This is a genomic window from Lactiplantibacillus paraxiangfangensis (assembly GCF_036246185.1).
Lineage (GTDB): Bacteria > Bacillota > Bacilli > Lactobacillales > Lactobacillaceae > Lactiplantibacillus > Lactiplantibacillus paraxiangfangensis.
The window spans coordinates 57,672-115,342 of the sequence record NZ_BTPW01000006.1 but is presented as its reverse complement, the minus strand read 5'-3'; the positions used below and the strand labels follow the sequence as shown (position 1 = coordinate 115,342).

Genomic DNA, 57,671 nt, shown 5'->3' with positions numbered 1-57,671 from the left:
TGACTAAGTTATTCGGGTTCTTCGGGTTACAACGTCTTGAAATCGACGAAGCACGCGCCGGTGACTTGGTTGCCGTTTCTGGGATGGAAGACATCAACGTTGGTGAAACCGTTGCAGATTCTGCTAACCAAGAAGCTTTGCCAATCTTACGGATTGACGAACCAACTTTACAAATGACTTTCGGAACTAACTCCTCACCATTTGCTGGTAAGGAAGGGAAGTTTGTGACAGCCCGTCAATTGGAATTGCGTTTGAAGTCTGAACTTGAAACCGATGTTTCACTCCGTGTTGACGACACTGACGAACCCGGTTCATGGGTCGTTTCTGGTCGTGGGGAATTGCATTTGTCAATCTTAATCGAAACGTTACGGCGTGAAGGTTATGAATTACAAGCATCTCGTCCAGAAGTTATCTACCGTGACGTGGATGGCCAACGCTGCGAACCATTTGAATCTGTTCAAATTGATACGCCAGACGAATACACTGGTTCAATCATTGATACCTTAGCTAAGCGTAAGGCTGAAATGAAGAACATGGAAAGCACTGGTAACAACCAGACGCGTTTGACGTTCTTAGCACCTTCACGTGGTTTGATCGGTTATTCAACTGAATTCTTATCATTAACGCGTGGATATGGGATCATGAACCATACCTTCTCTAAGTATTTACCAGTTATCAAGAACTGGAACCCTGGTCGTCGTAACGGTGCCTTAGTTTCAATCAACCAAGGTAAAACTACCACTTACGCAACGATGGGTATCGAAGAACGTGGGACGATCTTTGTCGACCCAGGTACTGACGTATACGAAGGGATGATCGTCGGCCAAAACAGTCGTGAAAACGACATTTCGGTTAACATCACCAAGGGTAAGAACATGACCAACGTTCGTTCTTCTAACAAGGACTTGACTGCAACAATCAAGACTCCTACGCATTTGACGTTGGAAGAATCCTTAGAATTCTTGAACAGTGACGAATTCTGTGAAATTACGCCAGATCACGTTCGTTTACGGAAACGTATCTTGAACACGAGCTCACGTGAAAAAGAATCTAAGAAACGTAAGATGAACAAGTAAGACTAATTAATTATCTTAACAACGAGTGCGTCATTGCACTTGAAAAAGGCCTTCAGAAAGTAAAATTTCTGAAGGCCTTTTTTTGTGGTCGCTTTAGGCCCGAAACGAATGTAAAGGGATGTGTTAACGGATTAGGTTGGATCATACAGTGAGTAAAGCGCGCAATGGGTGTTCTAGTCGGGACCGGTAATGGGGTGGTTATTGCACCTAAGTGAGCCAAAAAAAGGGTCAAATTCCCGGTTTCGCATGCTGTGTTAAAAGGGACTATGCTATAATTACTCCAAGTGAACTGTAGGCGCTGTCTTGACGAAACAGCGTCGAATTTAACAACTTAATAGGGTGGGATTTTAGCTCATGATGAAAAAGTTACACTATTTGGACTATGGCTTATTTATCCCGTATCTAATTTTATGTGGAATTGGGATTGTGATGGTCTACTCGTCGAGTTCGTTTGTTGCCACCCAGAATGGGACGACACCAACCGGATATTTGTTTAAGCAGCTGATCTGGGTTGTGATTGGGTTGGTCGTCACTTTTACCTGCATGAACCTAAAGATTGAGTTTTTCAAACAGACGAAACTTTTAGGAACGTTAGGGTTTGCAATGTTAGCCGTTCTAGTCATTTTGCGATTAATTGGGAAATCAATCAACGGGGCCGCTGGCTGGATTGTTTTAGGACCAGTATCGATTCAGCCAGCCGAGTTCTGTAAGTTTTACCTGATTATTTACCTGGCTGCTATTATTGCACAACGGGAAGCTCATTTTGGCGTTGCACGGTTCAGTGAATTGGGTTCGCAATTTATGATGTTGTTTGCGATGATTTTTTTAATTTTCATCCAACCTGATTTAGGTGGTGCAACGATCAACTTAGCCATTGCGGCGGTGATCCTATTTGCTAGCGGAATTTCATTTTACGTGGGTATTGGGGCCTTTGCCGGGGTGATTGCGGTGTTTGAGTTGGTATTAGTCCCGCTCGTTAGCAAGTTGCCCCAGAGTGCGTTTGCGAACTCTTACCAGTTACGGCGATTTGTCGGGTTCCTCAACCCCTTTGAAACGGCTTCTGGTGCCGGGACGCAATTGGTTAATTCCTATTACGCAATCTCTAACGGCGGGTTGCTGGGTGTCGGAATCGGGAACAGTCTGCAAAAACGTGGCTATTTACCCGAACCGAATACCGACTTCATTATGTCGATCACGGCAGAAGAACTCGGACTGTTAGGTGTCATTTTCGTGATGATATTACTGGCAGTAATGATCGGCCGGATGATTTTTATTGGCGTCCGTTCTGACAACACGTTCAATTCGTTAGTATGTTACGGGGTGGCCGCTTATATGACCATCCAAGCATTTATCAATGTCGGTGGAATTATCGGACTGATTCCAATTACCGGGGTCACGTTCCCGTTTATTAGTTATGGTGGTTCCAGCATGGTAGTGTTGACCCTCTCCCTTGGGTTGGTGTTAAACATTAGCGCACTTGAGAAGATGAAGCGGGCCAACACTGTTCGGCAAGCTGGTTAAGACGATATAATTTGGAAATGAGGGGATTTTGGTGAAGAAAGTATTAATTGCTAACCGTGGTGAAATTGCGACCCGGGTCATCCGGGCTTGTCATGAACTTGGCTTGCAGACCGTTGCAATTTACGCCAAAGAAGATGAATTTTCAGTTCACCGTTTTAAAGCCGATGAAGCCTACCTAGTAGGCGAAGGCGACGCGCCAATTGCGGCTTACTTGGATATTGAAGACATCATTCGGATTGCCAAGGAAAATCACGTTGACGCGATTCATCCGGGCTACGGTTTTCTATCTGAAAACGCAACGTTTGCACGGCGGGTTGCGGAAGAAGGCATGATCTTTATCGGCCCAACACCGGAACAACTAGAGATGTTTGGCGATAAAATCACTGCGAAGAAAGTTGCGCAGGACGCGGGTGTTCAAACGATTCCAAGTACGTTACATCCCGTTACTAGCCTGAACGAAGCCTTACAATTTACTCAAAAATACGGTTTTCCAATTATGATTAAAGCCGCCATGGGTGGTGGTGGTCGCGGGATGCGGATCGTTCGTGAAGCCTCCGAGTTACAGGAAGCTTTCGACCGTGCGCGTTCTGAGGCGATGCAATCCTTTGGCGATGATGAAATTTACTTAGAAAAATTCGTTGCGCATCCTAAGCATATTGAAGTCCAAATTTTAGGAGATTCCCACGGCAACGTTATGCACTTATTTGAACGGGATTGTTCAGTTCAACGACGGAATCAAAAGGTGATTGAATTTGCCCCAGCGGTCTCATTGCCAATTGAACTTCGGCAAAAAATTTGTAACGCTGCGGTTGATTTGATGAAGAGCGTGCATTACTTAAATGCGGCCACGGTCGAATTTTTAGTTGAAGGCGACCAGTTCTACTTCATGGAAGTTAACCCACGGATTCAAGTTGAACATACCGTTACTGAAATGATTACCGAAATTGATATTGTGCATGCGCAAATTAAGATTGCCCAGGGTGGCGACTTATTTGAAGACTTACACTTACCACACCAAGATGCCTTAACTTACAAGGGCGCGGCCATTCAATGCCGGGTCACGACGGAAGATCCCGCCAATAACTTTATGCCGGACACTGGTCGAATTGAAACTTACCGGTCACCAGGTGGTAACGGTGTACGGTTAGATGCTGGTAATACTTATTCAGGTGCAGTGGTCACACCGTACTTTGATTCACTGCTAGTTAAAGCCTGTGTCGCAGCCCGTAACTTTAAGGCGGCTGCGCACAAGATGCGGCGGGTCCTCGTTGAATTTGACATTCGCGGGGTTAAAACGAACATTCCGTTCATGTTGAACGTGATTGATAACCCAACTTTCCAAGCGGGCGAAGCGAATACCCGCTTTATCGACAGTACACCGTCACTGTTCAAGTTCCCAGACGGGACGCAACAAGAAGATAAAATGTTGAAGTATATCGGGAACGTCACGGTGAATGGGTTTGCCGACGTGGCACAACATTCTAAGAAATATTATCCGGACGTGGCGTTTGAAGATAACTTCAAGCCAATCAGTAAGGATATCGTCACGGCTAAGGACGTTTTGGACAGCAAGGGTGTTAAGGGCTTGCAGAGTTGGTTATTGGCGCAGAAACAAGTGCTATTGACGGATACGACGATGCGGGATGCCCACCAGAGTTTATTTGCGACCCGGATGCGGACTAAGGACATGCTGGCGGTGGCCCAGGCGTCACAAAAGGCCTTGCCACAGCTGTTTTCATATGAGATGTGGGGCGGCGCAACGTTTGACGTGGCTTACCGCTTCCTAAACGAAAACCCGTGGAACCGTCTGAAGAAATTACGGACGGCCATGCCACGAACACTCTTCCAGATGTTGTTCCGTGGAAGTAACGCGGTGGGTTATCAGAACTATCCTGATAACGTGATTCGCGAATTTATTTTGGAAGCCGCTAAGAGTGGAATCGACGTTTTCCGGATCTTTGATAGTTTGAACTGGATTCCACAGATGGAAAAGAGTATTCAAGCCGTTAAGGAAACCGGCAAAGTGGCCGAAGCGACGATTTGCTATACTGGGGACATTATGGACCCTAACCGTGAAAAGTATGACTTAGCTTACTACCGGCAACTCGCGCTCGATTTACAATCAACGGGTGCCGATATGATTGCGATTAAGGATATGGCCGGTGTCTTGAAGCCAGAAGGGGCGTACGAACTGGTCTCAACGTTGAAGGACGCCTTGGACGTGCCGGTTCACCTGCATACCCATGACACTACTGGTAACGGAATCTTCACGTATGCCCGGGCCGTTGAAGCCGGGGTCGACGTGGTCGACGTTGCGACGAGTGCGATGTCTGGAACGACGAGTCAACCGTCAATGAGCTCGCTATACTACGCTTTGGCACATAATGACCGGCAACCAAATGTCAATATTAACAACGTTGAAGAAATTAACCGTTATTGGCAAGGTATTCGGCCTTACTACCAAGACTTCTCTAACGGGATGACGGGTCCTCAGACCGATATCTACCAGACCCAGATGCCTGGTGGCCAATACTCGAACTTACAGCAACAGGCGAAAGCCATGGGGCTGGGCGAGCGCTGGGAAGAAGTCAAGGCAATGTATGCCACCGTTAACGACATGTTTGGCGATATTATCAAGGTAACGCCAAGTTCTAAAGTCGTTGGTGACATGGCGTTGTTTATGATGGAAAACCATTTGACCCCTGAAGACGTTTATGATCATGGCGATAAGTTGGACTTCCCAGATTCAGTGATCAATTTCTTTGCTGGTAACATTGGTCAACCCGTTGGTGGGTTCCCAAAGAAGTTACAAAAGATCATTTTAAAGGACCGGAAACCATTGACGGTCCGTCCAGGAAGTTTAGCAAAGCCAGCTGATTTTGAGGCGGTCAAGCAAGAATTAGCGGCTAAGATTGGCCACGAACCTGAACATCAAGAAGTGTTAAGCTACATTTTGTATCCGAAGGTCTTCTTGGACTACATCAAGCAGCATAAACAGTATGGGCACGTTTCCTTATTGGATACGCCAACCTTCTTCCAAGGGATGCGGCTAGGTGAGACGGTCAACGTTGAATTGGCTCAAGGTAAAGTGATGATTTTGAAGCTTAACCAGATCAGTGATCCTGATGTGGATGGCATTCGGACGTTATACTTCAGTATTAACGGTCAAAATCAAGAAATCACAATCAAGGACAATTCAATTCACCAGACAGCTTCCAGCACGCGGAAAGCTGAACCAACTAACGAAAATGAAGTTGGGGCAACGATGAGTGGTTCCGTATTGAAATTGCTTGTTAAGAAGGGCGACGTTGTCAAGAAGGGACAACCGTTACTTGTGACCGAGGCAATGAAGATGGAAACGACGATCCAAGCACCAGAAAATGGTGTGATCGAACACACTTACGTCAATGCGGGTGACGTCATTCAAACGGATGACTTGTTACTTGAAATTGCACCGAACTAATTAGTACTGAATGAAGAATCGTCACAGATTGTGACGGTTCTTTTTTACAGTCGGAATGCCAAGAGTGATTGATGTGCAATTGGGACGGGATAATTACGTTTTATGGTTATACTCTTAGTTGACGAAATCGCTAATCTAGCCTAACATTTAAACAGCAACTCAAAGTAGAAGAGGTGACCGTTCGATGGAATTTACCATTAAGCCACGCCGCGCATTGATTGTGTACATGCATTCAATGAAACAGGTGCGGCAATTGAAGCGTTTTGGTATCATTCAATACCAATCACGCAAGGGACGCTACGTCGTTTTATACATGGACGAAGCGGAGGTCCCAGCTATTACAGCAAAAATTAATAAGTTAAACTTTGTCCGTAAAGTCGAACCGTCATACCGGCCCGACGTGGCAATGAATTTTGGTGAACGAGTGGACAAGGGCTTCTTTAAGCCGGAATCAAACGCGTTCCCAATCGATGATGAAGATTAAGTTGGTGAAAGAATAATGCGAATCGTAGCAGGAAATTTTGGTGGCCGGCGACTGAAAGCAGTACCGGGAATGCAGACGAGACCGACGACTGATAAGGTCAAAGAGGCGGTCTTTAATATTATTGGCCCGTACTTTGATGGCGGACAGTCGTTAGACTTATTTGCCGGGAGCGGTGGCTTAAGTATCGAAGCCGTTTCACGTGGGATCGACCATGCCGTGTTGATTGACCGTCAATATCAGGCTATTAAAACGATTAAAGATAACATCACGGTGACTAAGGCGGATGAACAGTTTGAAGTGATCAAGGGCGATGCTCAGCGGGTCTTAGACCGATTAGCGACGCAACAAGACCGGTTTGACCTAGTCTTTTTGGATCCACCCTATGCCAAGCAACAAATTGTGAAAGATATCACCCGTTGTGATGAACTGGGTTTGTTGAACAAAGGGTGTCGCGTCGTCTGTGAGACGGATGCAAACGCCCATCTCCCAGAGACGTTGGCTGGGTTTAAACTAATCCGGCGTCAAGATTATGGCATTACCATTATTACCATTTACCAAAAAGTAGAAGCGGAGGCGTAAGCATGGTTACGGCAGTATTCCCAGGAAGCTTTGATCCAGTGACCCGTGGCCATTTAGATTTGATTCAGCGGGCGAGTCGCTTAGTCGATCACTTGATCGTCGCGGTGATGGTCAATACGAGTAAACAACCACTGTTCACCAAGGATGAAAAAGTTGCGATGATTCAAGCCGAAGTGCGTGACTTACCAAACGTCACGGTTCAAGCCGCCGCTGGATTAACCGTTGATTTTATGACCCAAGTTGACGCGACGGTTCTAATCCGGGGCTTACGCAATGAGCAGGATTTTGGTTATGAACGCGATATTGCGTGGATGAATAAATCGCTCAATGACCAAATTGAAACGGTTTGTTTGATTGCACGGCCGCCGTACGCGTATTTCTCTTCTAGTTTGATCAAGGAAATCGCAAAGATGGGGGCCGATATTTCTGAATACGTCCCAACGGCGGTTGCCCAAAAGCTGCACCAACGTTTTAAGGCGTAGCCTATGAGAAAATTTTTTAAGCACTATTGGGGTTGGCTAGTGGCCGGGGTCGTTATTTTAGGACTGTTTTGGATTCCGTTACCCTATTACGTGGAGGGTCCTGGTAGTGCCGATAACTTGAAGGCGTTTGTGACGGTGAAACAGCATCCCGATAAACGGAAGGGTAAGTTCATGCTAACGTCGGTCGGTCTTGCACCAGCACGGCCAATTACGTGGCTCTATGCGCAGCTTAACCCCCACTACGACGTCGTTAGTGACGAAGAAGTGAACGGTGGGCAGGATAGTGCTACTTATGACCGGGTCCAAACTTTTTACATGCAGAGTGCGATTAACGAAGCGATTGCGACTGCGTACGGGGCGGCGCATCAGACTTACCATAAAACTTATCAGGGGATTTACGTCCTAACTGTGCAGTCGAATTCTAAGTTTAAAAACAAGATTAAAGTTGGCGATACCATCACGAAGGTGAATGGAAGGCACTTTACGAATGCGCAGGGGTACCAGCGCTACATTGCGAGTCGTGGTGTGGGCAAAGCTATCACCGTTACGTATCAACACGCGGGCAAGACGAAACGGGCGACGGCACCATTAATTAAGCTGAGTACGCACCGCGCGGGAATTGGGATTGGATTGACCGATAACGTTAAAGTGACGACCAAGATTCCAGTTAAAGTTGACCCGGGCGAAATTGGTGGCCCGTCCGCGGGCTTAATGTTTAGTCTGCAAATTTACCAGCAACTGACCGACCATAATTTACGGCACGGGCAAAAAATTGCTGGGACGGGGACGATCAATCCGGACGGTTTCGTCGGTGAAATTGGTGGGATCGATAAGAAGATTATTGCGGCTAAAAATGCTGGTGCGACCATTTTCTTTGCGCCGTACGTCAAACCAACGAAGGCCATTTTAGCCTTAGAAGAAGATCATCAGACCAACTACCAGATGGCAAAGGCGACGGCTAAAAAGTACGCCCCCGAAATGCGGGTCGTACCGGTAACGTCGTTTAAACAGGCCGTTCATTATTTAGAAACGCACTAAAAGATTGTGACGAGAGTCCAATCTTTTTTTCGTGGATTTAACTTCCGGTTAGCGTAACTAGTAAGTAACAGGGGGGAGTTGCGATGAAGGAAGAGATTTGGCAATGGATCAAGGCACATCCACGGTTAGCGGTGACGGGCATCGTGAGCATCCTATTCGTCATAGGTGGTTGGTGGACGGTCAGCCAGTTGCGCGCACCCGAAGCAGCGTCGCCGGTGGCACTCACGAGTACTAGCAGTAGCCGGTCAGGAATAGCGGCAAAGGAACGGTCCGGGTCTCCTAAAAGCACATTAATGAGCAGTGCTCAGCCCCATTCATCAGGACCGCTATACGTCGATGTGAAGGGAGCGGTTAAGAAGCCCGGGGTTTATCAGGTGCAGGAAACGATGCGGGTGGCCGACGTAATTGCGCTCGCGCAAGGGCTACAACCACAAGCTGACCAGCAACAAGTGAATTTAGCGGCTAAGGTAACGGACCAGCAGGTGATTTATGTTCCGGTCAAAGGTGAATCACACGCGGCATTACCGAACCCGGGGCCAACTGGAGCGGCGTCATCGTCAAGTACGTTACCGTCTAAAGCACACACGACCAGTCAAGCTAGTCAAGGTCCCATTAACATCAACTCAGCTGACGTGACGGCTTTTCAGTCCATTAAGGGGATTGGACAAAAAAAGGCGCAAAAGATCGTTGATTACCGACAAGAACACGGGCCGTTTAAAAGTATTGATGATTTAAAAAACATTTCGGGTTTTGGGGCAAAAACGATTGCAAAGTTTAAGGACCAACTCACCGTCTAGTACCTGACTGCACAATTTGGTATACTACTGTCATTGAAAGTGAGGCAATCAGAATGAAGGATCAACGAATTCCATGGGATCAATATTTCATGATGCAAGCGGTTTTATTATCGACACGAAGTACTTGTGAGCGACTCTCGGTCGGCGCAACGATCGTACGTGACAAACGAATTATTGCGGGCGGATATAATGGTTCCGTTTCCGGGGATGTTCATTGTATTGACGAGGGCTGTTACTTAGTTGATGGACATTGTGTGCGCACGATCCATGCAGAAATGAACGCAATCTTGCAGTGTGCAAAATTTGGTGCGGCCACGGATGGTGCTGAGATTTACGTGACTGATTTTCCATGTTTGCAGTGTACAAAAATGCTACTACAAGCTGGGATTCAAAAGATTCATTACTTACGGAATTATCACAACGACGATTATGCAATGTCACTGATCAAACGAAAGAACGTTGCTTTACAACAAGTTAAATTTGATCAAGCCGACCTCGATAAACTCGGGTTAGATCAGATTTTACTTAGCAACCACTAAGGGTGCGTGCGCCGTTTTTCGCTGCGATTGCGGTTGGCCTGCTGAGTAGTTGGTTAGTTGGTCAGCAATGGGTTGCGGCGGTATTATTAGGGCTCTGGTTGCTTCGAATTGTTTTCCTAAAAGATCGGCGTTGTTTAATACTGACGTTAACTTTGTTGGTTGGTATTGGTGGCTGGTTAGCGTGGCGCAACCAACAATTTGCACAAATCAGTCGGGAACGACCACAAACGGTTACGCTTCAACTGGCCGTGCAACCGGATGCCGTTAATACCCGGGGTAGTCAGTATCAATTAGTAGCCACTTCGGCACGTTACGGGAAACTAATTGTTTATGGCAAGCTAGCGTCTGCGGCCCAGAAATCTCAGTTAGAACAGCTCAATCAGCGAACTAACTGGCAGGTGACGGGAACGTTGTCAGCCGTGGCACCACCAACAAATCCGGGACAGTTCAACGCGCCAAATTATTATCGGGGACAAGGAATTTATCGACAATATACGGTCACCAAGCTGGATAGCGTGACGGCCGCGCCCCGAACTGGACTGATCAGTGTCATCGACAAAATCCACCAGTGGCGCGCTAATTTTGCCCGGGCTTGTCAGCAATTGCCGCCAACGTTACGGTTGTACGCGACGAGTCTGTTGATTGGAATGCGTCCGGCTAATTTTCACACGGCAATGGCCGGCGTCCAACAGTTGGGTTTATTGCACCTATTTAGCCTATCAGGGATGCATGTTATCTTGTTTTTGGGCTTTTTACGGTGGGGGTTGATTCGGTTACGGCTGAGCCTGCCAACCATTGACTGGTGGTTATTAGGCTGGTTACCGGTCTACCTCGTTTTGGGTGGTGGGGCCGACAGCCTACAACGCGCAGTGATAACGGCCGGGTTACCCATTATTTGGCAGCATTTAACGCATCAGCGTCAGGCGGCACTGGTGGGTTGGAGCTGGGCCCTTATCATTGGAATCATCCATAATCCGTTGGTCTTACTGCAGTTGGGTGGTCAGTTGAGCTATGGGCTGGCGCTGCTACTAATGGTTGGACCAACCCAGTCAGTGTGGCGGTTAGCAGGTTGGGTCCAGGTGATCAGCTTGCCCGTGTTATTAGTGGCGACTGCGCAATGGCATTTGTTGACGGTCGTGGTGAACCTACTCGTGGCCCCGTTATTTAGTTGGGTGTTGCTACCGGTTACGATGGTGGGGGCTAGTTTTGGACTGATACTGCCTAGACTAGCCCAGTGGTGTGATGGGCTGCTAGCTGGGTTTCAGCGGTTCATTGACGCAGTCGCCGGTTTGCCTGGATTACTAATTATTGGGCAACCGTCCGCGTTATGGGCGTGGGGACTCGGCTTACTGAGCTTATGGGCCTTACGAACACCCTGCAAGCGTGAATTTACGCGGTTACTAGTGGCCTATGGAAGCTGTATTTTGAGTATTCACTTTCCGCTGCGGGGTGCCGTTCAGTTTATTGATGTTGGTCAGGGCGATTCCATCTTGATTCGGCAGCCGTTTAATCGGAGTGTGAGTCTAATTGATACGGGCGGCCGGTTGAAATTTCCGGTGCCGAGTTGGCAATCGGATGGCACCACTAGCCGACCACGAGTTGAAACGGTTACCGTCAATTACTTGCACCGGTTAGGGATTACGCACCTTGATACGGTTTATTTATCCCATAAGGATGTTGATCATATCGGTGATCTCGGGGCTTTGCTAGCCCTAATGCCCGTCAAGCGAATTGTTGTACCGGCTGGAATGGCAAGGTTACCCAAGTTTCAGCAATTATTGAAGCCAGCTCTTCGACAGCCACAAATTGTGGAAGCGTTGGCGGGGATGCAGTTTAAGGACGGTTTAACTGCGGTCCATCCGTTTCATCCGGGTAAAGCGGAAAACGAAGATTCACTGGTGTTAACGGGCGTTTTTGGGCGACAACGCTTCATGTTCAGCGGCGATTTGGACCGAGCGGGTGAGCGTGCCATCGCAACTCGCTATCCGCAAATGCACGTGGACGTGTTAAAATTGGGACACCACGGTAGTAAAACGGCTTCTGATCCCCAAGCGCTGCAACAATTAGGCGTCAAAATGGGGATTTTGTCGGTTGGCCGGCATAATCGGTATGGGCATCCTAACCAGGAAACGTTGGATACGCTGCGCACGCAACGGATTCAAACCTATTCAACGGCACTCCAAGGGATGATCACGTATCGGTTTGGCGGTGGACAGCCGGGGAGTTGGCAAACATTTTTGAAAGAAGGTAATTTATATCAACGCACAACAAGCCCTGAAAGCAATTTATAAGCGAGATTTAGCGTCCATTTACGTGGTTTTAGGGACTGTAGATTACCTTGCGGATCAATTAAAACAAGCATTGTTACAATTGATCCCTACGGAAGAGCGCACGATGAATGTCGGCAGTTACGATATGGAGACGACACCAGTTGCGGTCGCATTGGACGATGCGATGTCGGCACCGTTCTTTGGTGAACGGCGGCTAGTTTTTGTGAACCATCCGTATTTCTTAACTGGCGAAATGAAGAAAACCAAGGTCGATCACGATTTAGAGTCGTTACAACGTTATTTTGAGCATCCCGAACCAAGTACGATCCTGGTCTTGATGGCGCCGTATGAAAAACTAGACGCGCGTAAGAAACTCGTTAAGACGTTGAAGAAAAACGCTACGATCATTGACGTCAATCAAGTCTCTGAACGGGAAACGCAGGAATACGTTCAAGACGCATTAAAAGCCAAACAAATTTCAATTGATGCGGACGCCTTACAGGAATTGTTTAACCGCACGGATGGACAATTAGGATTGATTATGGGACAGCTCCCCAAACTAATGATTTATGCGGCTCAGTCTCAGCGAATCGAGTTGGCTGCGGTTGAAGCGTTGGTGACCAAATCACTGACGCAAAACGTTTTTGACTTGGTCAACGACGTTTTGCGGTATCAAACGAAGGCTGCGGTGGAGTTGTACCATGAGTTAGTCGCTTCCCAAGAAGCACCGCTAAAAATTAATGCGATTTTACTTGGACAGTTCCGGTTGCTACTGCAAGTGAAAATTTTAGCCCGGGCTGGATATAGTCAGGGGAGTCTGGCCAGTACGTTAAAGGTCCATCCGTACCGGGTTAAGTTAGCCATGCAAACGGTACGGCACTTTGATCAGCCGGCGTTACGGGCCGCTTATTTAGGTTTACTGCAGACGGAAGTCCAAATGAAGACGACGCAGCGAGACCCTGAACTGTTATTTGAACTTTTCATGGTCCAATTCGTCAATGATCGGCGTGCGGTGGTGACACGGTAGCCGAAATTGGGAAAATAACAAAAAAGCAGATTTAGAAGTTTTTTCACTTCTAAATCTGCTTTTTTGTTATTTGAGGATACAAAAAAACTCCGTCGCGATGCTCGGGAGTTAAATGACATTACTTAGCGTAACGTGCGGCCATACGTGACTTGTCACGTGCAGCTTTGTTGCGCTTGATAAGACCCTTGGTAGCAGCCTTGTCAACAGCACTTACAGCGGCGATGTATAAATCATCGACGTTGTCGGCACCGGCAGTTTTAGCATTTTCGAATTTTTTAACAGCAGTCCGCATTGCACTCATTTGTGCAGTGTTCCGGACATTTGCTTTATTGTTTGTTTTCACGCGTTCAATAGCGGATTTGATAATTGGCATCAGATTCACCTCCATCATTTTTTCAACAAATGCTATTATACATAAGCCCCGGCTTGAATGCAACAGTTATGTGTAAAGTAATTTATCTTGATATGCGTTTGGACTTGATTTTTGGGGACTAGTTTGCTAAACTATCTTAAGTGTTCAGCAACCCTTTACTTAGTTTATCGTGCACCACCAACGACTTACTCAGTTTAGGGCAATTATTTGAAAGGTGGTTGATACACATGGCAATTTCACGCGAAAAGAAGACGGAACTTATTAATAAGTTTGGCCGTCACGAAGGCGACACTGGTTCAGTTGAAGTTCAAGTTGCAGTTTTAACTGAAGACATCAACGAATTAAACGAACATTTACGTGTTCACAAGAAGGACTTCCACTCACAACGTGGGTTAATGAAGAAAATCGGTCATCGTCGTAACTTGTTAGCATATCTTCGTAAAGAAGACGTTAACCGTTACCGTGACTTGATCCAAAGTCTTGGTCTTCGTCGTTAATATTGAAATCGAGAGAACTGCCTTCGGGTGGTTCTTTTTTTTGCACTTTTTGACCATTACTAAAAAATTACATAAACTACATCAAGACCAAACAGTTGTTCGCTATACTGAACGAGAATTAAAAGAAAGTTGGGAATAGGAATGCAAATATCTCGTTCATTAACACGGAATTTTCGAATTCTCTGGTTTGGTAGTTTAATTACTGATTTGGGCAATGCGATGACGTTACCCTTCATTGTGCTGTATATTCAAACGCTAGGATCGTTTACCACGGCACAACTAAATGTATTGGGAGCCGCAGCGTTTGCCATCACCTATGCGTGTAAAGCACTGGTCGCACCGTTATGGGGACGGTTGGCGGATCAGAAAGGTCGCAAACTGATGTGTTTACGGGCATCTGGCGTGATGACCTTTACGATTCTTGGTGTGGGACTTGCACCGAACGTCACGACGTTATTAATTCTACGGGCGCTCCAAGGGGCGTTTTCGGGCTATATTAATAACGCTAATGCGCTGATTTCGTTAACGGCACCGCCTGCTAAACGTGGACAACTGCTCAGCAAACTGGTGACTGGTAGTATCAGTGGAACGCTCATGGGACCGTTGCTAGGAAGTGTGCTTGCCAGTACGGTCGGTTATCGGGGCGCCTTTTTTGTGACGAGCGCGCTCATGGGGCTTGTTTTTGTCATGACTTGGATTGGGGTTGAAGAGCGGGTCACCGTGATCAGTCCCGCCGCTTTACCACCATTAGGACCAGTGCTACGCCAACTGGGTGGCCCGTTTTTGACGGCTTTATTTACGTCGCTACTAGTGATCCAGGCAACAACGAACGCCGTGACGCCCTTACTAAGCCTATTTGTCGCACAGTTAGAGCCACAGTCAAAGCTAGTCGTTTTAATGACTGGGATCGTTGCGGCCACACCTGGAATTGCAACGATTCTAATGGCTGGCCGGGTTGGCCGCTTGATAGACCGGCTAGGGGCTGCGCGATGTTTACTGATTTTTTTCAGTTTAGCAATTGTTGATTTAGCCCTGACGAGTTTTGTACATAATGTTGGTCAGCTGATTGCATGTCGTTTAATTTTGGGCGTCGCTGATGCCGCGTTACTACCAGCCATCCAAGTGATTACGGTCGAACGGGTGCCGCGGGAAACCTTTGGCCGGGTCTTTAGTTTGAATCAGTCGGCTCAGGCTTGTGGCAACGTTTTGGGACCGGGCTTAGCAGTTTTAGTGGCCAATGCTTGGGGGTACCAGCCAATTTTCTTAGTTACTGCGGTGTTAGAACTAGTTGCTTTAGGGTTATGGGGGCGTTATTTTTTACGCCACGGAAAGCACAGGTAAGTAACGGAGCGTGCGGAAATGGTTCAACTATTGCTTTATATAAAAATGTGGTAAACTGAGGAGAGTTACTTAATCGGTTCAGGTACGTAGGTACTTGTAAAACTTAATATATAGAGGAGTTTTTAATTCATGAACTTTGAAAACGTTGACTTAATGACTGCCATGGTGACCCCGTTTGATGACCAACAACAATTAGACGACGACCGGCTCAAGAGCTTAGTTGAGCACTTACTCGCACACGGGACTCAGGGATTAATCGTTGGTGGGACCACTGGTGAGGCCCCAACTTTATCTGAAACTGAAAAGTTGGACTTACTTAAAAAGACGGCTAAAATTGTTGCCGGACGGGTGCCAATTGTTGCTGGGACGGGTTCTAACAGTACCGCGGCAACGATTGCATTCACTAAAAGAGTCAGTCAAATTGAAGGCATTAACGCGGCATTAGTCGTTGTGCCTTACTATAACAAGCCTGACCAGGCCGGGATGATTGCCCACTTTACGGCGGTTGCAGATCAAGGTGGCCTTCCAGTGATTATTTATAATATTCCGGGACGGGTCATCGTCAAGATGGAAGTTAAGACCGTTTTAACACTGGCACAAAATCCAAATATCATTGGGATTAAGCAATGTGCTTCGATGGAAGAATTTGGCGCCATTGTTGAAAATGCACCGGCAGACTTTTTAGTTTACACCGGTGAAGATGCACAGAGCTTAGCTGCTAAAGAAATTGGCGGGGCCGGTGTGATCTCCGTGGCCAGTCACTTATACGGTGACGAAATGACGGCAATGTATCAAGCCATTGCCAAGGGTGATATTGCGACCGCGGCTCGTTATCAACGGGACCTGACACCAAAGATGAGCGCACTCTTTAGCGCACCATCACCATCGCCAGTAAAAGCGGCCTTGAACCATCTTGGTCAACCCGTGGGTGATCCACGGTTACCGATCCTACCTTTAAACGCTGAACAAAGTAAACAGTTGTATATGACTTTAAATATTTAATGAATCAAGGTGAAATAATTGAGCTCTAAAATACAAATTACCCCCTTTGGTGGGGTTCGTGAAAATGGCAAAAATATGTATGCCGTGGAAATTGATGATGACATTTACATCTTAGACTGCGGTTTGAAATACCCGGAAAATGAACTATTGGGGATCGATATTGTGATTCCTGACTTCAGTTATTTGCGGGAAAATGCTGACCGGATCGTCGGGGTCTTCTTGACCCATGGCCATGCGGACGCAATTGGGGCGTTACCATACTTCTTAAACGAGTTTAACGTACCCGTTTTTGGCTCGGAATTAACGATTGAATTGGCTAAGATCCAGTTACAAAAGGATCCGAAAGCCAAGAAGTTTAACGACTTCCACATTGTTAATGAAAAGACCGAAATTGATTTTGGTAATGTCACGGCTTCGTTCTTCCGGACAACGCATTCAATTCCTGATTCAATGGGGATCGTCTTACAAACTGATGCGGGTTCAATTGTTTATACGGGTGATTTCAAATTTGACCCGACCGCAGAGGGTGACTATCAGACCGATTTTGCACGTTTAGCCGAAATTGGGTCTAAGCATGTTTTGGCGTTATTAAGTGATTCAGCCAATGCTGAAAACTTTGATCAACCGGTCAGTGAACGTGAAATTGCCTCATACGTGCTTGAAACTTTCAAGTACCATCCAGGGCGGATCATTGTGGCTTCGGTAGCGTCAAACATCTTGCGTATTCAGCAAGTATTAGACGCAGCTGAAAAGGCTGGTCGTAAGGTTGCATTAATGCCAGGTGACGTGGAAAGCATTATTAACACGGCAATTAAGTTAGGCAAGTTACGGATGCCTGAAGACGTCGTGGTTCCACTTAAGTCAATCGACAGTCTTGAACCAAACCAAGTGGTCATTTTACAAACAGGCCGAATGGGTGAACCAATTAAGGCACTGCAACGGATGTCGAACAAGCAAGAGGGCAAAGTTAATATTGAGAAGGGCGACTTAGTCTTTATTACGACGACGCCGTCACATTCAATGGAAACGGTCGTTGCTAAGACTCGGGATATGATTTACCGGGCTGGTGCCGATGTCAAAGCCATTGCGGACGAAATGAACTCGTCAGGTCACGCGACAAAACGTGATTTGCAAATGATGATGAACTTGATGAAGCCGGATTACTTTATTCCAATTCAAGGTGAATACCGCTTATTGGACGCACACGCGGCGTTTGCAAAAGAAGTCGGCATTCCTGAAGACCACATCTTTATTGCTGCTAAGGGTGACCAACTCACGTACGATGGCGACAATATGCATTTGTCTGGTTCAATTGAAGTTGGCGATACCATGATTGATGGGATCGGTGTCGGTGACATTGGGAACATCGTGTTACGGGACCGGAAAATCTTATCTGAAGACGGAATTTTTGTTGCGGTTGTGACAATTGACCGGAAGAAGAAAAAGATTATTTCAACGCCAAAAATCACTTCCCGGGGTTTTGTGTACGTTAAGACGAGCAAAGACCTCATGCAAGAAAGTGCTGAACTGGTTAAAGAAACGGTTCAATCTAACTTGGACAACAAAGAGTTTGATTGGGGCCACTTAAAGCAAGCGGTTCGTGAAAAGTTGAATCACTACTTGTGGGATCAAACCAAGCGCCATCCCGTGATTTTGCCGGTTATCATGGAAGTCAACCAGCATCATCGGCGGCATAAAAAAGCAAAAACAACGGAAACTGAAACCGAAAAACAAGCTTAGTTAAAAGGTCGGGTTAGTTCCCGGCTTTTTTGCTAGAAAAAATTGACAGGGGGCTTACGAGTGTCATTAGCAGAAACCCGTATCGCAGCGGAAAAAGCAACCGCGACTGAAAAATGGTCTGAGGCGGCGAGTTTATGGGAAACGGTCTATCAAGCTGAACAGACAGTGGCCACCAATTTTCAGTTGGTGACGGCCTTAGTTGCTGATGAGCAATTTTTAGCAGCTAGTACCACTGCAGCAGAATTTGAACAGACGTACCTTGAAACGGATCAAGCGGCTGACCTGTACTTGACGGCGCTATTGAAGAGCCATCAGTTTATTCCGGCACATATCTTGCTCAACGCTCGGCAGGTGGGGCCGTGGACGCACAGTGCGCAGGATCAAATTCAAGTTGCAGAAGCTCAAGCTGAGCAGACTATGGCAACGACTTTGGACACGACGATGCGTCAGTTTTACCATTTATCCGATCAACCAGTCGGTGCCCAGACAGAACGATTACAGGCTGCTAAGCACCTGACTTACGGAAAATATTTAACGGCAGCTAAATTTTTATTAGTTGATCCGTTTTTGCATCAACTTTCACGAGTAGAAGTGCTCTATACGCTCCGTGCGATGGGAGTGCCTGACGAAGTGACGATGCAAACGTTTGATGAACAGCGGGTCACGGTCGTACCGGCAACCTTACCCGCAATGGGACAAGATGCAACTAGTTTGGCGGTACAACAAGTCTTAACGGAGATGATTGGGCAAGACGACCCGACACTATATGCAGGGCTCCAGGCGCTGTTATCTTTACAGCTGATGGTTCTCTACCCACAAATTGAGCGGGTTATTTTGGATGCAGAAGTGTGGGTCAATGTTTTTGTTGGGTTACAAACGGGCCAACTTTCTGAAAATGATAATCCACAAACTTCTCAAATCGTTGCGATACAACAAAAAATCCAGCAAATGATCCAAGATTTGCAAAAATAAGTGTAAGCAATAAGCTTTTGCTTACAAAAATTCATTTTTTTGGATAATATCTGTTTACAAATCCTAGCCGTCTATATATAATGTTTAAGGATTCCTAGTGATGGGTGCGTGATTTGGCCTTTTTACTGGGATGTAGTATAATATTAACTAAAGAATTGTCGGGGCAATTTTTGCCTTGGCGCAATTCTTGCGAAAATCACAGGAGGTTTCATTAATGGCAAAAGAACATTATGAAAGAACAAAACCCCATGTAAACATTGGTACTATTGGCCACGTTGACCATGGGAAAACAACTTTGACTGCTGCAATCACTAAGGTATTGGCTTCAAAGGGCTTAGCTAAAGAACAAGACTTCGCCTCAATCGATGCTGCACCTGAAGAACGTGAACGTGGTATTACTATCAACACTGCCCACGTTGAATATGAAACTGAAAAGCGTCATTACGCTCATATCGATGCCCCAGGACATGCTGACTACGTTAAGAACATGATCACTGGTGCCGCTCAAATGGACGGTGCTATCTTGGTTGTTGCCGCAACCGATGGTCCTATGCCACAAACGCGTGAACATATCCTTTTGGCTCGCCAAGTTGGTGTTGACTACATCGTTGTCTTCTTAAACAAGACTGATCTTGTTGACGATGACGAATTAGTTGACTTGGTTGAAATGGAAGTTCGTGAATTACTTTCAGAATACGATTTCCCTGGTGACGATATTCCTGTTGTTCGTGGTTCAGCTCTTAAAGCTCTTGAAGGCGACCCAGAACAAGAAAAGGTTATCTTACACTTAATGGATGTTGTTGATGAATATATCCCAACTCCAGTTCGTGATACTGAAAAGCCATTCTTGATGCCAGTTGAAGATGTCTTCTCAATCACTGGTCGTGGTACCGTTGCTTCTGGTCGTATTGACCGTGGGACTGTTAAAGTCGGTGACGAAGTTGAAATCGTCGGTTTACATGAAGACGTTTTGAAGTCAACTGTTACTGGTCTTGAAATGTTCCGTAAGACGCTTGACTTAGGTGAAGCCGGAGACAACATTGGTGCGTTATTACGTGGTGTTAACCGTGAACAAGTTGTTCGTGGCCAAGTTTTAGCTAAGCCAGGTTCGATCCAAACCCATAAGAAGTTCAAGGGTGAAGTTTATATCTTGAGCAAAGAAGAAGGTGGCCGTCATACGCCATTCTTCTCAAACTACCGTCCACAATTCTACTTCCACACCACTGATATCACTGGTGTTATCGAATTGCCAGATGGCGTTGAAATGGTTATGCCTGGTGACAACGTAACGTTCACTGTTGAATTAATCCAACCAGCCGCTATCGAAAAGGGAACTAAGTTCACTGTTCGTGAAGGTGGCCATACTGTTGGTGCCGGTGTCGTTTCTGAAATTGATGACTAATCTCTAACTGATTTTCATTGATTCACTTTAAGAGACTTGGAAGCTTGCTTCCGAGTCTCTTTTTTTAAGAAAGTTCACAATAAAACGCCTAAGCATACGCTTTTTTGGCTGATTTGGTTTACTTTATGGAATTGATAGGTTAAAATTGACAAGTATGCAATTGACATGAATTGTTGAAAATATTAATGTTTCGGAGGGAATACAATGGCTGCAAAGTGGGAAAAGAAGGAAGGCAACCAAGGCGAATTAACGTTCGAAATTGGTGCCGATAAGATCAAAGAAGGTATTGATAAAGCCTTCCAACAGACTAAAAAGAATTTAAACGTTCCTGGATTCCGTAAGGGTAAGGTTCCACGTCAAATCTTTAATCAAATGTATGGTGAAGAAGCACTTTACCAAGATGCATTGAACATCGTGCTCCCAGAAGCATATGAACAAGCTATCAAAGATACTGAAATCGAACCAGTTGATCAACCTAAGATCGATGTTGACAGCATGGAAAAGGGTCAACCTTGGGTATTAAAAGCCGTTGTTACGGTTAAGCCTGAAGTTAAACTTGGCGAATACAAGGGCCTTAGTGTAACGCGTCAGAACACTCGTGTTTACGCTAAAGACGTTGATGCCGAATTAGAATCACGTCGCGAAAAGCAAGCTGAATTGGTTCTTAAAGAAGACCAACCAGCTGCTAAGGGCGACACGGTTGTTATTGACTTCAAAGGTTTCGTCGATGGCGAACCATTTGAAGGCGGCGAATCAGAAAACTACTCCCTTGAATTGGGTTCAAACTCATTCATCCCTGGCTTCGAAGACCAATTAGTTGGTGTTAAAGCTGGCGAAGAAACTGAAGTTAAGGTAACTTTCCCTAAAGATTACCAAGCTGAAGACTTACAAGACAAGGAAGCTACTTTCAAGGTTACGGTTCACGAAGTTAAGACTAAGGAACTCCCTGAATTAGACGACGAATTTGCAAAGGACGTTGACGAAGACGTTGACACCCTTGAAGAATTAAAAGCTAAGATCAAGGACGAACTTAAGGACCAAAAGGAAAAGGCTGCCCATGATGCAATTGAAGACGAAGCTTTAAACCAAGCCGTTGACAATGCTGAAATCCAAGCTATTCCTGATGCCATGAAGGAAGACGATATTCATCGTCAAATGGACCAATACTTGGCTAACATGCAACAACAAGGTATCGATCCTAAGACTTACTACAAGTTAACTGGTACTTCTGAAGATGACTTGCACAAGCAATTTGCTGCTGATGCAGACCACCGTGTAAAGACTAACTTGGTCTTAGAAGCAGTTGTCGAAGCTGAAAACATCAAACCTTCTAAGGATGAACTTGATGCCGAAGTTAAAGACTTAGCTGGCCAATACAACATGGAAGAAAGTGCCGTTCGCGGTGCCTTAACTGATGACATGTTGTCACATGACATTGCCATTCGCCAAGCCGTTGACTTGATCAGCGACTCAGCAAAGCAAAATGCCAAGGCTGACGATAAAAAAGAAGACAGCAAAGACTAATTTTTAAAAATTAGATCGTGATTGTTTGTCACGAAGGTCTGAGTGCTTACAAAGTGCTCAGGCCTTTTTTTGCGGACAATTGCGAAGTAGCGGGTAAGCTGGAAACACCTTGTCCTACGACGCGCTTAAAAGCATTTTGAGCGTTAGTCTGGGAATCACTCCGGCAAAGGTTGGTTCACTTATATCGGTAACTTTATGAACAAATCGTTTCTGATTTTCAGGGGACCATGTTATAGTAATGAACGAAGCAATCGGGGCAACGCTGGTTTTGACCCCGGTTTTCTGTTATGATTAATCCATGTAAGTACACATCGATGAGGTGAGAATGAATGTTTGAAAATACCGAGACAAACGGTCCTGTTAACTGTTCATTTTGTGGTAAATCACAAGATCAAGTTAAAAAGATTGTGGCTGGCCCCGGCGTTTATATCTGTAATGAATGTATCGATTTATGCAAGGAAATTATCGATGAAGAGTTTAGTGAAGAACGCTCACACGAATTAACAGATATCCCAACGCCAAAGGAAATTGTAGACGAATTGGACCAATATGTTATCGGTCAAAACGAAGCCAAGCGGACATTGTCCGTTGCGGTTTATAACCACTACAAGCGTGTTAAAGCGATGACTGACGATGAAGGTCAGAATGATGATGGTCCTGAGTTACAAAAGAGTAACATCAGTTTAGTTGGACCAACTGGTTCTGGGAAGACTTTCTTAGCCCAAAGCTTGGCACGGATTCTAGACGTACCGTTCGCCATTGCGGATGCTACCACGTTGACCGAAGCTGGTTACGTTGGTGAAGACGTTGAAAACATTTTATTAAAGCTATTACAAAATGCGGATTACGACGTTGAACGTGCCGAAAAAGGCATTATCTATATTGATGAAATTGATAAGATCGCTAAGAAGAGCGAAAACGTTTCGATTACCAGAGACGTTTCTGGTGAAGGCGTGCAACAAGCCCTTTTGAAGATCTTGGAAGGTACGATTGCTAACGTTCCGCCGCAGGGTGGTCGTAAGCATCCGCAACAAGAATTCATCCAGATCGATACGACCAACATCTTATTTATCGTTGGTGGTGCGTTTGACGGTATCGAAGAGATCGTTAAACGGCGCTTAGGCGATAAGACGATTGGTTTTGGGACTGATACCGATGGTAAGAACGCCGTCTTAGATGATTCTAAGAGTTTGATGCAACAAGTTGTCCCCGAAGATCTTTTACAATTTGGGTTAATTCCTGAATTTATCGGTCGGTTACCAATTTTAACCGCCCTAGAACGGTTGACGGAAGACGATTTGGTCCGCATCTTAACTGAACCAAAGAACGCGCTTGTTAAGCAGTATCAACGTTTAATCGCATTAGATAATGCGGAACTTGACTTCAAGAAGGACGCCTTACGTGCCATTGCGCAAGAAGCTTTAGCCCGTAACACTGGTGCTCGTGGCTTACGTTCAATCATTGAAGACACGATGCGTGATATCATGTTTGATATTCCAAGTCGTGAAGACGTTAAGAAAGTGATTATCACCCGGGATACGGTTGAAAATCACGCTGAGCCTGAATTGGTCTTAGAAGATCAAAAGGCCTCATAAATTCATTGATTTTTTAACACAGATTAAATAATTGTTCAGGACCGCGGTGCGTCAGCATTCGCGGTCCTGACTGCTGTTTAGCGCCTATTTTAACTAGCGGTGAATTTGAGCGGATGACCAGCGACGCTTACTAGAAGTGTGTTAAAATAGGACCAGATTATCAGATAAGGGAGTTATTTTGATGGAAGTGCATAACGTTGAACTTGTTATGAGCGCAGTAGCGCCAAGTCAGTACCCAACGACCGGTTTTCCGGAGGTTGCATTAGCGGGGCGCTCTAACGTGGGGAAATCATCACTGATTAACGTGTTGATCAACCGCAATAGCTATGCGCGGACGTCGAGTCAGCCTGGTAAGACCCAAACCTTGAACTTTTATAAAGTTGAAGAACAGCTGTACTTTGTCGACGTACCGGGCTACGGCTATGCGAAGGTGTCTAAGAAGGACCGCGAAAAGTGGGGCCAAATGATTGAGACCTACCTGACTAGCCGTGATACGCTTCGAGGAGTGGTTATTCTGGTTGATGCGCGGCACGCACCAACTAAGGATGACGTCGCAATGTATGAATGGATGCGGTATTACAAGATGCCGTTATTAGTGGTCGCCACTAAGAGTGATAAAATTCCACGGGGCAAGTGGAACAAACAAGAGAGTTTGATTAAAAAAACGCTTAATTTCCAAGCCGACGACGACTTTATTGCCTTTTCAGCAAAAACTAAAGCGGGTAAGGATGCCGTTTGGCAATGGATTGAAGCACATACTGTAGGAGGCCACTAGTTTGGAATTTAATGAATATCAATCATTAGCAAATCGGACGTTGTACGGTAACGAACAAGTTTTAACGAACTTGTCGTTAGGGTTGGCCTCCGAAACCGGTCAAGTCGTGGACTTAGTTAAGAAGTACACCTTCCACGGCGATCGGTTAAATAAGGATCAATTAACGAAGCAGATGGGTGACGTCTTATGGTACTTGTCACAAGTTGCCGAATGGGCAGATATTCCATTTGACGAGGTTGCTAAGCAAAACATTACTAAGTTAAACCATAAGTATCCGAATGGTAAGCCGGCCAAGTAATCGCTAGTTAACTATGATTCAAACGAAGAAGCACTCGCCATAACCTAATTGGGTCGTGGCGGGTGTTTTTTTGTTGTCAGTCGGACTTAACCCCTTGCCTTCAAGTGAACTTTAAGGGTTACAGTAACCATATGAATTAAACACATGGTTTATCTAGGAGGAATTTCAAATGAACATTAAAGAAGCTAGTCAACAAACTGGCGTTTCGTCCGCTGCAATTCGCTATTATGAAAAAGAAGGATTAATTCCAGCGATTGACCGGACCGAAGTCGGCAATCGAGATATTGATGATCGAATCTTACGCCGGATTCGGTTCGTGACTCAGATGCGGTCGGCGGGGATGAGTATTGAAAATTTACGGCGCTACATTCAACTGTTCGATGCGCAAGAAGATAATACTAAGGAACAACGGGCCTTACTACAAGAACAGTTAGCCGTCATGGAAGAAAAGCGCGATGACTTACAAGCCGCCATTGACCATTTAAACTATAAGCTAGCGCATTTTGACGACCATATGGCGACCACGGAAGCCGAATTACGGGCGTTAGAAGCACAACATCAATCTGAACGAGACTCACAGCAATAAAATCAAGCGTATTTGGGAGGCTGATTCTCAAATACGTTTTTTTGTAAAAAGCGTAAAAACATGCTACTTTTAGAAGAAGACCGACAGATAAGGGTTACAAGTGAGGAATAGCTATGATTAAAACGATTTTAGTCGATGATAGCCCGTTGATTACGAGCGGACTACAAATTATTTTGGACAGTGATCCGGATTTGACAGTCACAAAAGTCTTTGATAATGCCCCGGCAGCGATTGCATATTGTGATCAGCATCCCGTTGATGTGGTGTTGATGGACGTAAGAATGCCGGGGATGAGCGGCGTAACGGCTACTAAGACGCTCGTTCAAAATTTAGGTATAAAAGTATTGATCCTAACGACTTTTGATGAAGATGACGATATAGTTACTGGTATTCAAAATGGCGCAGCGGGCTATTTATTGAAGACCACCCCGGCGGATCAGATTATTGCGGGCATTAAGGCGGTTGCGAATAATCAGAGTATTTTATCCAAGCCCGTGATGACAAAGGCAGCTGCACAATTGGTGACGAAAAAGCCCACTGCTGATTTGTCGGCTTTGACGGCGCGGGAGCAAGAAATCACGCAATTAGTTGCTCAGGGACTTACCAATAAAGAAATTGCACAGACGCTTTTTTTAAGTGAAGGAACCGTTAATAATAACTTATCGACAATCTTACATAAGTTGGCGTTAAATCACCGGACGCAATTAGCCATCTATTATTTGACCGGGGGCAGGGCTAAATGTTATTGACGCGCTTTATTCTTAACGGTGCGGGACTAGTTGCTTTGGTTGGTTATGCCGTCGTAGCACAGTCAGACGTGGCGCTTGCGATTGCCATTGCTAGTCTGTTAGTCCTGCTCAGTGCTTTTTTTGTGATGGCAAGTTTGCCTCAAACGCGCTGGTGGTTGACACTTGGGCAGCTTATTTTGGTGATAATGGCCGCGCTAAGAGATCCTGCGATATGGTTTACATTGCCATTGGTTATTTGGAACGGCGTTGCAGCTGAATCGTTTGAATGGTGGACGTTGGTTGCGTTTGGTAGTGCCTTACTGGTTGGCGGTTGGCAGCTCAGTCAGTTACCAGTAGCGGGTTGGTATGTAGGTTGGTGTTTATTTTTAGTGGCACTAACTTGGGCGTTTCAACGTCAGGAACAGCGCCACCTGCAACTGTTAAAAACGACTGATCAAATGCGACGGGAACGTAATCACTACGCTACGCTCTTCCAACAAGGGGTCGATAATGCGAATGTACGTGAAAGTCAGGCCGCCGCGATTGAACGGCAGCGGCTTGTTCATGAAATTCATGATCAATTAGGGCATCAGTTAACCGGGAGTTTGATGCAACTTCAAGCGGCAAAAATCAGTTACCGAACTGATCCTAAACAGGGCGAAGTTTTGTTGGATCACGCAACAGCAATCGTTCGTCAGGGTATTACCGATATTCGCCAGATTTTGCATACCGAACAACTTGCACAAGAGACTGTAAACGTTGAGCGGTTGAAGGGCCAGCTGCAACAATTTGCCGATCAGTACCATTTCAAGACGCAATTTTTGTATAGTGGTGAACTGAGCGTTATCACAGCATTACAGTGGCGTGTGTTTGCGGCTAACTTGCAAGAAAGCTTAACCAATACGTTAAAATATAGCCAAGCTAGTAACGTGGTTGTTACGGTGCGCGTTTACCCGACGTTTATTCGGCTAACAGTTCAAAACGACGGGCAAGCAGCGCCTAACTATCAAACGGGACTTGGACTAACGGGAATGGCGGAGCGAACGGCTAACTTAGGCGGTCAGCTATTGGTCGATGGTCAGACCGGTTTCACGGTGACAACTAATTTACCACGTGAAAATCATGAGAAATCTCATGGGTCATAAATGAGGAATTGCACTGGGTGGCAATTCCATTTTTTTATACAATGGTTTTATCAATTAGAGACGAGGGGGTCTAACTATGGCAGCGAGTTTATTAGATGGTTTAGTTGTCAAAGGTTTAACGAAACGTTTTGGGACCAAGGTAGCGGTAGATGATGTTAGTTTTGATGTTGCACCGGGAAAAATTTTAGGGCTGTTAGGACCAAATGGTGCTGGTAAAACGACCACGATCAGTATGATTACCGGATTATTAAATAAAACTAGTGGCAGTGTGACGTTATTCGGTGAGCCGCTGACGCCAACGAATACGGCGTTACGACGACGCTTTGGGGTCGTTCCACAAGATTTAGCGTTATTTGATGATTTGTCGGCCGCGGAAAATGTGCGCTACTTTGGTGGGCTGTACGGATTACGTGGTACGGCGTTAAAAGCTGGGGTTGACCGCGCCCTTGCAGTCGTTGGCCTCAGTGAGCATCAGAATCAGCGACCAGCCACTTTTTCTGGTGGGATGCAGCGACGGTTAAACATTGCCATGGCGCTTGTCCACCAGCCGGAACTGATCTTTATGGATGAACCGACCGTTGGGATTGATCCGCAGTCTCGTAATTACATCCTAACGGCAATTGAAAAGATGCGAGCGCAGGGGATGACGGTTGTTTATACCAGTCACTATATGGAGGAGGTAGAACGATTAGCCGATAAAATTGTGATTATTGATCATGGCAAGGTGATTGTTCAAGGGACCGAAGCCGAATTAGTTAACTTGGTGACGGCGGCTAAGCAAGTCTCAATTACGGTTGCTGAGCCCAAGTTGGTCGACGTGACCCCACTACTTGCAATTGCGGGTGTTCAACAGGCCACAGTTCAGGGGCAGGAGTTACAGCTAGTAACGGCGGTTGAAAGCAATCCCCTAAACCAAGTTCTGATGACGCTCATTGATCAAGGGGTCACTGTTGATCAGGTGGACCAACCGCAGATTGACTTAGAAACGGTCTTCTTGAATTTGACGGGCCGAAACTTAAGGGATTAGGGGTGACATCATGATTGGAACCATTATTAAACGTGTATTCGTACAGGATTTACGAAACCGTTCGAATTACGTCTATTTTCTAATTTTACCAGTTAGTTTGATGGTCATCTTAGGTCTCGTGTTGCAAGGAACGTTTGCGACTCAGTTAGATTCTAAAGTTGCGCCGGTCCACGTCCAGTACGTAGTAGACCACTCACAACAGGCGCAATTATTCGATAAAATGGTTAAACATGCAGATATCGCACACTTAGATTTTAAAAGTCAGCGTGATTTAGCACAAGCCAAAAACGTAGTGCGTACGCAGTCGAATACGGCGCTCGTTCAATTTGGGACGACCGTAACGGTTCAGACAGCGAAGGGACTCAACGATTATCAAACGATTCTGTTAAAAAGCAGTCTAGCAGCAATTTTTCGACAAATGGGTTTGGTCCAAACGGCAATTCATTATCGCGGTAGGCTAGCGACCGTATCAACAAAAAAATTGGTGAAAATCAACCACGTGCAAGCCCACCAGTCCGCAACGTCTTTCCAGTACTACGCGTTAGCGATGATGGGGATGTTTATGTTGTATTTCTCAGAAATTGGGCTGGATATGTTTGGCAAGGCTCGGCGGCAAAAAACGTTAGCTAGGGAGCTACTGACACCTGTGACCCGTGGAAAGTTACTCAATGCAACGGTGGGTGGTCATTTGTTATTCGGGTTGCTTGTCATTGGGGTTTTGATGGGAATCACGACTGGTTTATTTAAGATGCCATGGTCGCGAGCGCTTGGATTTACCTTGATCAATTTCAGCGGACTGATGGCGCTTTTCTTAATTATCGGATTATTGATGGATACAATTAATAGTCAGGTTGGTAGTGGCATCGTTCAAATTGTTATTCAGTTAGTTGCCTTTTTGGGTGGGGGCTATTTTCCAACGTCTAGTACGATGATGCAATTTTCACCCCTAGGTTGGATTATGGGTCCCATGCGTTCAGCGTTGTGGACGACCAATTCACTGGATTGGTCAGGAACCGCGTTAAATTTTGGCTTGGCGTTTGGACTGTTGATCATCGTAAACTGGATTATTCGTCGTCGGGAGGTGTTTTAATGCAAGCAATTTTGTGGTTAGTCAAAGAGCGAATTATTATTTGGAAGAATCATCCTTGGCAAGTGTTGTTCTTATTAGCAGTGCCGTTTTTAAGCGTTGTCTTGTATTTATACACCTCGACGGGGACCAGTCAGGATAATTTAACACTAGGCGTTGTTGATCATGATCGGACAGCAACTAGTCATTTATTAGTCCAAGGGATGCGTCGGCGAACGACTGTGAAAATGTTGACCCATAAGCAAGAAGCAAAGGCGCTATCACAACAAAACGTGATGGCGATTGTGACCATTCCAACTGATTATCAGCAACGGATGGACAAGGGCGAACGGCCAGCGTTAACTTTGCGGGCTTTGCAGCAAGGAACGCTCATTAACAATTTGCGGGACTCGGTAACAGCATCTGTAACGGATACCTTACAAGTACGCGGGTTGGCAACCAGCTCAGTGCCAATCAAACAAGTTGGGGCGTACTTAGAGACGCATACGCCCCAACTCAAATTTAGGCAAATTGATCAGCACGTGGCGGCACATACTTTGACGCTCCAAATCATCGGCTTCCTACTCATGATGATGCTGTACCAAGCTAACACGTTTGGAACACGGAGTTTGCAGCTAGAGCGCCGTAACAAGATTTATCAACGAACGATGTTAACGCCCATAAGTCCCGCAAGTTACTTTGGTGGAACGGCGTTGTTTGGGCTGTTAGCAATGCTCGTTGAGGTGGTCTTAACGGTGATTGTGATGGTGGGTATTTTTAAAATCTCGATTGGCATGCCGGTTTTGACACTCATGGGAATCCTGCTATGGTTCGGCGTTTTAGCGGTGCTATGGTCCTTAGCGGTTGGCGTCCTAGCCAATAGTTCGGGGTTAGCGAGTGGTCTGCAAATCTTGTTGATTACGCTGTCGAGTTTATTGTCCGGCGCTTTGATCCCAATTTCGGTAATGCCGACAGTGATGCAGCGTGTCGCCATGATAACACCGCAATATTGGTTGTTGCAGGCACTGACCCAGCTTCAGATGGGGATGGTGACCGGAAAGTTTTGGGGGAGCTTGGCAATGGTCGGGTTATTTAGCCTCCTATGCTTTAGTTTGGCGATTTTTGGGTTCATGCGGCGGCAACGACAAGAGATTTTTGACTAACTATTTGTAAGCATTCCAATTGCATTCGGTCGCCGTCTGCGCTATAGTAATAATTGTAAACAAGTTGTGTACAATCTATTAAGTGAGCGAGAAAGGGTGCTGTATGATGAAGATTAACATTAAAGATGACGCACAAACGTATTTGGCTGACAAAATTCCAGCGGGGAGTCGGGTAATTTTAACCGTTGATGATGGTTCTAATAAATATTCGAGCCTGGGTGGAAGCTGTGCGATTGGCAATAAGTTCCAGTTGGTTATCTTGAAAGATGCTGATCCCGCATACACGACGGTGCTTGAAAATAACGCGGGCTATGATATGGCGACTACGCCCGCTGACGAGACTTTCTTAGGCAACGGCCTAAATATCTCACGTTGGCACAACGCTTTAGCCTTAAAGGACGATAGTGGCATGTTAGACGGTGCATTATCCGTTGTTGACTGGCGAAACGTGACACCAGAGACGGAAGCTGAACGGCGTGAAAAGATGGAAACACTCGGAACTAAAATTTGTTAATCATAATTAAATCAATATTAAACAACCTTCAGAGAAAATTTCTGAAGGTTGTTTTTGTATTGATAACAAAAGGTTGAAAAGCGAGGCGAAAGACCGTCCTTTGTCTGCAACTGACCCCAAGGCCCACTGATTCTGCCGGTGAAGCGCCGTAATGAAAAACGAGCCCAAGACCTAGTCAGGTCTTCAGCTCGTTGCGGTAAATTTATTTGTTGTCGGCGTCTTTTTTGGCGGTTGGCTTAGTGGTTGTGCGCTTCGCGTGTTCGTCGATGGTTTCTTGGACGGCTTTCGTCGTTAATTTGTCTTTGTCATCGGGACCAATCGCAAACTTGTCGAACAGTTTGTCGAGGTTATCTTGACGTTGTACTTTTAAACTCATACAATCATTCCTTTCGCTTACCGCTTATCATAGCAAATTTTGGTTTGTTTGTCAGTTATTCGTCTTTTGTGCATAAAAAGGCCCCCAAAAGCTGTATAAATGGTTAATTTATGTATAAAATAAAGAATTTATCAAAAATACTTGCATAAATAATCATATGCGTCTATACTTTACTCTTGTAAATTAAAGCAAAGGAGAACGCTTATGAAAAAAAGATTTGGGTTGTTATTAGCTATTATTGTTGCCCTGTTCATGACGGTGGTTCCTCTGTCCACCCAACATGCCCAGGCGGCGGATAATTCATTAGAGAAGATTCAAAAGAAGGGGGTCCTCGTCATGGGGACTTCGCCCGATTACCCGCCGTATGAATTTCAAGCGACGGTCAACGGTAAGAGTACCGTTGTCGGGATGGATGTTCAGATTGGGAAAAAGGTTGCCAAGGATTTAGGGGTTAAGTTAAAGATTAAGTCCATGTCCTTTGATTCCTTATTAGTTGCCCTTCAAACTGGGAAAATCGATATGATTATTTCCGGGATGAACCCAACGCCTGCACGTCGTAAGAACGTTGATTTCACCCACGTTTATTATCAGGGTGGTTATGACATTGTTATCAATAAGACTGACAAAGCCAAGTACAAGAACAAGGATTCTTTCAAGGGTGGTACGTTAGGTGCCCAAACCGGGACGACCCAATACAACGCCGTTAAGAAGCAAACCAAGAATACGGCAAGTAAAGGGATGACCTCCCAATCTGACTTGATCTTAGCCTTACAAAGTCATAAGTTGGACGGGGTTGCGATGGAAAAACCATCCGCTGAAGCTTACGTTTCTAACAATAAAAACTTAGCTGCGATTCCGAGTGACTTCAATATGAGTTCCGACGCAACGAGTTCTGCAATTGCGTTCCGGAAAGGTTCAACTAGCTTAGTAAACAAGGTCAACAAGTCAGTTGATCAAATTAAGAAGGAAAACCTCGTTAAAAAGCAATATTTACCGGTTGCCGGTAAGTATCTGAAAACCAATACGGTTAACACGTCAATGGGTCACTACTGGCAAGCATTCGCAACCGGGGTTGAATATACCTTGATTATTACCGTATGTTCCGTCTTCTTTGGTTTCATTATTGGGATTTTATTAGCCCTTGCACGGACCGCCAAAGGAAACATCTTCAAGACGGCATTACGGTGGGTATCAACGGCCTACGTTGAATTCATTCGTGGGACGCCGATGATGGTTCAAGTGATGTTCGTTTACTTCGGATTAGGCCTCTTCGTCAACTTACCAGCGTTAACTTCTGGGATCATTGCAATTTCACTGAACTCAGGGGCGTACGTAGCTGAATACATTCGTGGTGGGATCAATTCCGTTAATATTGGTCAAACCGAAGCAGCTCGTAGTTTGGGGATGTCAAATGGCGCAACGATGCGCTACGTGGTCTTACCACAAGCATTGAAGAACATTTGGCCGTCATTGGGTAACGAATTTATTACCTTGATTAAGGATAGTTCAATCGTGTCGATCATCGGGGTTACTGAATTGATTTATCAAAGTAACATCGTCCGGTCTGACACTTACCGTGGGGTAGCGCCAATTGTTGTGATTATGGTGTTATACTTCATCTTAACCTTCACGGCGTCACGGATCTTGAACTACTTCGAAAGGAAGATGCAGCATGACTAAACCAGTGATTGAAGTTGAATCGCTCGCCAAAAGCTTTGGTGATAATGAAGTTTTAAAAGATATTACGGAAAAAGTTGAACCCGGACAGGTGATCGTTGTGATTGGGCCTTCTGGTGGTGGGAAGAGTACCTTTATTCGGTGCTTGAACTTGCTTGAAACGCCTACAGCTGGGAAAGTCGCTTTTGAAGGCCAAGACTTAACGACTTTGGATCAAAAGAGCGTGAACAAGTTACGGGAAAAAATGGGCATGGTGTTCCAAGGCTTTAATTTATTCCCTAACATGACGGTCTTGGAAAACATCAAGTTGGCACCAATGAAAGTTAAAAGTGTCGACGATGCGGCTGCCACCAAACGGGCTCATGAATTATTGAAACGGGTCGGTTTAGATGATCATGCCGATTCATTTCCAAGTAGTTTGTCCGGTGGGCAAGCACAACGGGTGGCCATTGCCCGTGCGTTAGCAATGGACCCTAAAGTGATGTTGTTTGACGAACCAACGTCTGCGTTAGACCCTGAAATGGTTGGCGAAGTGCTGAACATTATGCAGGAACTAGCTAAAGACGGGATGACGATGGTCGTTGTGACCCATGAAATGGGCTTTGCCAAGGAAGTTGCTGACCGTATCTGGTTTATGGCGGACGGTTACATTCAAGAAAACAATACGCCGGATCAATTCTTTGCACATCCAGAAACGGAACGTGCTAAGGACTTTTTATCAAAGATTTTAATGTAATTTATAACAACCCAGGCCTATTTTTATAGGTGTTTACGCGGTGGCATTTCACGGATAAATTCGTGTCATGCGGCCGCGTTTTTTTGCCCTAAATTAAAAAAATCAACATTTTTATAAAAACGGGCGGATTGTTTGAGCCGTCTATGTTCAGGCGGTATACTAGTAATGCTAAATTAAAGTGAGAGGACGGCGCGTTATGGCTTCAGCACACATTGAACATAAGCTAGCACTACTGCCAGATTTGCCTGGTTGTTACCTGATGAAAAACCTGAATAGTCAGATTATTTACGTGGGTAAAGCTAAGAATTTAAAAAACCGGGTGCGGTCATACTTTAAGAGTAGCCACACTGGGAAAACCGCGCGCTTAGTTTCAGAAATTGCGGACTTTGAATTTATCGTGACGTCGACCGATAAGGAAGCCTTTTTGTTAGAAATTACGCTGATTCAAAAGCATCAGCCGTATTTCAACATCAAGCTAAAAAAGGGGACCGGCTATCCTTACATTAAAATCACTAATGAACGTGATCCCCAAATCTTAATCGTGAGTGATGTCCGTAAAGACGGGGGCTATTACTTCGGTCCTTATCCTAACGTTTATGCGGCTCAGGAGACGGTTAACTTTATTCAAAAGGTTTACCCGTTACGACGCTGCAACGGCTTTCAAGGGCGTCCGTGCCTGTATTACCATATGGGCCAGTGCTTGGGTGCGTGCTTCAAGACGGTTCCCGAAGAACAGTACGACGCGCAGATTCAGCGGATTAAGTCATTTTTAAACGGTCACGTCGAACGGGTCAAAAAGCAACTGACGAAGCGCATGGAAAAGGCGTCGGCGGAATTAGAGTTTGAACGGGCCGGAGAATTACGTGACCAGTTGACGTACATTGAAATGACCGTTGAAAAGCAAAAAATCATTTCAAATGACAACACGCCGCGGGACCTATTCAACTTTTACATGGATAAGGGTTGGTTATCGATTCAGGTCTTCTTTATCCGGCAAGCCCGGTTGATGAAACGTGAAAAGCGGTTGTTCCCAGTTGTTTCAACGGCAACCGAAGAAATGACCAGTTTTATTTTGCAATTTTACAATCGTAAAAATAACGTTTTACCACGCGAAGTTTTAGTCCCAAGTGGGTTGGATAAGGACGTGCTAAGTGACATTTTAGGCATTCCCGTCCGAACGCCACAACGGGGGCAGAAGCGCGATTTGTTAGACATGGCGCATAAAAATGCCCGGATTATTTTAGAAGAAAAGTTCCGATTGTTGGAATTGGATGAACGGAAGACGACCGGGGCCATGAAGGAAATTACCGATGCACTTGGCATTCCGGAAGGTCATAAGATCGAAGCGTTTGACCATTCGCATATTCAAGGGGCCGACTTAGTCTCCGCCATGGTCGTCTTCACGGATGGGCAGCCTAATAAGAAGTTGTACCGGAAGTATAAGTTACGGACAGTTGACCATGCCGATGAAGCGGCGTCCACGCGTGAAGTGATTCGGCGACGGTATACCCGATTGTTGAAGGAACACGCAAACTTACCCGACCTGATCTTGATGGATGGGGGTGACATTCAGTTGGATGCCGCCAAGGAGGTGTTGGAAAATGAGTTGGGAATTGATACGCCGGTTGCGGCGATGGTCAAAAATGAGCATCATAAGACAGCCGATTTATTGAAATCCGCCGGGGATGCGCACCTGAACCTTGATCCGAAGAGCCAGGGCTTTTACTTACTACAACGGATTCAAGATGAAGTCCACCGGTTTGCGATTACCTTCCACCGGCAAGTCCACACGAAGCATTCGTTGAGTTCGCGATTAGATGAAATCCCAGGGGTTGGGCCAAAGACGCGGAATAAATTGTTGCGGAAATTTGGCTCGATGACGAAGATTGCCGCTGCGCCAATTGAAGATATTCAAAAACTCGGCATTGCCAAAAACGTGGCGCAAACCATTAAGTTTTCACTGGCTGGGGCTGGCGTGACACCAAAACATTATCAGAAGGGTGCCACATAAACGGAAAAATTAGACGCATTAGATATATTGAGCATTACCAAGCTGCTTTGTCGGGCTGTTTGGTAATGCTTTTTTTAATGGGTGTTTTTTATGTTTATAGATCAATTAGTAATGATTCATTTAACTTTAGTAAGAAGTCCTAAATCTTTGAAGCTCGGTGCACGGGTGACTAACAAGGCGTGGCATAATAACTGATAAAGTCTTAGAACTGGCGCTCTTAGCCAGTAAACCTTAAGAGAAAGCTTGCGTATCACCATGACTAAGTCCCTTACATCCCGGCAATTTTCAATCGGCCTGACGTTACTGGCAGTTTTACCCCCGATTGGAATTGGCTGGTTTATCTATTTAAGCCGTTGGCAGTGGCTAACCTTATTTAGGCAACCAAAGACGATTCGGCACGACCACGTCTTGCTATTTATTTTATGGCTAATCGGGATTACTAGCGTGAATCTTTTACGATCACCTTGGCGGCAACCGGCCGTTTTATCAGGATTACTGCTAATTATTTTATTAAATCTATGGTTACTGTGCCGGCAATCTGCCCAGCTTTTATCCTGGTCGCAAATTTGCCATTACTTGGTCTGCTTTGGAGGATACTTGACGGTTAGCGGGAATATCTTCCACTGGCTGAATCGCTTGCAACTTTTACCAGTTTGGTTGAAGTTTCTAACTGGTGATCTGCTGTGGGGGTACGCGGCTAACGCTGACCGTTTATTTGGGTCAGCCGACAATCCGAATGATGCCTGTTGCATACTATTGATTGCTTTGGCAGTTGCACTAGCTCAAATAAGTTTACGGCTCAGCTCAAACGCTTGGCGGAGTTGGGGCGTTATTGCCTTACTTATGATTGGTATTTATCAGACGCAATCACGGACGGGATTACTATTAATGTTACTAATGGTCTTAGGGACCAGCTTTTATTTAAATTGGCGCCGTAGCTTATGGTTAACCGGATTGATTGGCAGTATTAGTTGGTTTGCGCTCACGTGGTCGCCACGCAGTTATTCTTGGGCAACCGGTTGGACGTCTCGATTAACGATTTGGCATCATAGCCTACAAGTTTTTGCAAAAGCCCCTTGGCTGGGCGTTTCATACTTTGGTTTTGCGCCCCAATATTTAAATTTAACTGGCCATTACGTACCCCATGCGCATGATATTTTTATAATGGTCCTAGCTTCCTTCGGTTTATTAGGTGGCCTCGGCTTGCTCAGCTTGATCGTTGCGAATGGCTGGCGATTGACTCGACAGTGGCAGCCCACGCTACCAGACCGACGCTACTTTGTGTTAATTTTAGCCGTTATTTTGGCGTATGGTGTTAGTGACTTTGTACTGTCATCTCCACAAGTGTTAATGATCATCTTACTTGTCATGGCCCATTGGTGGCACGTTCAACAGGCTATTTCGATTAAGACTGACTCATAAACAGCAAATATCAGTGTTAGGATTACCGTCGCAACAGGGCGAATCAATTATTTTGAACGTTTAATCCTTAGGTATAAAAAAACGTTTGTAGTGACCATCAGTATCATGGACGCTACAAACGTTTTTTATAGACTGGGAAAATCATTTACCGGGTATTGCCATCCCAAGTTAAGTTACCATGTAAGTCCTGTGTCATTAAGATAAAGCCGCGAAGTGAAGTATCTTTGGGCTGCTTCTTCCAAGCCTTGAGTGCCGCATTGTCCTTAGCAAGCGGGGTTCCCCGGAACATTGCGATGTTGGCTTCACCCATGCCCGCCGCAAGTTGTTTGACTTGTTTAGTGGAGAGGTGGTTGTCGTCACGGGTCTCGTATAGCTGACTAAGGGCGGCGTTATAGCCGGATGCATAAAGGACGTCGTGATCGTACTTTTTATAAGTCTTGGCAGCCTTAGCGCTCTGATGCTGCTTAATGTAGTCGGCGACCTTTAAACGGGTTGCGTGATAAGTTGCGTGCCCGTTATCTTGGTTGATTTTTAACGTGCCGTAGTAGTGTGGGCCAATGATAAGCGCACCACTCGCAATGTCGGTCAAAGACTGACCGTTGACCGTCTGGTTTTTAATACTCTGCGCGTGAATGTGGCCCGTCAGCGATAGCTTGATGTTGGCCTTGCTGAAAACGTCACGGACTTGATCCGCGTAGCCAATCGTGTAATCTTGATGAATCATCGTGTGGTCCATCGTATTGTGATGGAGGACAGGAATCAGTGTTGCGCCTTGTTTGCGCGCTTCCTTGCCAACTTTAGCGACCCAGTTCAAAGTACCATCGGTCAGGCCACCACCGACCGTGGAGCTGCCTTGTTGGTAGTTTCCTTTGTAGATAGCTGAGTTGAGCATCAAGAACCACGTCTTTTTACTTGGCTTAACGAGGTAAGCTAGTGAATCGGGGTCGGTCTTGGCTGCCTGACCGTACCCCGCCTTTTTGTAAATTTGTTTAAACTGTTCGGGGCTGACCCCGTCAACTTCGTACTGGTGTTTTCCCTTGAAGCTGCGTGCGATGGGATTATTGATATCGTGGTTGCCAGGAACGACGTAGACGCGAATTTTAGCGGCGGTCAGCCGTTTTAGTTGTTTAGCCACGTATTCGTGACTCGCTTTTTCACCGTTATTGGTAATGTCACCACTAACGATAACGACGTCCGGTTTGGTCTTTAACGCTTGCGCGATGAACGCACGGAAGATGGTCGCGCTGTATTTAAGGTTGGCGCCACCGTCGTTACTAGCGTAAGTGGTGAACGAGGGGCCGTTGTCGTGTAACTTAGGGGCAATCACGTGGTCATCGCTGATCACCATTGCGGTCAAACTATGACCGGTGACTGGTGGGATGGCTTGAGTCTTTTTCGATTGACAGCCCGTCAAAATTAGTAGGCTTGCTAAACCTGCTAATAAAAACGCGGGAAGGGTTCGTTTCAAAATAATCGTCTCATTTCTAATGAATTAATAGTTTAATTATACCCGTTTAATTGCTGGGTTAGATAATTAATTGTTCGAAATAAAGCGGTTGCGATGAATCTAGCAAAAACGGATATAAAAATTTTATTGAAAATATAATACGGAAGGTAGCGAATTCTTTGGGGTAATCATTAAGCCGGCTATCCGTATTGAAGACGCAGTAGTATAATATTTATTATATTATAGTGGTATTAGTTTTAATCCATAACGAGAGCGGCTTGAACAAGTTAGTCCTTGTTTGATCAGCTTTAAAATTAGATATTTGATAAATGGGACTTATTTTGGAGGGGAGTTTCTAGGATGAAGCTTACAAAAGTATTGAGTATTATTGTTGCTGGGACCACGTTAGGCGTTGCAGGGGGCATGGTATCGTCAAGTGTTAGCGTACAAGCAAAGACGAAAAAATCGATAAAGACTTTTCCAAAGTCGTTTCGGGGAACGTATTACCGATATGAAGGTAAAGTTGATGGCGTACGATATTATAATATTGCACGGATAAGTGCCAAAACATTTGGAAGCCGAGCAGATATGGGGACATACACCGTGCCTTTCCATTTACATTCAGTAAAACTTCCAGTTAAGCGGTATGCTAAAAAGTATAATAAGAAATATAAAGTGGCTGATATTTATGCAACTAAGAAGGGTTCTGTTTTATATACGTATCCAATACTAAAGATTACATTTCCGATGGCTGGCTACTATAAAATGGGCAAGAAGAAGCTTGCTGGGCATAAGGTGAAAGTTTTAAAAAGGGTTTCTAAAAATGGTAAACATACGGATGAATACCTCTTTACAAGTAAGAAGCTTGCTAGAAAATATGGTGTCCATTAGTAATCAATTGTGTTTGATTTAGCATTTTAATTTGTTAGCACAATGGTATGCTATGAAATCAAAAAAAGTCGTTACCCTTAATCGAGTAACGACTTTTTTGAATAAATCTAATTATTATTTAAGTGCTTGTTTTGCTGGTTTCCAGAACCCGAGGATAACCCCGGCAATGACGGCACCGATAATGGTAGCGCCAATGTAACCCCAGATGTTAGTAGCTAATAGTGAAACCCATAAGCCACCGTGAGGAGCAGGGACGGATACGCCCCAGAGTTGAGTTAACCCACCGGCAATGGCGGCACCCACAACACTTGACCCAATAACGTGCAAAGGATCGGCCGTTGCGAATGGAATGGCACCTTCAGTAATGAAGGAAATCCCGAGTAACCAGTTTGAAATCCCAGCTTTACGCTCGTCATCCGTAAACTTCTTTGGCCAGAAGGCGGTCGCAATCGCAGTGGCCAAAGGTGGAACCATCCCACCAGCCATAACGGCGGCCATTAAGTTACCATCATGAGTTGCAGTGAAGGCACCAGTAGCGAAGACGTAAGCGGCCTTGTTGAAAGGACCACCCATATCGATGGACATCATCCCACCGAGGACAACCCCTAGGATAACGGCATTACCAGTACCCATAGAGTTTAAGAAGTGGGTAATCCATTGGTTGATAACGGAGAAGATTGGGTTAACAATGAAGAACATTAAAGCGGCAACAATCAATAGACCCAAGATTGGGTAAATCAACATTGGCTTCATCCCTTCAAGGGATTGTGGCATGTTCTTGGTCCACTTCTTCATCCAAACCGTAATGTAACCGGCTAAGAACCCGGCAACTAACCCACCTAAGAAACCTGCTGGACTCTTAGCGTTAGCAGCGATTGAAGCGGTAAAAGCACCACCGTAAGCACCGGTGTAAACCGTCGCCATGAACCCACCAACGAACCCGGGCATCAAAGCAGGACGATCACCGATTGATTCGGCGATGTAAGCGGCTAAAACGGGTACCATGAAGGCAAAGGCCATGTTCCCAGATTGGTTAAGGAAGGTAAAGGCTAAACTCTTTTCACCAGCGAATTGTTCGATGATGAAGGAGAGGGCCATTAAGATCCCACCACCAACAACGAATGGCAACATGTGTGAAATCCCGTTCATTAAGTCTTTGTAAACTTCACCCCAGACGCTACCGTTTGCAGAAGCGCCTTCGTCGTCATCGGAACTTGCACCACCGTCAGCGTCATGATAAACGGGGGCTTTACCATCTAAAACTTCATTAATAAGTTCTTCGGCTTTGTTGATTCCGTCCGTAACGGGGCGGTTAACCAATGGCTTGCCGTCAAACCGGGGCATCTTAACCTTTTTATCGGCGGCAATGATGACCCCTTTGGCACGGGCAATTTCGTCAGCGGTCAATAAATGTTTGACCCCTTCAGAACCGTTTGTTTCAATCTTGATGTCAACGTCCATTGCTTCGGCTTGTTTGATTAAAGCAGCTTCGGCCATGTAAGTATGGGCAATCCCGTTAGGACAAGCGGTGACCCCAACGATGTAGGGACGTTGTTCACTAGCGGGGGCTTTGGCAGCCGCAGCTTCTTTTTCAGCTTTAGCCGCTGCATCCTTAGCTTCTTTTTCTTCCTTAGCAGCTTGTGCATCACCGAAGAGTTGTTGAACTTCTTCTGGTGTTTGAGCGTTTTTCAATTTACCAACTAATTCAGGGTCAATCAGTAAACTGGAAAGGGCGGCTAACGCAGCCAAGTGGGTGTTATTAGCACCTTCGGGGGCAGCAATCATAAAGAAGAGGTGAACGGGTTGGCCATCTAAGGCGTTAAAATCGACCCCGTTTTGACTCTTGGCGAATAAAACGGTTGCCCGTTGAACGGCCTTGTCTTTGGCGTGGGGCATGGCAATACCATCACCGATCCCGGTAGTGGATTCAGCTTCACGCTTGATGATGTCTTGTTTGTAAAGTGCTTCGTCGTTGATGACGCCTTGTTCGGCATATTTATGAACTAACTCATCAATGGCTTCGTCCTTGGTCGTGGCTTGCATGTCCATGATCATGACGTCTTTTAATAATAAATCGCGGATATCCATAGTGTGTGAACAGTCCTTTCTAAACGCTAGTTAGTTAATTGTTCAATCTTAATTTGCGGTAAAATCTCATCGATCTTAGCCCGGGTCGCAATGTCTTCAGAAAAGGCGGTTGCGGAACCACAAGCTAAACCGTAGCGGAAACTTTCAACGGCATCGTGGGTCTTAGCGAAGGTTCCAACGAACCCACCAATCATTGAATCCCCAGCACCAACTGAGTTAATGACGTGACCCTTAGGTGCAGCGCTGAAGTAAACAGCATCTTTTGTGATCAGAAGGCCACCGTCACCGGCCATGGAAATTAAGACGTGTTGCGCGCCTTCTTTTAACATCCGTTGACCGGCGGCAATAATGTCGTCACGACTGTTAAAAGTGGTGTGGTAGTAGTCGGCTAATTCATGGTTGTTTGGTTTAACTACCAGTGGATGGCTTGGCAACGTCTTCTTCAAGGCTTCACCGGTCGTATCGATGACAAAGTTAGCACCGGCGGCTTCGGCCTTTTGAATGATGTCGTAGTAGAAGCTATCTGGTAGGCTAGGCGCTAAGCTACCGGACATAACGACCACGTCATCGGGTGTGAGGTTGGCGAGTTCTTGGTAGAACGCGTCAATTTCGCTGGCGGTAATGTCAGGACCGGCACCGTTCAGTTCAGTTTCTTCATCAGCGTGAATTTTAACGTTGATCCGGGTATCGTCAGCGATTTTTGTAAAGTGACAATCGAGCCCCTTCGCCTTGAGCGCTTCACTAATGAAGGTCCCAGTGAAGCCCCCGATAAATCCGAGGGCCTTATTAGGTTGCTCGAGGTCATTTAAGATCTGTGAAACGTTGATCCCTTTACCACCCGGTAATTTGGCGGTGTGTTTCAAACGGTTGACGCTACCCAGTTCCATGTGGGGTAGTTGAACCACGTAGTCAATCGAAGGATTAACAGTAATGGTGTAAATCATGATTGAACCTCCTGAATCGTAGTTAATGGTTGATATTGTTCGGCCAACGTTGGGGTCAACTTGTCGGTAATGATCGTGGCACTGGACAGATCACCGACCCGTGCAAACGAAACGTGGTCAAATTTAGTACTGTCGACCAAAATGAAACTTTCTTCACTTTGGGCAATTGCTGTTTTTTTAACGATCGCTTCGTCAGGGTCGGGTGTTGTTAACCCAAACTTTGGGTGGACACCGTTAATCCCCAAGAAGACTTTGTTGAACCGGTATTCCTGTAACGATTTGACGGCTTCGGGACCAATGACGGCTTTGGTAGTGCCTTTCAAATTACCACCAAGCAAGTAGGTTTGAATGCCCATGTCTGCTAAAGCGGAAGCGTGAACCACGCCGTTAGTCACGACGCGCAGGTTATAGCCTGGGTTCAAATGGTGAATCATCGCGAGCGTTGAAGTCCCGGCGTCTAAGTAAATGACGTCATCGACTTGAATGTTTGCGACCGCTTGCTGCGCAATGTGGTCCTTAGCGTCCACGTTACGGGAAACTTTATCGTTCATCGCGGGTTCTTCTTGGAGTGAGTTCATGTATTTGGCGCCACCGTGGACGCGTAACAATTCACCCTGTTCCTCTAACTGCTGTAAATCCCGGCGAGCCGTGGATTCTGAGCAACTAGTTTTAGAAACAATGTCCTTGATTTTAATAATGCCCTTGAAACGGATCGTATTTAAAATGTACTGTTGTCGTTCTTCTGTAAGCACTTTCAAATCCCTCCGAAGACTAATATACCTGCTCAATGGTCAAAATGCAACAAAAACGTTCAAAAAACGTCAAAATAATTCAAAACCAGTCATTGACACGCAAACTGGTCTTATCTGGACGTGGAAAAGCCGTTTATTAGCGGAACTTTTGACGACGGGCCGGAACATTTGTATACTAGGTCAGGTATCTAATTTCGCACGAGCATTTTCGTAGATAAATAATATAGAAGAAACAGGGGAAAAAACATGTTTGTTGATCAAGTAAAAGTAGATGTAAAGGCCGGTAACGGTGGTAACGGCATGGTTGCTTTCCGTCGTGAAAAGTTCGTGCCTAACGGTGGCCCGGCCGGCGGTGACGGTGGTCGTGGCGGTAGTATTGTTTTGCAAGCTGATGAAGGCTTGCGGACGTTGATGGATTTCCGGTATACCCGTAAATTCAAAGCTGATAACGGTGGCAACGGGATGATCAAGCAGATGACTGGTCGTTCCGCTAAGGATCGGGTGATCAACGTGCCTTTAGGGACGGTGGTCACGGATGCGGAAACTGGCGCACTAATTGGTGATATTACCGAAAAGGGCCAAAAACTAGTGGTTGCCAAGGGTGGCCGTGGTGGTCGTGGAAATATTCACTTTGCGAGTCCTAAAAATCCCGCACCAGAAATTTCTGAAAACGGTGAACCGGGTGGCGAAGTTACCATTCGAATGGAATTAAAGGTCTTGGCGGATGTTGGTTTGGTCGGATTCCCATCAGTGGGTAAGTCGACGCTGTTATCCGTTGTGACGAGTGCTAAACCTAAAATTGCGGCGTACCACTTTACGACGTTGGTCCCTAACCTGGGGATGGTTCGTTTAGATGACGGCCGGGACTTTGTTATGGCGGACTTGCCTGGTTTGATTGAAGGCGCCGCTAACGGGGTTGGGTTAGGAATCCAATTTTTACGGCACATTGAACGGACGCGGGTCATCTTGCACCTCATTGATATGAGTGGGGTTGAAGAAAATGATCCGTTTGAAGATTATTTGAAAATCAATCACGAGTTGACGAGTTATGATCCTGATTTGTTGAAACGGCCACAAATCGTCGTTGCGACTAAGATGGATATGCCGGATTCAGCGGATAACTTAGCCGAGTTCAAGACGAAGCTGGCAGGTGACAAGACGTTACCAAGCATGCCAGAGATTTATCCAATCTCTTCCATCACGCAACAAGGGATTAAGCCCTTGTTAGCTAAGACGGCGGACTTACTTGATACGACGCCACAGTTCCCAGTCAAGGGTGTTGACGACGTTGAACATCGTGATTACACGACTGAAACCAGTCAAGACTTTACGATCGATAATCCAGAAGAGGGCTTGTTTGTCCTTTCTGGTGAGAAGCTTGAACGGCTCTTCAAGATGACGAACCTGGACCACGAAGAAAGTCTCATGCGGTTTGCACGACAATTGCGTGGGATGGGGATCGATGACGGCTTACGGGCCGCTGGCGCCAAGAACGGCGATACGATTCAAATTCTCGACTATTCGTTCCAATTTATGGATTAAGCAATCAAAAACGGTCATTCGCAAATTTGCGGATGACCGTTTTATCGTCTGATGATGAAACTGGCAGAGTTTTAGCCAAATAAAAGGCGGGCCTGATTGAGCCGGTAGCCAAAGAGTAACTCGATCGTATCCGGTGTTTTGACGTATAACTGGGTGGGTCCGCTTAGTTGCCGGGTCCGGGCGTTGAGTTGATTTAGTGTTAACGGGGTGGCTCCCGCTTGAGGAATCAGGACTAATTGTTGTTGCTGTAATTGAACCGCTTTAATCGGAACGAGCTGATGCGCGGACGTCTCCCAAAAGAGGGACATACTGGGCGTTAAATCAGCCGTGGATAAGTTAAAATCAATTAGTCGCATCAGACAACCCCCTAACATAAATTAATTACTATTTTTATATTACCAAAGTATGCGGCCCACTGAGAATTATTTTGACTGTTTTGCGGGGTCGTGGCAATAATTACGAGTCTGCATGTTAAAATAAGAAGATAGATTCAAAAAAATCGGCTCCGGCTGGTTCCGACAATTGTTTCTTACCATTAATTTCGGTAAAATAATTGACAGACTGTACAGATAAGGACGAACAAAAATATGCAATTAGAATTTTTAGGTACCGGTGCCGGCTCACCGGGAAAATTTCGCAACGTCACAAGCACGGCGCTCCGACTTCTAGATGAACGGAACGAAGTTTGGCTCTTCGATGTGGGTGAAGGGACGCAACACCAAATCTTGAGAACGACATTGAAACCACGGAAGATCGCCAAAATCTTTATTACCCATTTGCATGGTGATCACATCTTTGGGTTACCAGGGTTACTGAGTTCCCGTTCTTTTCAAGGCGGGGATGAACCGTTGACCATTTACGGGCCCGTGGGGATTCGTGATTTTGTCCAAACTTCTTTACGGGTGTCCGGCACGCGGTTGTCGTACCCGTTAAAGTTTCAAGAAATTAGTGCGGGCGGTACGATTTTTGAAGATGCGACGTTTAAAGTGAGCTGTTTGCCGTTGGAACATCGGATTGCTTGTTACGGCTACCGGGTAGAAGAAGCGGATCATCCGGGTGAATTACAGGCTGACCGACTAAAGGCGTTAAACATTCCGAGTGGCCCCGTTTATGGGCAACTAAAGGCTGGTCAAACGGTTACTTTGGATGACGGTCGGATCATTAATGGTCAAGATTACATTGCTGCTCCACAGGCGGGCCGGACCGTAACGATCTTAGGTGATACCCGTAAAACGCCGAACGCTGCGATTTTAGCACAAGACGCTGACGCCTTAGTCCATGAGAGTACTTTTGGTAAAGATGAAGGAAAGTTAGCCCATAACTACTTCCATTCAACTAGTACGCAAGCGGCCCAGGTGGCAAAGCAGGCCGGGGTTCGCCAACTATTACTGACCCATATTTCGGCACGGTATACTGGAAAATTGAGTAAGGAATTACAGAAACAGGCTCAGAAAGTCTTTGCTAATACCAAGGTTGTGCGCGATTTTGATTTAATCGATATTCCATTACAAAAGAAAGCTTAGGTGAAGTGACATGGCAAGTTTAACTGGTCAAACGGTTCTAGTCACGGGAGCATCCAGTGGCTTGGGTGAACAATTAGCATTGGCCGTTGCTGCGCAGGGTGCTAACGTGGTGTTAGCGGCACGCAGGCAAGAACGGCTAGTCCGGGTTGCTGATCAGTGTCGAATTTTGTCGGGGGCACAAGCCTTAGCGATTCAGTGTGATGTTAGCCATGTGGCGGAAGTGGACCACGTCTTTGCGACGATTGACGAGGTGTTTGGTCGTTTGGATTTGGTTATCAACGCCGCTGGATTTGGCTATATGGCGCCAGCTGTAGACACCTCCGCGGCGCTAACGGAGAAGATGTTTCGAGTGAATACGCTAGGAATCATGTACGTCAGTCAATTAGCCGCTCAGCGAATGATCGACCAGGATGACGGCGAAATTGTGAACGTCGCGTCGATTGCGGGGAAAATTGCAACGCCTAAGTCAGCCGTTTATGCGGCGACAAAAGCGGCTTTGATTGCCTACGACAACGCCTTACGTTTAGAATTAAAAGGGCATCACGTTAATGTGATGACGGTCAATCCTGGACCCATCAAGACGGACTTTTTCAAGATGGCGGATCCGAGTGGTCATTATTTAGCACAGGTTGAACGGTTAGCGCTCAACCCAGTTAAACTGGCGGAAGTCGTTGTTAGCAAACTTGGACACCACCGGCGAGAAATTAACCGGCCGTGGTTCATGGCTGCGGCTAACTTAGGCTACCAAACGGCACCTAAGCTAGGGGATTGGTTAGCGGGTTCAGTTTTTAATTTTAAATAGGGGGTTATATCAATGAAGAATCAGTGGCGATTAGTGAGTGCCTTGGTGATTGCGTTGGTGGTTATTGTATTTGCAATTTTGAATGTTGAACCAGTACGGGTGAATTTTGGGGTGGCAGCGGTGCACTGGCCACTGATCTTGGTCATCGTAATTACCTTGATCCTAGGCGTTGTGACCGCAGTCTTAATGGCAACGGTCAATGAGTCTAAGGAACGTTCAGCACATGCAAAGGCCATCACTGCGGCGCAGGCTAAAATTGATAAGTTAACGGCTGAAAACAAAAGTTTAACGTTACGTTTAAACAATAAAGGTAAACAAACACGGAACGTGGCCGAACCAACGGCAACGCCCATTAAAAAGTAGTTTGAAAGGAAGAATGTTATGTTAGCGGCAAAGAAAAAGTGGGTTCCGCGGGTCACAACGGCCGTCAGCGAGGCGGACATTGCTGAGTTAGCAAAGGCGGTCGGTGTTTCACCGTTAGTCGCTAAATTGCTGATTGAGCGTGGCTTAACTAGTACGGACGCGGCCCAACAGTTTTTAAATGCGGATCAGCAGCCCTTGCTAGATCCACTCACCATGCACGACATGGAAAAAGCCGTTGACCGCATTCAAGAAGCCATTATTGCCGGTGATCAAATTACTGTGTATGGTGACTATGACGCCGATGGGTTGACGAGTACGTCCATTATGTACGAAACGTTGGATCAGATCGGTGCGAACGTTAATTATTACATTCCGGACCGTTTTAAGGACGGTTACGGCCCTAATCAGGATGCGTTCGACCGGTTGATCGATGCCGGAACTAAGTTGTTCGTGACCGTTGATAACGGGGTTGCCGGTAATGCAGTGATTGACGCTGTTCAGGAACGGGGCATTGATGTCGTGGTGACTGATCACCATGAAATGCCAGCTGAATTGCCGAATGCGTATGCAATCGTGCACCCACGCCATCCTGAAGGGCACTACCAATTTGGTGAACTTTCGGGTGCGGGGGTTGCGTTTAAAGTCGCAACGGCGCTCCTAGAAGAAGTGCCTGAAGAACTGATGGACTTAGCAGCTATCGGGACGGTTGCAGACCTTGTGAGCTTAACGGGTGAGAACCGGACCTTGGTCACGTTGGGGTTAAAAGTACTCCGACAGACGACCCGGCCGGGACTTGCGGCCTTGATTAAGGCTGCGAGCTTAGAACCTGATCAGTTAGATGAAACGAGTATTGGGTTTGGGATTGCCCCACGTTTGAATGCACTAGGTCGGTTACAATCCGCTCAAAGTGGCGTCGAACTGTTAACGACGCTAGACGATGACCGCGCGACTGCACTAGCGACGCAGGTCAACTCACTTAACGAACGCCGCCAGGGGCTTGTTAAGACCATTGCAGCGAGTGCGTTGGAACAGGCACAATCGGCAGAAAATGCGACCCGTCAGACACTGGTTATCACAGGGAAAGATTGGCACGAAGGGGTTCTTGGCATTGTAGCTAGTCACGTTGTTGAAGCGACTGGCAAGCCAACGCTGGTTTTAAATGAGGATGAAAATGGGCGGCTCAAGGGAAGCGGTCGGAGTGTTGAGGCCTATAACTTATTCGCTGCGATCGACCCGGTCCGCGATGACTTAGTTGCGTTTGGTGGGCACCACATGGCCGTTGGGCTCAGTGTGATGCACGATCAGTTGCCAACTTTAAAAGCAGCGTTAGAAGACGCCGCGACGGCCCAAGATTTGGCTGGCCAAGGTCAGGCGACGTTGGCGATTGACGGCGAACTAGCGGTTAAGGATGCAACGTTAGCCACGTTAGACGATTTGAAGCGACTAGCACCCTTTGGAACGGATAATCCAGCACCGTTATTTGAACTCAAACCAACGGCGATTCCACAGGCACGGGCGATTGGTAGTGATCACCAACACTTGAAGTTGCAATTGAGTGATGGAAAAATCAACGTTGACGCCATTGGCTTTTCGTTTGGGTCCGCGTTAGCGCCGATTCAAGCGAGCCCGAGTGACGTGGCAGTCGTCGGTGAACTAAGCGCGAATACTTGGAACGGGCAGACGAAGCCGCAAGTGATGATTCGTGACGTAGCGGTAACGGGTACCCAGGTAATCGATGCGCGGACCCAGCATTTGTCAGCGCGTAATTTTCAGGCGCCAGGGGTTTATCTGTTTTTCCATCAGAAGTTGATGAATAAGTTACAAGGCTACTTAAATCCCCAGTCGCAAGCGTTGTTTGTGGGCGATGCCGGTACTGATTTGAGTGGAATTCAAGCGGACGAAGCGGTATTTGTCGTGGACTGTCCGGATACGTTAGTCGACTTTACAACCGTCTTAACGGCGTTACCACTGAATCAATTAACCCTGTATCTGTATCGTCAAGAATCAGTTTACTTGGCTGGCATGCCTAGTCGGGAACAGTTTGGTAAGCTATTCCAATTCACGGTCAATCATCACGATGTTGATATTCATCACCAGTTAACGGCAGTCGCCAAACATTTGCACATTGAACGAAATTTGCTTATTTTTATGATTCAGGTGTTTTTTGAGGTGGGATTTGTTAAAATAAGTGATGGTGTCATGAATGGCGTTTCGAATCCGACTAAAGCGGATTTACATCACGCCCCTAGTTATCAGCTGCGCGAACAACAGATCGTCGCTGAAGAAACGCTTTTGTATAGTAAATCTGCAGCGCTACAAGTATGGGTAAAAAACCAAGCTGCAGTGAAGAATTAAAGGAGCTGTTAATAAGCAATGGCATTAGACTTAACAAAATATGTGGCCAGTGTTCCGGATTATCCCGAACCAGGAATCATCTTCCGTGATATTTCACCATTGATGGCGGACGGAGAAGCGTACCGCGAAGCCACGGAGCAAATTGTCAAATTCGCACGTGATAAAAAGGTTGATATGATTGTCGGCCCTGAAGCCCGCGGATTTATCGTTGGCTGTCCAGTTGCGTATGAACTTGGGATTGGATTTGCACCCGCACGGAAGAAGGGGAAGTTGCCACGGCCAACGGTCAAAGCAACCTATGATTTGGAATACGGCCAATCAGCCCTTTATCTGCATAAAGATGCAATCAAACCGGGTCAAAACGTTTTAGTAACGGATGACTTGTTAGCGACCGGTGGGACGATTTCCGCAACGATCCAATTAGTTGAAGAACTAGGTGGACACGTTGTTGGAACGGCGTTCTTAGTTGAATTAAAGGACTTACACGGCCGTGATAAAATTAAAGATTACGATATTCTGAGTTTAATGGAATTCTAAAAATAACGTTCAAAAAGTTGATGATGACTTTTTGAACGTTTTTTTGCGCTTTTTGCAGCATACAAATGTGTTGAAAAGCTAGGTGTGAGGTAGGAATACTAATATTGATTGCAATGACTGGTGTTGGGGTGAGTTAACAGTTAGTATTTAACTTGTCAAATGGTATAGGCACTTTGAAAATTGGTTACTTCTGTGGGGACTTGGGAGGGAAAACATGGCACGCGTTGAATTTAAGTTGGCAGTTAAGGTGCCCCGGTTTTTATCAATGGACTCAGATACCTCGGCAGTTTTTTGGTGGGATACGCGACTACATTGTGATAATGATCGTGCGATGGAAGCTTTTAAACAGATGCTCTTGTTTCATGTTCCGCAACCATACGTAGAGCCCGGAACCGATGATTTTTACAATGACATTGAGGATGGTCCTAACGCGTACAATGCATTGACGATAGGTTGTGAGGTCACGGAAATTATGGTTGAACCAAGTAATAAGTTTATGGGAACGGATTACCCAGACGATATTTTATTTTAACTTTTTAGATTGAAGAGGCTGCGACCACCTTGGCGTGGCCTTTTGATTGCGGAAAGTATGGGCTACGAGGAAAATGAATAATGCATGGATTTAGTGATTATTGTAGGCTACAATTAATGCCAATCATGACATATTGCATATGTCATGATTGGAGAAAAGTAGCGTCAAAATAGAAAGCGGTTGCATTTTTATTGAGGGGCGTTACACTGGAGGTGTTAGTTTTGCACAATCAATTCGGAAAGGAAGTTAGGCTATGTCATTAAAAGAAATTGAACGAACATCCACACGACAGGAATTGCGAGCAAATTATGAGCGGTCTGGTCTATCATTGGATCAAGTTGCGACTGATTTAGAGACAACCCCAACCCACGTTGAGGACGTTATGGACTTGAACGTTGTACATATTGAAGAACCTTGGATTTTACGGAATTACCTCAATGACAGTCTTTTAGATCAAGGGGTAACACCAGTGCCGTATAGTCGTTTAAAAGGCGCACCAAGTGAGTATTGGTTTTTGAATCAGCATCGAATCGAACAAGGTATTTTAGGATAAAAGAAAGGCATTCAAACGAACAGGTTTGAATGCCTTTCTAATGGTCCTAGTTAGCGGTGGTAAATTTAACGGCGGTACCGTATGCGGCGACCGATTGCATATCTTGGCTGATGGAGCCGGTATCAAACCGCATCATGACAACGGCATCTGCGCCAACCGCTGCGGCGTTTTCACGTAATCGTTCAACGGCAACGTTGCGTGATTCGTCGAGCATCTTGGTGTAGTCTTTGATTTCGCCACCAACGAGCCCTTTCAAGCCAGCACCGATGTTGCGCACCAGGTTCTTAGATTGGGTGGTAAGACCGAAGACTTCACCAATGACAGTGTAGGGTTGTCCGGGGATATTTTCGGTAGTTGTGACTAGCATTTTGTCCATAGAGTCGTCCTCCTAATATTGTGTAATGCAAGCATAGCATAAGTCAGCGAAAAACCGTATCCAAATGAAATGGCTGAAGGTGGGTAAGCAGTTTGGAAAAACAGTTTTTTAGTTGCTGATCAATCACTGTTAAGTTTTACTAATTCACAAGCAAAAAAAGCCCATCTTATCAACAATAGTGGGCTTTCTTAACGGTTGTTAACTTAAGGAGAGTACAGGATTTGAACCTGCGCGCCGGTATTAGCCGGTTCGCCGGATTTCGAGTCCGGTGCATTACCACTCTGCCAACTCTCCATATGTTACTTGAATAGTATAGCATAATTTCCGATAAGAACAAATAAATATTCATAAAAGTCATTGTTCAAAATGAACTATGTTGTGAATTTTTTCGTCATAGAATAAAAGAGCAACCAGTCTTTAACTAGTTGCTCTCCAATATGAACCAATAACTGGCTTTCAACAGTGCTTAGGTCAGCGAACGGTGTCTAATCGTTCTTTCCTTGCTCAGATAGTATTAGGCGAATATCTGATAGTCAACGATATTGCATAGAATTTCTTTAAATTGAGTTACAGAGGCTACAGACTGATAATGCTCGGGGTATTGGTTGAATCTCCCTATGACTTTCATCTCGTGATCGTAGAAGTGTTTTCTGGTCGTGTCGCTAGTTAACAAATTATTTGAGTAGAATAGCGCTACTAGATAGATCATGGATTCGCATATCATTTAATAATGAAGCATCGATATTCAGCAGGTTCACTTCAGAATTAGAGTGTGCAGATGCGTTTCTTATATTTTTAGCAAATTTCATATTTGTTACGATAGTTGATGAAGTTTATCTTTCCATACTTTGAACGGTGAGAAAACCGTGTTTAGTTACAAATTACTGATTAAAATGTGTGGCCTACTTAAATTCAGCAATACCAGACTTACCGATGACTTCTCCAGAACTATCACATTGTTCTGAAACATTAATTTTAAAATGTTTCATAGAGGGCGCTTCTTTTGAAATCAATACAAATTTTCCACTGGTTGATATTCCGGGGTGGACGTCTGCATTACTATTGCTGTCATGGACATAATTGGCGTTATCTGTATCGGTATATTCAATATTGTCATCTGTAATTATGCCAGCCTTGTAATAACTTAGCGCAAAAGCACGGTTACCAACGTTTTTTAAAGTATAGTCAATTGTTGTCCGGTAATAAGACTTACCGATGTTTTTCATTTCTTCATCATTATTTTCGGCGGTTGTATAGTTGGATTCTTTATTTATTAATTTTTTTTGACTGTATCCAGTTACCTTATACTGAACTATTCCGACTGTACTGGATGTTTTTCCATTTGTGTTTGTAGTTGTAGTCTTATGCTGCTTAATCTTATTTTTCAAACTAATGTTTTCGGATTTTAACGAGCTTATATTTGCTGACTCATTAGTCCCCCCGTTTGAACAAGCGGTTAAAGCTATTCCGACTAGTAGTGATGCCCCGATTGTTGATAATTTTTTCATGTTCATTTAAAACTCCCCCAATGATATAATGTTTTAGTAATCGATATCATTGGTTCTGTGGCGTACTGTTACCAGTAGTACGTCATTTTTTGCTTGTAGAATTTTAAAAAGGGCATCTATAAAATTACCAAATTTCTCTAGGTAAGTAGAATGCTAAGCATTATTGTGTAATTATCATATTTCAGATATAATCAAATTCAAAAGGGACAACTTATCCCTATGTATTTATGCGGACACATCTCAAACTCTGGCGGGGACGGGATGTGTTTTTATTTGTATTGTGTCTAAATTGGCGCCATTTTAAACAGAAACAGTACGTCTGCTTAAAATTTCTTGAGCAATACTATTTTCTAATTTTCTTTGATCTTCTTGCAACCAACCACCAATTAAAAATAAGTCAACAAGTTCCCATATACCGGTAATGAAAACACCGAAGCCAAGCGTTAAGACAGTAATCAGTGTCATGGCGATAGCTGAGCCCGTTTTATTCATATAATAGCGATGAGCACCAAATGCCCCTAAAAAAATGCAAAGTAAGTATGCTACAGCTGTGGATTTTTTTCTTCTTTCAATTTCCGAATTAACGATTAAAAACTCTTCATTCGAAAGTTGACTACGTAAATACTGATTGTTATGCATGAATATTCCTCCAAAATAATTAGTTGTTAATACCAACAATGTTTAACCTATTCAATAGGACACATGGTGCATGTGAATAACTCCTTTCAATAGACACCTTTTATAGACTTGAGGTTTGGTCATAAACGTTATCAAGTATAAATATTTTAGCACACGTATACCAGATATGTACATAATGCTTGTTGCCCCCAAAATTAGACTTTGCGATCAAATTATTATTATCAGAAAAAGGAATAGGGGAAAATAGATTTTTGGAAATTAGCGTTATCAGGTGACAATGTGAAATTTATGATGAGCCGTTTTGTAAGAATATCTGGCAGACCGAGTATAAAATAATCTTGAAAACCTGTTAGTGTCTATCATTAATCTTTAACCTATTAGCGATGCCTGATTTTTAGTGATAAAACAAAAGAGCAACCAGTCTTTAAAACGGTTGCTCCTCAATATGAACCAATAACTGGCTTTCAGCAGTGTTTATTGTTACATTACTTGGACCATTTAAAACTGGATGGATTTAATATCTTAGAGTGGCCAATTCGACGGCCATTGTAATGAATGTTTGTATAAACTGATGGTGCATCCGGGGCTAATTCTATATTCATCATAACAATTTGAGCACCCGCGAGTCCTTGCAATGATTTGCCGATTTTGGTTTTATCCGTATTGTTTAAATTGACAAAACTAGGATTTACATTGGCTATTAGACCACGCGAACTGTATGAAACTGAATCTATATAGGTGGACCAGCTATAATTTTTATTGCCACCCTTAGCAAACTTTTGATCTTCAATAAGGCTATCTGCAAGGCCCTTGTTATAACTTGCTAGTTTTTCTGGAGATAAATAGTCCAGTGGGTGAGTATTATCGCTAGATTTGCTTTCTTTTTTTGAAGCTAATTTCTGATTATCATTGCTTGTGTGAGCTTCAGTTGCCTGACTAGGCGATTCCGCTTCAGCTGCCGAGGAACTTTCACAGGCCGCTAATGACAAACTTGCTAATACTGCAATCCCTAGAACGATAGCTTTTTTCATAAATGATTCCCCCCAAAGTAATTAGTGGTAATACTGTGTTCAATGTTTTCCATAATGCAATAAAGCTAGCTATTCCTTTCTATCGACACCTTTTACTGACTTGAGATTTTTGGTCATAGATGGCTTAAAAAAGTGAACGTTCCATTATTTAATAATTACGTTAACGCGAAGAGTTTTATTTTTAAGATAGAACAAAAAAATGCGATTCACTCCACAACTTTTTGAGTGAATCGCATCTTAGCTTTAATAATCTTTAATAGTTAAACGCGTAGGATTGATGTTCAACTTTTGTTGCTTGGGCACTAATCTGTTCGCAAGTCACAACAGCTGTCTTTGACAGATTCTGACTCAACGTCCCCAACAAACTAATTGGTGAGACGCTATCGCCAATGCGAACTTGCCATTCAAAGTTACCGGCTTGGGCTGCTAACGCTAGTCGATACGACTGACCGTCTAAGCCAATGATTCGGGCACTATTGTTACTCAAAGCAACAATTTCACCATTCAGTGGGGCGTAAACGGCTAAATCAGTGGGGTGGATTGCTAGTAAAAGTGCGGAATCATTGGATAACGTGACGTGGTGCCCACGCACGGGTGCGGATAATTTAAACGCTGTTTTTCGATGCCAAAACCACATAATGATAACCTCCCGGATGAATGATTGTAAACCTTTCCTAACTGCACCTTTAATGTACGTTATGAAACGCGTCCCATGTCAAGTGATTCCCAGTAATAAATTTTAGATGACCCATGCTATAATTTAAGTAATGATTAGTGCGCCTTCGGGAGGTGAGCTTTTGGATTTTATTGACTTAACGCCAATCGCGTTGCACCATACACCTTTAGGAACACGCCAGCAGTTGCCTAAGTTACACGACCGGCAGCTTGACTGGCCCAAAATTGCTGCTTTGATCCGTGATAATGCGGACGTGATTAGTCAGTTAGAGGCGGGTTTAGCTGAGGATTGGATAAATACGCACGGCATTATCTGGGATGATCAGTTGGGCTATCACCGTTATCCAAATGATAACCGTGAGTTTGACGGGGCCGTCTTCTGGGCGGCTTCAACGTGGGCAACCCCAGCGATTTTATTGACGTTTCATAATGAAAGTACGCGAGCGTTCAGTTGCTTTGCCTCGGGGTGTGATCCTGACTTTCATTACTTGGGATCGCTTGGAAAAGCTGATTAATCAAGAAATTGGTATTAACAAATTGGAGGAATTGACGTGAAGGTTGGAATTGATAAGATGCATTTTGCATCGTCACATTTGTATGTCGATATGACGGAACTGGCGCGTGCGCGGGGCGCTGAACCGGATAAGTATTTGATTGGAATTGGTCAAGCTCAAATGGCCGTTATTCCGCCAAGTCAAGATATTGTGACTTTAGCAGCCAACGCGGCTTATCCGATGCTAACGCAGGCTGACATTGATGCTATCGATTTGCTAATAGTTGGGACAGAATCTGGAATCGATAATTCGAAAGCCAGTGCAATTTATGTTGCCCGGTTATTAGGCTTAAATCGACGTTGCAGAACGATTGAAATGAAAGAGGCGTGTTACGCTGGTACGGCTGGCGTTCAGCTCGCACAAGAACACGTTCGGGTTCACCCGGATAAGAAAGCGTTAGTCATCGGTGCCGACATTGCCCGCTATGGGCTCAACACCCCTGGAGAACCAACTCAGGGTGGCGGGGCGGTTGCGATGCTAATCAGTGCTGATCCGCAAGTTTTAGCCTTGGGAACGGATTCGACCTTACTTAGTCAGGACGTTATGGATTTTTGGCGGCCATTATACCGCAGTGAAGCGTTGGTCGATGGTAAGTATTCGTCAAATATTTATGTCGATTACTTTCAGGACGTGTTCAAGGGTTACTTGTCGGAAACCAAAACCCGGGCTGAAGATTTGACCGCCTTAGTTTTCCACTTGCCATATACAAAAATGGGACTTAAAGCCTTACGTAGTGCTTTGCCAATGGTCAGTGAAACTAAGCAGGAAGCCTGGGTGGCACACTTTGAATGTGCCCGAAAGCTGAATCGGCAGGTCGGCAATCTGTATACTGGGTCGTTATACCTGAGTTTATTATCACAACTCCTTACTGATCCAGATCTTCAGGTGGGTAACGAACTGGGGCTCTTTAGTTACGGTTCTGGGGCCGAAGGTGAATTTTACACTGGTATCATCCAACCCGGCTACTTAACCGGTATCGACCTAGGATTACCACAGCGATTGGCACGTCGTCAGCGGGTAGACGTTGCGACCTATGAAAAATGTTTCAATCAGCAACTTGCCTGGGAAGCAACGGATCAAACGATTGACTATCACACGGATCCACACCGGTTTGTGTTAACCGGACAGCGTGATGAACAGCGTCAGTATTTAGATCAATTGGCGTAAATAAAAAAGCTTGTCAGTACCAATGATTTGGTCTGACAAGCTTTTGTCTATTTATTTAAATTGTTAGTTATGACTTGACCATCTTTAACGCTAACTAGCGTGGCGTCGGTTTTACCGGGTTCGAGTAATCGAATGGTATAGCCAGA

At 45.2% G+C, this 57,671-nt stretch carries 56 protein-coding genes and 1 tRNA gene (2 of these 57 cut by a window edge); 43 read left to right on the top strand and 14 right to left on the bottom strand.

Translation table 11 applies throughout. The features are described from left to right. The 11 genes from typA to holA all read left to right on the top strand — a co-directional run. On the top strand, positions 1-1,076 hold the 3' portion of the coding sequence (gene typA / locus AAA939_RS04525) for a translational GTPase TypA (protein WP_338209518.1). The gene continues 763 nt to the left of window position 1, outside the view; only the last 1,076 of its 1,839 coding nucleotides appear in the window; the start codon falls outside the window, past its left edge; the stop codon is at positions 1,074-1,076. Between the two features lie 354 nt (positions 1,077-1,430). Continuing rightward, positions 1,431-2,597: an FtsW/RodA/SpoVE family cell cycle protein gene (locus AAA939_RS04520; RefSeq protein WP_338209517.1), complete on the top strand. Its 1,167-nt coding sequence runs from the start codon at positions 1,431-1,433 to the stop codon at positions 2,595-2,597. A 31-nt stretch (positions 2,598-2,628) separates the two neighbouring features. Next, positions 2,629-6,060: a pyruvate carboxylase gene (locus tag AAA939_RS04515; protein WP_338230512.1), complete on the top strand. Its 3,432-nt coding sequence runs from the start codon at positions 2,629-2,631 to the stop codon at positions 6,058-6,060. Between the two features lie 184 nt (positions 6,061-6,244). Next, positions 6,245-6,544, top strand: a complete 300-nt coding sequence (locus AAA939_RS04510; protein WP_338209512.1) for a YlbG family protein — start codon at positions 6,245-6,247, stop codon at positions 6,542-6,544. A gap of 15 nt (positions 6,545-6,559) precedes the next feature. Next, the gene (gene rsmD, locus AAA939_RS04505; protein WP_338209510.1) at positions 6,560-7,123 is read left to right on the top strand and encodes a 16S rRNA (guanine(966)-N(2))-methyltransferase RsmD; all 564 of its coding nucleotides are present in this window, start codon (positions 6,560-6,562) and stop codon (positions 7,121-7,123) included. Positions 7,124-7,125: 2 nt separating this feature from the next. Further along, positions 7,126-7,605: a pantetheine-phosphate adenylyltransferase gene (gene coaD, locus AAA939_RS04500; protein ID WP_338209508.1), complete on the top strand. Its 480-nt coding sequence runs from the start codon at positions 7,126-7,128 to the stop codon at positions 7,603-7,605. A gap of 3 nt (positions 7,606-7,608) precedes the next feature. Continuing rightward, entirely contained in the window at positions 7,609-8,643 is a 1,035-nt protein-coding gene (locus tag AAA939_RS04495) for a SepM family pheromone-processing serine protease (protein ID WP_338209506.1), read from the top strand. An 83-nt stretch (positions 8,644-8,726) separates the two neighbouring features. Beyond that, the gene (locus AAA939_RS04490; RefSeq protein WP_338209504.1) at positions 8,727-9,440 is read left to right on the top strand and encodes a helix-hairpin-helix domain-containing protein; all 714 of its coding nucleotides are present in this window, start codon (positions 8,727-8,729) and stop codon (positions 9,438-9,440) included. A gap of 53 nt (positions 9,441-9,493) precedes the next feature. Further along, positions 9,494-9,979 (top strand): ComE operon protein 2, encoded by a 486-nt coding sequence (locus AAA939_RS04485; protein WP_338209502.1) that lies wholly within the window; start codon positions 9,494-9,496, stop codon positions 9,977-9,979. Positions 9,980-9,981: 2 nt separating this feature from the next. Continuing rightward, complete coding sequence (locus tag AAA939_RS04480) at positions 9,982-12,270, top strand: DNA internalization-related competence protein ComEC/Rec2 (RefSeq protein ID WP_338209500.1); 2,289 nt, start codon at positions 9,982-9,984, stop codon at positions 12,268-12,270. Next, positions 12,236-13,276, top strand: a complete 1,041-nt coding sequence (gene holA, locus AAA939_RS04475; RefSeq protein WP_338209544.1) for a DNA polymerase III subunit delta — start codon at positions 12,236-12,238, stop codon at positions 13,274-13,276. The genes AAA939_RS04480 and holA overlap by 35 nt, the downstream gene beginning before the upstream one ends. A gap of 118 nt (positions 13,277-13,394) precedes the next feature. On the opposite strand, the gene rpsT is transcribed toward holA, so the two are convergent. Next, on the bottom strand, positions 13,395-13,649 hold the full coding sequence (gene rpsT / locus AAA939_RS04470) for a 30S ribosomal protein S20 (protein ID WP_057707440.1): 255 nt from the start codon (positions 13,647-13,649) through the stop codon (positions 13,395-13,397). A 227-nt stretch (positions 13,650-13,876) separates the two neighbouring features. On the opposite strand from rpsT, the gene rpsO reads away from it, so the two are divergent. From rpsO to AAA939_RS04385, 17 genes are all read left to right on the top strand, one after another. Continuing rightward, a complete protein-coding gene (gene rpsO, locus AAA939_RS04465; protein ID WP_057707441.1) occupies positions 13,877-14,146 on the top strand; it encodes a 30S ribosomal protein S15 in 270 nt (89 codons plus the stop codon). Positions 14,147-14,287: 141 nt separating this feature from the next. Then, positions 14,288-15,487, top strand: a complete 1,200-nt coding sequence (locus tag AAA939_RS04460) for an MFS transporter (protein ID WP_338209498.1) — start codon at positions 14,288-14,290, stop codon at positions 15,485-15,487. A 129-nt stretch (positions 15,488-15,616) separates the two neighbouring features. Further along, on the top strand, positions 15,617-16,489 hold the full coding sequence (gene dapA / locus AAA939_RS04455; RefSeq protein WP_338209497.1) for a 4-hydroxy-tetrahydrodipicolinate synthase: 873 nt from the start codon (positions 15,617-15,619) through the stop codon (positions 16,487-16,489). An 18-nt stretch (positions 16,490-16,507) separates the two neighbouring features. Beyond that, entirely contained in the window at positions 16,508-18,229 is a 1,722-nt protein-coding gene (locus AAA939_RS04450; protein ID WP_338209495.1) for a ribonuclease J, read from the top strand. Positions 18,230-18,289: 60 nt separating this feature from the next. Continuing rightward, positions 18,290-19,201, top strand: a complete 912-nt coding sequence (locus AAA939_RS04445; protein ID WP_338209494.1) for a hypothetical protein — start codon at positions 18,290-18,292, stop codon at positions 19,199-19,201. 214 nt (positions 19,202-19,415) lie between these two features. Further along, positions 19,416-20,603 (top strand): elongation factor Tu, encoded by a 1,188-nt coding sequence (gene tuf, locus AAA939_RS04440; RefSeq protein WP_338209493.1) that lies wholly within the window; start codon positions 19,416-19,418, stop codon positions 20,601-20,603. Between the two features lie 204 nt (positions 20,604-20,807). Further along, complete coding sequence (tig, locus tag AAA939_RS04435; RefSeq protein ID WP_057707447.1) at positions 20,808-22,127, top strand: trigger factor; 1,320 nt, start codon at positions 20,808-20,810, stop codon at positions 22,125-22,127. A gap of 329 nt (positions 22,128-22,456) precedes the next feature. Beyond that, a complete protein-coding gene (clpX, locus tag AAA939_RS04430; RefSeq protein WP_057707449.1) occupies positions 22,457-23,722 on the top strand; it encodes an ATP-dependent Clp protease ATP-binding subunit ClpX in 1,266 nt (421 codons plus the stop codon). Positions 23,723-23,903: 181 nt separating this feature from the next. Continuing rightward, entirely contained in the window at positions 23,904-24,497 is a 594-nt protein-coding gene (yihA, locus tag AAA939_RS04425; protein WP_057707450.1) for a ribosome biogenesis GTP-binding protein YihA/YsxC, read from the top strand. Position 24,498: 1 nt separating this feature from the next. After that, positions 24,499-24,795: a nucleoside triphosphate pyrophosphohydrolase family protein gene (locus AAA939_RS04420; RefSeq protein WP_057707451.1), complete on the top strand. Its 297-nt coding sequence runs from the start codon at positions 24,499-24,501 to the stop codon at positions 24,793-24,795. Between the two features lie 169 nt (positions 24,796-24,964). Further along, positions 24,965-25,381 (top strand): MerR family transcriptional regulator, encoded by a 417-nt coding sequence (locus AAA939_RS04415; RefSeq protein WP_338209488.1) that lies wholly within the window; start codon positions 24,965-24,967, stop codon positions 25,379-25,381. Between the two features lie 113 nt (positions 25,382-25,494). Continuing rightward, a complete protein-coding gene (locus AAA939_RS04410; protein WP_338209486.1) occupies positions 25,495-26,130 on the top strand; it encodes a response regulator transcription factor in 636 nt (211 codons plus the stop codon). Continuing rightward, the gene (locus tag AAA939_RS04405) at positions 26,121-27,254 is read left to right on the top strand and encodes a sensor histidine kinase (RefSeq protein ID WP_338209484.1); all 1,134 of its coding nucleotides are present in this window, start codon (positions 26,121-26,123) and stop codon (positions 27,252-27,254) included. Before AAA939_RS04410 ends, AAA939_RS04405 begins: the two co-directional genes overlap by 10 nt. Before the next feature lie 76 nt (positions 27,255-27,330). Beyond that, complete coding sequence (locus tag AAA939_RS04400) at positions 27,331-28,281, top strand: ABC transporter ATP-binding protein (RefSeq protein WP_338209482.1); 951 nt, start codon at positions 27,331-27,333, stop codon at positions 28,279-28,281. A 10-nt stretch (positions 28,282-28,291) separates the two neighbouring features. Then, positions 28,292-29,371, top strand: coding sequence for an ABC transporter permease (locus tag AAA939_RS04395; protein ID WP_338230509.1), 1,080 nt, complete (start codon positions 28,292-28,294; stop codon positions 29,369-29,371). Further along, a complete protein-coding gene (locus AAA939_RS04390; RefSeq protein WP_338209476.1) occupies positions 29,371-30,510 on the top strand; it encodes an ABC transporter permease in 1,140 nt (379 codons plus the stop codon). The genes AAA939_RS04395 and AAA939_RS04390 overlap by 1 nt, the downstream gene beginning before the upstream one ends. A gap of 106 nt (positions 30,511-30,616) precedes the next feature. Continuing rightward, positions 30,617-31,024, top strand: coding sequence for an iron-sulfur cluster biosynthesis family protein (locus AAA939_RS04385; protein ID WP_338209542.1), 408 nt, complete (start codon positions 30,617-30,619; stop codon positions 31,022-31,024). A 202-nt stretch (positions 31,025-31,226) separates the two neighbouring features. Here AAA939_RS04385 and AAA939_RS04380 read toward each other — a convergent pair whose 3' ends face one another. Beyond that, on the bottom strand, positions 31,227-31,400 hold the full coding sequence (locus tag AAA939_RS04380) for an SPJ_0845 family protein (RefSeq protein WP_338209474.1): 174 nt from the start codon (positions 31,398-31,400) through the stop codon (positions 31,227-31,229). A gap of 204 nt (positions 31,401-31,604) precedes the next feature. On the opposite strand from AAA939_RS04380, the gene AAA939_RS04375 reads away from it, so the two are divergent. The 4 genes from AAA939_RS04375 (at position 31,605) to AAA939_RS04360 (ending at position 37,246) form a co-directional block, all read left to right on the top strand. After that, entirely contained in the window at positions 31,605-33,080 is a 1,476-nt protein-coding gene (locus AAA939_RS04375) for an ABC transporter substrate-binding protein/permease (RefSeq protein WP_338209472.1), read from the top strand. After that, positions 33,073-33,813 (top strand): amino acid ABC transporter ATP-binding protein, encoded by a 741-nt coding sequence (locus AAA939_RS04370; RefSeq protein ID WP_338209470.1) that lies wholly within the window; start codon positions 33,073-33,075, stop codon positions 33,811-33,813. Before AAA939_RS04375 ends, AAA939_RS04370 begins: the two co-directional genes overlap by 8 nt. A 196-nt stretch (positions 33,814-34,009) precedes the next feature. Next, positions 34,010-35,824: an excinuclease ABC subunit UvrC gene (gene uvrC / locus AAA939_RS04365; protein WP_338230507.1), complete on the top strand. Its 1,815-nt coding sequence runs from the start codon at positions 34,010-34,012 to the stop codon at positions 35,822-35,824. Positions 35,825-36,079: 255 nt separating this feature from the next. Continuing rightward, positions 36,080-37,246, top strand: a complete 1,167-nt coding sequence (locus AAA939_RS04360) for an O-antigen ligase family protein (protein WP_338209467.1) — start codon at positions 36,080-36,082, stop codon at positions 37,244-37,246. A gap of 145 nt (positions 37,247-37,391) precedes the next feature. Here the strand turns inward: AAA939_RS04360 and AAA939_RS04355 are convergent, their stop codons facing one another. Then, complete coding sequence (locus tag AAA939_RS04355) at positions 37,392-38,714, bottom strand: metallophosphoesterase family protein (protein ID WP_338209466.1); 1,323 nt, start codon at positions 38,712-38,714, stop codon at positions 37,392-37,394. A 339-nt stretch (positions 38,715-39,053) separates the two neighbouring features. Between AAA939_RS04355 and AAA939_RS04350 the strand changes: the two genes are divergently transcribed. Continuing rightward, entirely contained in the window at positions 39,054-39,584 is a 531-nt protein-coding gene (locus AAA939_RS04350) for a hypothetical protein (protein WP_338209464.1), read from the top strand. A 114-nt stretch (positions 39,585-39,698) separates the two neighbouring features. Here the strand turns inward: AAA939_RS04350 and AAA939_RS04345 are convergent, their stop codons facing one another. Genes AAA939_RS04345 through AAA939_RS04335 form a run of 3 tightly spaced genes read right to left on the bottom strand, consistent with a single transcriptional unit; the run spans position 39,699 to position 43,368 of the window. After that, positions 39,699-41,672, bottom strand: coding sequence for a PTS fructose transporter subunit IIABC (locus tag AAA939_RS04345; RefSeq protein ID WP_338230505.1), 1,974 nt, complete (start codon positions 41,670-41,672; stop codon positions 39,699-39,701). A 26-nt stretch (positions 41,673-41,698) separates the two neighbouring features. Then, a complete protein-coding gene (pfkB, locus tag AAA939_RS04340; protein ID WP_338209460.1) occupies positions 41,699-42,616 on the bottom strand; it encodes a 1-phosphofructokinase in 918 nt (305 codons plus the stop codon). Beyond that, a complete protein-coding gene (locus tag AAA939_RS04335; protein ID WP_338209458.1) occupies positions 42,613-43,368 on the bottom strand; it encodes a DeoR/GlpR family DNA-binding transcription regulator in 756 nt (251 codons plus the stop codon). Before AAA939_RS04335 ends, pfkB begins: the two co-directional genes overlap by 4 nt. 246 nt (positions 43,369-43,614) lie before the next feature. Between AAA939_RS04335 and obgE the strand changes: the two genes are divergently transcribed. Further along, a complete protein-coding gene (obgE, locus tag AAA939_RS04330; RefSeq protein WP_338230503.1) occupies positions 43,615-44,910 on the top strand; it encodes a GTPase ObgE in 1,296 nt (431 codons plus the stop codon). A 71-nt stretch (positions 44,911-44,981) separates the two neighbouring features. On the opposite strand, the gene AAA939_RS04325 is transcribed toward obgE, so the two are convergent. Next, on the bottom strand, positions 44,982-45,266 hold the full coding sequence (locus tag AAA939_RS04325) for a hypothetical protein (protein ID WP_338209454.1): 285 nt from the start codon (positions 45,264-45,266) through the stop codon (positions 44,982-44,984). 231 nt (positions 45,267-45,497) lie between these two features. Between AAA939_RS04325 and rnz the strand changes: the two genes are divergently transcribed. The 7 genes from rnz to AAA939_RS04290 all read left to right on the top strand — a co-directional run bounded on the left by rnz (position 45,498) and on the right by AAA939_RS04290 (position 51,575). Beyond that, positions 45,498-46,433, top strand: coding sequence for a ribonuclease Z (gene rnz / locus AAA939_RS04320; protein WP_338209453.1), 936 nt, complete (start codon positions 45,498-45,500; stop codon positions 46,431-46,433). 10 nt (positions 46,434-46,443) lie between these two features. Next, positions 46,444-47,235: an SDR family NAD(P)-dependent oxidoreductase gene (locus tag AAA939_RS04315; RefSeq protein WP_338209451.1), complete on the top strand. Its 792-nt coding sequence runs from the start codon at positions 46,444-46,446 to the stop codon at positions 47,233-47,235. 12 nt (positions 47,236-47,247) lie between these two features. After that, positions 47,248-47,598, top strand: coding sequence for a LapA family protein (locus AAA939_RS04310; protein ID WP_338209449.1), 351 nt, complete (start codon positions 47,248-47,250; stop codon positions 47,596-47,598). 18 nt (positions 47,599-47,616) lie between these two features. Then, on the top strand, positions 47,617-49,953 hold the full coding sequence (gene recJ / locus AAA939_RS04305) for a single-stranded-DNA-specific exonuclease RecJ (protein ID WP_338209447.1): 2,337 nt from the start codon (positions 47,617-47,619) through the stop codon (positions 49,951-49,953). A gap of 18 nt (positions 49,954-49,971) precedes the next feature. After that, positions 49,972-50,490 carry an adenine phosphoribosyltransferase gene (locus AAA939_RS04300; RefSeq protein WP_338209445.1) on the top strand — a complete coding sequence of 173 codons (519 nt, stop codon included), beginning with the start codon at positions 49,972-49,974 and terminating at the stop codon, positions 50,488-50,490. A 214-nt stretch (positions 50,491-50,704) separates the two neighbouring features. Continuing rightward, positions 50,705-51,022 (top strand): hypothetical protein, encoded by a 318-nt coding sequence (locus AAA939_RS04295; RefSeq protein ID WP_338209443.1) that lies wholly within the window; start codon positions 50,705-50,707, stop codon positions 51,020-51,022. A 253-nt stretch (positions 51,023-51,275) separates the two neighbouring features. Continuing rightward, complete coding sequence (locus tag AAA939_RS04290) at positions 51,276-51,575, top strand: DUF2316 family protein (RefSeq protein ID WP_338209441.1); 300 nt, start codon at positions 51,276-51,278, stop codon at positions 51,573-51,575. Positions 51,576-51,621: 46 nt separating this feature from the next. Here AAA939_RS04290 and AAA939_RS04285 read toward each other — a convergent pair whose 3' ends face one another. From AAA939_RS04285 to AAA939_RS04260, 6 genes are all read right to left on the bottom strand, one after another. Beyond that, a complete protein-coding gene (locus AAA939_RS04285) occupies positions 51,622-51,951 on the bottom strand; it encodes a heavy metal-binding domain-containing protein (RefSeq protein ID WP_338209439.1) in 330 nt (109 codons plus the stop codon). Between the two features lie 206 nt (positions 51,952-52,157). Then, positions 52,158-52,245, bottom strand: a tRNA-Ser gene (locus AAA939_RS04280). A 608-nt stretch (positions 52,246-52,853) separates the two neighbouring features. Then, positions 52,854-53,465 carry a hypothetical protein gene (locus AAA939_RS04275; protein ID WP_338209437.1) on the bottom strand — a complete coding sequence of 204 codons (612 nt, stop codon included), beginning with the start codon at positions 53,463-53,465 and terminating at the stop codon, positions 52,854-52,856. Positions 53,466-53,759: 294 nt separating this feature from the next. Continuing rightward, positions 53,760-54,098: a TM2 domain-containing protein gene (locus AAA939_RS04270; protein WP_338209435.1), complete on the bottom strand. Its 339-nt coding sequence runs from the start codon at positions 54,096-54,098 to the stop codon at positions 53,760-53,762. A gap of 485 nt (positions 54,099-54,583) precedes the next feature. Beyond that, on the bottom strand, positions 54,584-55,129 hold the full coding sequence (locus tag AAA939_RS04265) for a hypothetical protein (RefSeq protein WP_338209433.1): 546 nt from the start codon (positions 55,127-55,129) through the stop codon (positions 54,584-54,586). Between the two features lie 253 nt (positions 55,130-55,382). Further along, positions 55,383-55,766 (bottom strand): hypothetical protein, encoded by a 384-nt coding sequence (locus AAA939_RS04260; RefSeq protein WP_338209431.1) that lies wholly within the window; start codon positions 55,764-55,766, stop codon positions 55,383-55,385. 160 nt (positions 55,767-55,926) lie between these two features. Between AAA939_RS04260 and AAA939_RS04255 the strand changes: the two genes are divergently transcribed. Both AAA939_RS04255 and AAA939_RS04250 read left to right on the top strand, forming a co-directional pair. Then, a complete protein-coding gene (locus AAA939_RS04255; protein ID WP_338209429.1) occupies positions 55,927-56,319 on the top strand; it encodes a hypothetical protein in 393 nt (130 codons plus the stop codon). A gap of 36 nt (positions 56,320-56,355) precedes the next feature. Continuing rightward, a complete protein-coding gene (locus tag AAA939_RS04250; protein ID WP_338209427.1) occupies positions 56,356-57,525 on the top strand; it encodes a hydroxymethylglutaryl-CoA synthase in 1,170 nt (389 codons plus the stop codon). Positions 57,526-57,572: 47 nt separating this feature from the next. Here the strand turns inward: AAA939_RS04250 and AAA939_RS04245 are convergent, their stop codons facing one another. Beyond that, positions 57,573-57,671, bottom strand: the end of a protein-coding gene (locus AAA939_RS04245) for a hypothetical protein (protein ID WP_338209425.1). The gene runs 531 nt beyond the window's last position; 99 of the gene's 630 nt are visible here — the last part of the coding sequence; the start codon falls outside the window, past its right edge; the stop codon is at positions 57,573-57,575.

What these genes read in the sequence shown, in the direction of transcription:
- AAA939_RS04345 (WP_338230505.1), bottom strand. Translation starts at nt 41,672, where the DNA reads ATGGATATCCGCGATTTATTATTAAAAGACGTCATGATCATGGACATG.
- AAA939_RS04310 (WP_338209449.1), top strand. Translation starts at nt 47,248, where the DNA reads ATGAAGAATCAGTGGCGATTAGTGAGTGCCTTGGTGATTGCGTTGGTG.
- tuf (WP_338209493.1), top strand. Translation starts at nt 19,416, where the DNA reads ATGGCAAAAGAACATTATGAAAGAACAAAACCCCATGTAAACATTGGT.
- AAA939_RS04370 (WP_338209470.1), top strand. Translation starts at nt 33,073, where the DNA reads ATGACTAAACCAGTGATTGAAGTTGAATCGCTCGCCAAAAGCTTTGGT.
- AAA939_RS04375 (WP_338209472.1), top strand. Translation starts at nt 31,605, where the DNA reads ATGAAAAAAAGATTTGGGTTGTTATTAGCTATTATTGTTGCCCTGTTC.
- AAA939_RS04410 (WP_338209486.1), top strand. Translation starts at nt 25,495, where the DNA reads ATGATTAAAACGATTTTAGTCGATGATAGCCCGTTGATTACGAGCGGA.
- uvrC (WP_338230507.1), top strand. Translation starts at nt 34,010, where the DNA reads ATGGCTTCAGCACACATTGAACATAAGCTAGCACTACTGCCAGATTTG.
- AAA939_RS04270 (WP_338209435.1), bottom strand. Translation starts at nt 54,098, where the DNA reads ATGCATAACAATCAGTATTTACGTAGTCAACTTTCGAATGAAGAGTTT.
- AAA939_RS04360 (WP_338209467.1), top strand. Translation starts at nt 36,080, where the DNA reads ATGACTAAGTCCCTTACATCCCGGCAATTTTCAATCGGCCTGACGTTA.
- yihA (WP_057707450.1), top strand. Translation starts at nt 23,904, where the DNA reads ATGGAAGTGCATAACGTTGAACTTGTTATGAGCGCAGTAGCGCCAAGT.
- AAA939_RS04325 (WP_338209454.1), bottom strand. Translation starts at nt 45,266, where the DNA reads ATGCGACTAATTGATTTTAACTTATCCACGGCTGATTTAACGCCCAGT.
- obgE (WP_338230503.1), top strand. Translation starts at nt 43,615, where the DNA reads ATGTTTGTTGATCAAGTAAAAGTAGATGTAAAGGCCGGTAACGGTGGT.
- AAA939_RS04295 (WP_338209443.1), top strand. Translation starts at nt 50,705, where the DNA reads ATGGCACGCGTTGAATTTAAGTTGGCAGTTAAGGTGCCCCGGTTTTTA.
- AAA939_RS04275 (WP_338209437.1), bottom strand. Translation starts at nt 53,465, where the DNA reads ATGAACATGAAAAAATTATCAACAATCGGGGCATCACTACTAGTCGGA.
- recJ (WP_338209447.1), top strand. Translation starts at nt 47,617, where the DNA reads ATGTTAGCGGCAAAGAAAAAGTGGGTTCCGCGGGTCACAACGGCCGTC.
- pfkB (WP_338209460.1), bottom strand. Translation starts at nt 42,616, where the DNA reads ATGATTTACACCATTACTGTTAATCCTTCGATTGACTACGTGGTTCAA.
- AAA939_RS04405 (WP_338209484.1), top strand. Translation starts at nt 26,121, where the DNA reads ATGTTATTGACGCGCTTTATTCTTAACGGTGCGGGACTAGTTGCTTTG.
- AAA939_RS04510 (WP_338209512.1), top strand. Translation starts at nt 6,245, where the DNA reads ATGGAATTTACCATTAAGCCACGCCGCGCATTGATTGTGTACATGCAT.
- AAA939_RS04260 (WP_338209431.1), bottom strand. Translation starts at nt 55,766, where the DNA reads ATGTGGTTTTGGCATCGAAAAACAGCGTTTAAATTATCCGCACCCGTG.
- AAA939_RS04315 (WP_338209451.1), top strand. Translation starts at nt 46,444, where the DNA reads ATGGCAAGTTTAACTGGTCAAACGGTTCTAGTCACGGGAGCATCCAGT.
- AAA939_RS04385 (WP_338209542.1), top strand. Translation starts at nt 30,617, where the DNA reads ATGAAGATTAACATTAAAGATGACGCACAAACGTATTTGGCTGACAAA.
- AAA939_RS04485 (WP_338209502.1), top strand. Translation starts at nt 9,494, where the DNA reads ATGAAGGATCAACGAATTCCATGGGATCAATATTTCATGATGCAAGCG.
- AAA939_RS04290 (WP_338209441.1), top strand. Translation starts at nt 51,276, where the DNA reads ATGTCATTAAAAGAAATTGAACGAACATCCACACGACAGGAATTGCGA.
- AAA939_RS04265 (WP_338209433.1), bottom strand. Translation starts at nt 55,129, where the DNA reads ATGAAAAAAGCTATCGTTCTAGGGATTGCAGTATTAGCAAGTTTGTCA.
- dapA (WP_338209497.1), top strand. Translation starts at nt 15,617, where the DNA reads ATGAACTTTGAAAACGTTGACTTAATGACTGCCATGGTGACCCCGTTT.
- rsmD (WP_338209510.1), top strand. Translation starts at nt 6,560, where the DNA reads ATGCGAATCGTAGCAGGAAATTTTGGTGGCCGGCGACTGAAAGCAGTA.
- AAA939_RS04350 (WP_338209464.1), top strand. Translation starts at nt 39,054, where the DNA reads ATGAAGCTTACAAAAGTATTGAGTATTATTGTTGCTGGGACCACGTTA.
- AAA939_RS04520 (WP_338209517.1), top strand. Translation starts at nt 1,431, where the DNA reads ATGATGAAAAAGTTACACTATTTGGACTATGGCTTATTTATCCCGTAT.
- AAA939_RS04490 (WP_338209504.1), top strand. Translation starts at nt 8,727, where the DNA reads ATGAAGGAAGAGATTTGGCAATGGATCAAGGCACATCCACGGTTAGCG.
- AAA939_RS04380 (WP_338209474.1), bottom strand. Translation starts at nt 31,400, where the DNA reads ATGAGTTTAAAAGTACAACGTCAAGATAACCTCGACAAACTGTTCGAC.
- tig (WP_057707447.1), top strand. Translation starts at nt 20,808, where the DNA reads ATGGCTGCAAAGTGGGAAAAGAAGGAAGGCAACCAAGGCGAATTAACG.
- AAA939_RS04495 (WP_338209506.1), top strand. Translation starts at nt 7,609, where the DNA reads ATGAGAAAATTTTTTAAGCACTATTGGGGTTGGCTAGTGGCCGGGGTC.
- rpsO (WP_057707441.1), top strand. Translation starts at nt 13,877, where the DNA reads ATGGCAATTTCACGCGAAAAGAAGACGGAACTTATTAATAAGTTTGGC.
- coaD (WP_338209508.1), top strand. Translation starts at nt 7,126, where the DNA reads ATGGTTACGGCAGTATTCCCAGGAAGCTTTGATCCAGTGACCCGTGGC.
- AAA939_RS04395 (WP_338230509.1), top strand. Translation starts at nt 28,292, where the DNA reads ATGATTGGAACCATTATTAAACGTGTATTCGTACAGGATTTACGAAAC.
- AAA939_RS04400 (WP_338209482.1), top strand. Translation starts at nt 27,331, where the DNA reads ATGGCAGCGAGTTTATTAGATGGTTTAGTTGTCAAAGGTTTAACGAAA.
- AAA939_RS04390 (WP_338209476.1), top strand. Translation starts at nt 29,371, where the DNA reads ATGCAAGCAATTTTGTGGTTAGTCAAAGAGCGAATTATTATTTGGAAG.
- clpX (WP_057707449.1), top strand. Translation starts at nt 22,457, where the DNA reads ATGTTTGAAAATACCGAGACAAACGGTCCTGTTAACTGTTCATTTTGT.
- AAA939_RS04460 (WP_338209498.1), top strand. Translation starts at nt 14,288, where the DNA reads ATGCAAATATCTCGTTCATTAACACGGAATTTTCGAATTCTCTGGTTT.
- AAA939_RS04415 (WP_338209488.1), top strand. Translation starts at nt 24,965, where the DNA reads ATGAACATTAAAGAAGCTAGTCAACAAACTGGCGTTTCGTCCGCTGCA.
- AAA939_RS04300 (WP_338209445.1), top strand. Translation starts at nt 49,972, where the DNA reads ATGGCATTAGACTTAACAAAATATGTGGCCAGTGTTCCGGATTATCCC.
- AAA939_RS04285 (WP_338209439.1), bottom strand. Translation starts at nt 51,951, where the DNA reads ATGGACAAAATGCTAGTCACAACTACCGAAAATATCCCCGGACAACCC.
- rpsT (WP_057707440.1), bottom strand. Translation starts at nt 13,649, where the DNA reads ATGCCAATTATCAAATCCGCTATTGAACGCGTGAAAACAAACAATAAA.
- rnz (WP_338209453.1), top strand. Translation starts at nt 45,498, where the DNA reads ATGCAATTAGAATTTTTAGGTACCGGTGCCGGCTCACCGGGAAAATTT.